We start from the raw sequence: 57,671 nt of genomic DNA on the forward strand, positions 1-57,671 counted from the left end.
TACACTCAGGGGCTTCCAGCAAGAAAGGGCATTGAGCTATGACCATTGACGAGTATAATCAAACGAGGGAAGGAGAGATACTTAGAGCAGGCTATACCACGGGGACATCAGCAACAGCTGCGGCAGTGGCTGCATTGACGCTGTGGTTTTATAAAAAAGAGATAAATGAAGTGTCCGTGGAGTTGCCTATTGGAATTACCCTAGACATTCCCATTGAGGAGAATCAAATGGATGAGAGTAGTGCCTGCTGTGGTGTGAGAAAAAATGGTGGAGATGATCCAGATGCCACAGATGGAATGATGATCTATGCAAAGGTTTCTTGTGAGCTAGGCGAGGAGAGCGAAGTAAAGATTTTTGGTGGTGAAGGCATTGGAAGAGTCAGTTGTTCAGGTCTTGACCAACCCATAGGAGAGGCAGCCATTAACTCTATACCAAGAAAAATGATTCGAGAAAACCTCTTAAAGAGGGCAAAAGAATGGGGATTGAAGGGAAAAATTTCTGCAACCATTTTTGCTCCAGAAGGAGAAGAAGTGGCAAAGAGAACATTCAATCCAAAACTTGGCATTGTTGGAGGAATTTCCATTTTAGGAACAACAGGAATTGTTGCTCCAATGAGTGTCAAGGCCTTGGTGGATACCATCAAGGTAGATATGCACTATCATATGCAAAAGGATTATCCAATTATTGCCGTTCCAGGAAATTACGGCATTCGATTTCTAAGTGAACAATATGGAATTGAAAGTGATATGACAGTGGAATTTAGTAATTATATTGGCGAAGCCATTGATATGGCTGTGCATATGGGTGTGGAAGAAATGTTGATCTGTGGACATCTTGGAAAGCTCATTAAGGTTGCTGGAAATATTATGAACACACATTCTAATGATTCTGATTGTCGAATGGAGCTGATGGCTGCACATCTTTTAAAAGTTGAGGAAACTTTACTTTCTCCAGAACAGACACTTTCTCTGGCAAGAAAAATTTTAAATGCCAATACGACAGAGGAAGGAACTCGACTGTTAAAGGATCAGGGCATATTAAAAGAAGTGATGAATTCCCTTGGCGAGGCAATGTATAGGGCTGTGATGCAAAGGGCAAAAAGAGCTCAAAATTTAAGGGATAAGCATAATAAAGAAAGTGGCCCATTGATTAGAATAGGAATTATCTCCTTTACTGTCGATGAAGGAGAGCTCATCTGTGCTGGTGAGGCAAAAAGATTGCAGAAAAAAATTAGGAAAGTGAGAGAATAATGGGAAAGATGTATGGCGTTGGCGTTGGACCAGGAGATCCAGAGCTATTGACTGTAAAGGCCATTCGAGTGATGAAGGAGGCGGATTGCATTGTAGTGCCAGGAGAAGAGGTCGAAAGTAGTGTGGCTTTTTCGATTGCAAAGGTCGGTTACCCAGAGGTGACAAAGAAGAAAGTTTTTTCTGTTTCTATGCCGATGACAAAGGATAAGGAAGTACTGAAAAAGGCACATGAAGAGGCGGTTTTATCTATTAAAGAAAAATTAGAATCGGGACAAATCGTGGCCTTTTTAACCCTTGGAGATCCTACAATTTATTCCACCTATATGTATTTGCATAAAAAAATTACAGAACTTGGATTTGAAACAGAGATTGTCAGTGGTATTCCCTCATTTTGTGCTGCGGCGGCAAGACTTGGGATAAGTCTTGTGGAAAATCGAGAGCAGATGCATATTATTCCAGCGACTTATGGAATAGATGAAGTGATACATATGTCGGGCACAAAAGTATTGATGAAGGCAGGAAGAAAGGTTTCGAGTCTGAAAGAGGAAGTAAAAAAGATGGGGGCAAGGGCAATGCTTGTGGAAAATTGTGGAATGAAAGATGAGAAATTGTACACGAACCTTGAAATGGCACCAGAGAAAACAGGTTATTATACAGTATTGATTGTAAAGGAAAAGTAGATGAATCAGATTTATGTTGTGGGCATTGGCCCTGGAAAATATGAGCAGATGACCATAGAGGCAGCACAGATTTTAGAGAAAGTAGATGTTATTGTCGGCTATACGGTCTATGTGGATTTGGTAAAGGAACATTTTCCAAAAAAGGAGTTTTTGACAACACCCATGCGTCAGGAACAAGATCGCTGTAAGTTGGCTTTTGAGGAGGCAATGACGGGAAAGGTTGTGGCATTGGTTTGTTCGGGAGATGCAGGAGTCTATGGATTGTCAGGGCTAATGCTAGAGATTGGAAGAGACTATCCAGAGTGCAATGTTGAGGTGATTGCGGGAGTTACTGCGGCTGTAAGTGGGGCGGCCGTGCTTGGAGCACCTCTAATCCATGATTTTGCATTGATTAGCTTGAGCGATTTGATGACTCCTTGGGAAAAGATTGAAAAGAGATTGCGTTGTGCCGCTGCTGCCGATTTTGTGATGGTATTATACAATCCTTCTAGCAAAAAGAGGGCCGACTATTTACAAAGGGCGTGTGAAATCATTTTATCTGAACAATCAGAGGATACCATTTGTGCCACTGTGGAAAATATTGGTCGAGAAGGAGAGAGGGCAAAGATTATGACACTGAAAGAATTAAAAGAGGAAAAAGTGAATATGTTCACCACGGTTTTTATTGGAAATTCTCAGACAAGGGTTGTTGGAAATCAGATGGTGACACCGAGAGGGTATCAACTATGATCATTATCTTTGGAGGAACGAGCGAGGGACGACAGCTGGCCAAAGTTTGCGATTTTGGAAAAGTAGAGGCAAAAATTTGTGTGGCAACAGAATATGGAAGTGATGTACTAAAAGAGAGCCAATATGTCAAAATTTGTCAAGGAAGAATGGATGCCTCTGAAATGGCTACATTTTTTGCAAAGGAGAGACCAAGATTTGTCATGGACGCCACCCATCCCCATGCGAAGGAAGTCACAGAGAATATCAAAGCAGTCTGTAATAAGATGAATATTGAATATCTCCGCATTGTTCGGGAGGCAGAAAGTAGTGAGCACTGTTTTACGAATATAGAAGAAGTCGTTGACTATTTGAAAAATCAAGATGGAAATGTGCTTGTAGCGACAGGAAGTAAGGAGCTATTGAAGTATGCTGTACTTGATAAAAAAAGAATTTATGCCAGAGTGTTGCCAACAAAGGAGTCGATAGAGACCTGTCTAAGTCTTGGATTAGAAAATTCGCATATTCTAGCCATGCAGGGACCATTTTCTGAGAATATGAATGCAGCTATGCTAGAGCAATATCATTGTAAGTTCTTAGTGACCAAGGAATCGGGGAAAGCTGGGGGGTTTGAGGAAAAAATTAGAGCATGTGAGAAAGTTGGGGCAAAAAGCCTTGTCATTGCTCGACCGACAAAGGAGGAGGGCATCTGTCTTTTTGAGGCAGAAAAGAGGATTTTAGAGGGGACAAGGCCATGTGTTTCTATTGTGGGAATTGGACCGGGGGATGAGAGATATTTACCTGATAGAGCCAAAAGTCTAATTGATGAGGCTGAGGCCATTGTGGGAGCAAAGAGAATGTTAATTCGAAAAGGCGTAAAATCTTTGAGATCCTATCGCCCAGATGAAATAATGGCATGGCTTGAGAACTGTTATCGGCAGGGAATAAGAAAAATGGTTTGCCTGATGAGTGGCGATACAGGATTTTTTAGTGGGACCAATAAGCTTCTAGAAAAACTGGAGGAAAAGGGATGGAGAGCCGAGGTAATTCCTGGGATTTCTAGCATCTCTTACTTTGCTTCAAAGTGTAAAGTTTCTTGGGGAGATGCCAAGATTTTGAGCTTTCATGGCGAAGCAAAAGAGCTAGAAGTGCTAGAAGAAAATAGAAAGATCTTTGCCATTACCAGTGGGGGAGAAAAAAATAGAGAGTTAATGGAGGAAGTTTGTGCGTTTGGACTTGGAAAGCTAAGGGTTACTGTGGGCGAAGATTTGAGCTATCCAAACGAAAAAATCTTTTCTGATACAGTTGAAAATCTTTGCCACTATTCCTTTGGAAAGCTCTCTTGCCTGTTATTTGAAAACCCAAATGCGAGGGGCAAGAGGATGGAAATGGCCATCGCAGAGGGAAGATTTATACGGGACAAGGTTCCGATGACAAAGGCTGAGGTGAGGGCGATTTCCATTGCGATGCTTGGGATTTGTGAGCAGGATATTTGCTATGATATCGGTGCGGGTACAGGATCTGTGAGCATTGAGATGGCCAAATTTTTGCGTGGCGGAAGAGTCTATGCGGTTGAAAAAAAGGAATTGGCTACCAATTTAATTGCTCAAAATGTGGAAAAATTTGGGGTTCAATCTAGGGTGGAAATCCATTGTGGCAGTGCACTGGATGTGATAAAATGTCTTCCAGAGCCGAACAGCGTCTTTATTGGTGGCAGTAGTGGAGACTTAGAGGAGATTGTTGATGCTGTGTACAAGAAGAATGAAAAAGCTACCATTGTCATCAATGCAATTTCATTGGAAACTATTGCTCAGATTTCAGATCTCCTTTCAAAATATGAGGGTCTAGGATATCAAACACAGGTGATATGGATGTCAGTGGCCAGAGGAAAAAAGGTAGCGAGCTACCATATGGCGATGGCTGAAAATCCAGTGCTGATTGCAAAGATTTATTGGGAGGATTAAAAGATGGTCAATGCAATTTTGATTTCGGCAATGAAGTCTGGGAGCGGAAAGACAACCTTCACATTTGGGCTGCATGATTATCTGAGGAGAAACAATATTGTGGCGAGTGCCTTTAAGACAGGACCAGATTACATTGATCCAATGTACCATAGCATGGTTAGTGACAGAATGTCTATTAACTTAGATCCCTATTTTCTTGAGCCTAAAGATGGCGTAAATCCGATATTGGAACACTTTGTCACTTATTCTTCGGGCACACAGATTGCCATTGTAGAGGGGGCAATGGGCTATTTTGATGGGATTTATGGTCAGGGAAAAAGGGGATCGGCAGCTGTGGTGGCTGAGAGTATTGATGCCAAGGTGATTCTTTTAGTGGAGGATCAAGAACCCCAAGAGGTGAGAGATTATATTGAAAAATATGGAGAGGATAAACAAATTCGATATTTGATCATCAATCGCTGCAATGAAAGGGACTACCCTGTTCGTAGAGATGAGCTGGAGAGAGTGACAGGAAAGAAAGTGATAGGCTATTTGCCAGAGGATGAAAATTTTACATTGATGTCAAGGCATTTAGGATTGTATACACCACAAAAAGAATCTGTACTTCGATTGGCAGAGACTGTTGCCCATCGCTTGGAAGAGACAGTTGAGATGGACAAAATTCTTCAATATGTCAAGGAAAAAGAGGGCGAAGATATCTTCAAAAAGGCAAAAAAAGAAGGGAAATTTAAGCTTGGATTTGCAAAAGATGATGCCTATTGCTTTCACTACATCGACAATATGTCCGTATTACACGAACACAACATCGAGCCTATTTTTTTCTCTATGCTAGAAGACAGTCAACTTCCTGAAGGAATTTTAGGGCTTTGGTTGAGTGGTGGCTATCCTGAAATTTATGCAGATCAGATCAACCAAAAATTGATGAAAGAGATAAAGGGAAAGGTCGAAAAAGGGATGCCCGTCATTGGTGAGTGCGGTGGCTTTATGAGTTTACTTGAGCAGATGGAAGATATCCGTGGCAAGAGACAGACAATGATTGGAGCAATTCGTGGCGAGAGTTTTCGCACAGATAAATTAGTTCGCTTTGGCTATATTGAGGTTGAGGCAAAGAAGGATGGTCTGCTCTTAAAGAAGGGGCAGAAGATGCGATCCCATGAATTTCATTATTGGGATGCAACGGACGCAGGAAGAGATGGTTTGGCAACCAAGGCAAATGGTTCAAAATCGTGGGAGTGCATCCATATGAATGAACATTTGCATGCGGGCTATCCTCACATTTACTTGAGAAGCAATGAGGTGATGGCAAAGAATTTAGTTAGAGCAATGGAAGTATATGCTGGAAAGCTAGCCAGAGAAGAAATTCTTCATATCCAAATCACAGATCTTGATGATCAGATGGGCAAGGCAGCCAAGAGACATTGGGATAAGATTGCAAAGCCACTTCATGGTCTTGGGATTTTAGAAGATCAAGTGATACAGATTGCTGCTATCTTAGGGAAAGAAGATATCAACATCAAGAAAAAGGCTGTAGTGGTGATGTGTGCAGACAATGGTATCGTGTGTGAGGGGGTGACGCAGACAGACCAGAGTGTGACAGCCATTGTCACCAATAATTTTGCTAAGGGCATTGCCAGTGTCAATCGCATTGCAACTTGTGCACAGGCCGATGTTATTCCTGTGGATGTTGGGGTGGTGGGAGAGATTTTTGAGTCTAAAGTAGTGGACAAGAAAGTGATGAAAGGAACAGAAAATTTCCTTAAGAAAGATGCAATGACACAGGATCAGATGTACAGAGCCATTATGGTTGGAATAGAAATGGCCAGAGAATGCAAAAAGAAGGGCTATACCCTCCTTGGAATGGGAGAGATGGGCATTGGTAATACAACGACGAGTGCAGCACTGACAAGTGTTCTTTTGGATTTACCTGTCGAAGTGGTGACAGGCAAAGGGGCAGGTTTGTCTAAAGATGGCTTGGAGAGAAAAAAGCAGGTGATTGCCAAGGGAATTGAAAGCAGAAAGCCGAATAAAGAAGATATTTTTGATGTATTAAAAAAGCTTGGTGGTTTGGATATTGCAGCTATGGCGGGGTTAGTGCTTGGCTGTGCGAGTGAAAAAATTCCTATTGTCTGTGATGGCTTCATTTCTCTTGTGGCTGTGTTTGTGGCAAAAAAAATCAGTGAAAAGTCGCTTCAATATGTTTTGGGCTCTCATATGAGTGCAGAGCCTGCGGCAAAGCTTCTGGTAGAGAATTTAGGGCTTTGTCCTGTTTTGGACGGAAGATTTTGTCTTGGAGAAGGAACAGGAGCGGCAATGCTTTTTGGTCTCCTTGATATGGCAATGAGTGTATACAATGAAAATCGAACATTTGAGGATATTCAAGTAGAAGAATATCGAGATTATGAAGAGGAGATATTGTGATCTACATTTATGGAGCAATAGCAAGTGGAAAATCGGCCTATGCGGAAGATTATGTTTGTCGACTGGGAAAGGAAAGAGTGTACCTTGCATTGATGCAAGTCTATGGAGAGGAAGGAAGAAAACGAGTAAAAAAGCACAGGAAGATGCGAGAGGGAAAAAAATTTCGCACTGTGGAATGTCAAAGACCAAGAACAGGGATGGTCAAATCGAGTGAAATTGTATTGTTAGAATGTATGTCCAATTTTTTGGCGAATACAATGTTTCAAAAAGATGGTATAATGACAGATAGATTACTTGCTGTAGAAAAGATTCAATCAGAGATTTTTATGTTGGCTTCAGAATGTAAGGAATTGGTCATTGTGGGAAATGATATCTTTGATGATGAAAAGAGCTATAGCAAGGAAGTAGAGGAGTATATTTTAGCAATGGAGGAATTACACGATTGGCTGATCAAGGAATCACAGCAAGTGATCGAGGTGATTTTTGGAATTGCAAAAATAGTGAAGGAGAAACTATGATCAAGTCATTGTTGATTGCATTTGCAATGTATTCGAAAGTGCCTATGCCTTTTGTGAAGTGGGAAAAAGAGAACATGAAATATGTATTGGCATTGTTTCCACTGGTTGGTGTGTTGGAGGGGATTTTCTTTTTGATGTTTTGGAAAGCGGCGATGATCTTTAAGATGGCACCACTATTGAAAGGAGCGGGGCTATTTATCATTCCATTGCTCTATACTGGGGGGATTCATATGGATGGATTTATGGATGTGCTCGATGCCAAGGCCTCTCATCAAGACCGAAGATTTAAATTGGCTGTTCTGAAGGACAGCCATGTAGGCAGTGGAGCTGTTATCGGAGCTATCATGTTTTCCATTGTGTATACTGCAGCCTTAGTTCAATTTGACAATGTAAAGCAGGTGCTTTTGATGGATGTAGCTTTTGTGATGATTCGAGCTTACAGTGCACTTTCTCTCGCTTGCTTTAAAAATGCAAGAGGAGAGGGCTTGGCCATGACTTTTTCGGATGCAGCAGAAATATGTGTAACTCGAACAATTTTAGTATTGTTTGTCCTTATCTGTGTGCTGGGAATGATTTATATCAGTCACAGTATGGGGATTGTGGTTGCAGCAGCAGGATTTGTTGTATTTTTGTATTATCGTCTGTCCTCACATGATGAGTTTGGTGGAGTTACAGGAGATTTAGCGGGATATTTTTTGGAGCTTTGTGAATTGATTATTGCAATTATTGTTGCATTGGCGGTATAAGATGATTGGAATCAGAGTGTTTTTGTTTGCAATTTTGATTGATCTATTGATTGGAGATCCAGTATGGTTACCTCATTCTGTTGTTTTGATGGGGAAGGGAATTCAAAGATTGGAAAAAAAATATAGGAAGTTGTCAGGTGAAGATGAAAAAAAATTAAAAATCTATGGCTTTGTGCTGGTCTTTTGGATGCTCACTGCGACGATTGCTCTTTCAGATATTGTATTTTTTGCCTTGCAATTATTGCCAGGAAAAGTCAATAAAATTTGCAGTGCTCTATTGATTTCTCAGCTTTTTGCATGGCATGGACTAGTAAGGGAAAGTATGCGTGTATTTTATGCATTAAAAAATGAAGGGCTGGAAGGTGCAAGAAAAGCCGTGGGAAGAATTGTAGGCAGAGATACGATGGAACTGAGTAAGGAGGGAATTATTAAGGCAACGGTGGAGACAGTGGCTGAGAATTTCTCTGATGGGATTTTTGCTCCGATGTTTTATGTGATTATTGGAGGTCCAGTACTTGGCTATGTCTACAAGGTAATTAATACAATGGATTCCATGATTGGCTACAAGGATAAAAAATATTCTTCCATCGGTTATGCAGCAGCAAAATTAGATGATTTGGCCAATTTTATTCCATCAAGAATTGCAGGATTGCTGATTGTGTTGGCATCCTTTCCATCTTATTCTATAAAAGATGCCTGGAAAATTTTTCAAAGGGATCGCTTTTGTCACGCCAGTCCAAATTCTGCACAGACAGAATCGGCAGTGGCCGGAGCACTGGGGATTCAATTGGCCGGTGATGCCTATTATTTTGGGAAAAAATATGAAAAGCCCTATATTGGTGATGCGATGAGAGCGGTGGAAGAAAGGGATATACAAAGAGTCAATGTGTTAATCAGCAAGAGCACACTCTATGGCATAGTGTTTCTATGTGGGATTTATGGGATTTTATGGTATATCTTTTAGAAGAAACAAGTTGTTGGCAATTTGCTAAGTGGGAGGAAAATGGTTTATTTTATTGGTGCGGGTCCAGGAGATCCAGAATTATTGACAATTAAGGGAAAAAAGATTATTGACAGTGCAGATGTCATTATCTACGCTGGTTCTCTAGTCAACAGAGAGGTATTGAAAGATAGAAAAAGTGGAGCAAAGGTATACAATTCGGCGACTATGCACTTAGAAGAAGTGATTGAGGTGATGAAAGAGGCGGAAAAAAAGAATTTAATGACGGCCCGAGTGCATACAGGGGATCCGGCAATTTTTGGTGCTCACAGAGAGCAAATGGATGCCTTAGAGCGAGAGGGAATTGAATTTTGTGTAATTCCTGGGGTAAGTTCCTTTGTGGCTGCTGCTGCGGCACTAAAGAAAGAATATACGCTTCCTGAGGTGACTCAGAGCATTATTTTGACAAGAATGGAAGGAAGAACGCCTATGCCAGAGAAAGAGAGTATCGAGGCTTTTGCCAAGCATCAGGCGACCATGGTAATATTTTTGTCGGCAAATCGCATAGAAGAATTGGTAGAACAATTACAGACTTCCTATCCAGTGGATACGCCAATTGCCTTAGTCTATAAGGCAAGTTGGCCTGAGGAAAAGATTATTCAAGGAAATTTAGGAAATATTGCCGAGCTTGTCAGAAAGGCAAACATCACAAAGACAGGGCTGATTGTGGTGGGAAGATTTTTGGGCGATCAATATGCCCTTTCAAAACTCTATGACAAACATTTTTCTCATGAATACCGGGAGGCAAAGTCATGATTCATGGGGGAGATGCCCTTGCCTTTGCCAGAGAAAAAAAAATAGATGTGGGGGAAGTGCTCGATTTTTCAGCAAATATTAATCCCTATGGAATTCATCCGACCATAGTTCGTGCCTTGCAGGAGGAAATAACGCATCTGGTGCATTACCCAGATGTTCGCTATCAGAGGTTGAGGGAGGATATTGCAAAAAAGGTGAAGGTTCAGCCACAGGAGGTTTTCCTTGCCAATGGGGCTGCGGCAATGCTCTACCATTGTATACAGGCGATGGGAAAACCTGTGTATGCTCTTTTACCTGTGCCTTCCTTTTTAGAATATGAAAGGGCCGTGCAGGCTGTGGAAGGCTCAAAGATATCGTACTATGAGATGGATGGAGACTTTCAAGTGAAGGAAGATATCTTAGCACAGATCGATCACAACATCGATGTCTTTATTTTATGTAATCCCAACAATCCAACAGGTAAGCGAGTAGATGCCAAGTTGCTAGATAAAATTGTAAAAAGGTGTGAACAGAAAGAAGTCATTTTTGTCCTTGATGAATGCTTTTTGGAGTTTGTCTTGGAAGGAAGACGCTATTCTATGACAGAAAGTTTAAGTAAAAATCTTGTTATTCTTGGTTCTTTTACAAAATATTATGCTATTCCAGGATTACGTCTTGGCTATGCTATTTGTAAAAATGCACATTTGGCCGAGCGTATAGAGGCGGTGACACCAGAATGGAGTGTCAATCATTTGGCAGTCAAGGCTGGGGAGGTTGCGTTGGAAGAAGTAGGAAACTACTTAAATCTGGAAGAAATACATAAGCAAAAGGAGTATTTATTTCAGGAATTACAAAATTTTGGTTTTGATGTCATTCCATCGACAGCCAATTTTTTGTTATTTTATAGCAAGGATTCTCTTCTAGATAAAAAATTGCAAGAAAAGAATATTTTGATTCGAAATTGTAGCAATTATCGTGGTTTAGGGGCGGGGTGGTTTCGCATTGCTGTGCGTCTTCCTAGAGAAAATCAAAAATTAATTGGAGCAATAGAGGAAATATGGCAAAAACAATCATGATTCAGGGAACAATGTCTAATTCAGGGAAGAGCTTTGTGACGGCTGGGCTATGTCGGATATTTGCTCAGGATGGCTACAAGGTTGCTCCTTTTAAGTCACAGAATATGGCATTAAATTCCTATATTACAGCAGATGGATTGGAAATGGGGCGTGCTCAGGTGATGCAGGCAGAGGCCGCAGGTATTGCCCCAGATGTGCGAATGAATCCCATATTACTAAAGCCAACCAGCTCTATGGGAAGTCAAGTGATTGTCGGTGGCAAGGTATTTGGCAATATGAGGGCAATGGACTACTATGCCAAGAAAAAGCAGTTTATTCCGTATATTCTAAAGGCCTATGAGAGTTTGGCAAGAGAGAATGATATTATTGTGATTGAAGGGGCTGGCTCCCCAGCAGAAATCAATTTAAAGCAAGATGATCTTGTCAATATGGGTTTGGCAAGGATGGTCGATGCCCCAGTACTATTGGTGGGAGATATTGACCGAGGCGGTGTATTTGCTTCGTTGTATGGAACCGTCAAGTTGCTTGAGCAAAGTGAGCAAGAGAGAATTCGGGGATTGATTATTAATAAATTTAGAGGGGATAAAAATATTCTTCTTCCAGGCCTAGCCATGATAGAAGAACTGTTAAAAAAGCCAGTGATTGGTTGCATTCCCATGGAAGAAATTGATATTGATGATGAAGATTCTTTATCCACCCGATTGCAAAGGACAAGAGCAGGGGATGGTGTGGATGTGGCAGTGATTTTGTTTCCTCATATCTCTAATTTTACCGATTTTAATGTCTTAGAGCGAGTGCCAGGGATTAGTCTTCGCTATGTGCAAAGGGCAGAAGAAGTGAACAATCCAGATTTTTTGATTTTGCCAGGGACAAAGAATACGATGGAAGATCTTTTGTGGTTGAGGCAAAAAAGGATGGAGGAAGAAATCTTTCGATTACATCAAAGAAAAGTGCCGGTTATGGGAATTTGTGGTGGTTTTCAAATGCTGGGACAGTGGCTGTATGATCCAGATCAAGTCGAAAGCGGAGGTGTGATGCGAGGACTTGGACTATTAGATAGCGAGACTATATTTAAAAATCAAAAGACAAGGACACAGATTACAGGGAAGATTATTGACACATTGCCACTATTTCAGGGGATAGAAAAAGTTCAAGGCTATGAAATTCATATGGGCAGGACAAAAAATCTTGGTGGTTGTAGGGAGTGGATTCAATTGGAAGATGGCCGCTGTGACGGTTTGTCAAATAAAGAGAAAACTGTATTTGGAAGCTATTTACATGGCATTTTTGATACACCAAAATTGGCAAGGTTACTGGCTGTCAATTTAAATCCACAGGCAAAGACGATGGATTTTGAGGAAGAAAATTATAAGGAAGAACAGTATAATCGTTTGGCGGATTTGCTAAGGAATTCCTTGGATATGAAAAAGATTTATCAAATTTTAGGATAGGAGTTTAGATGTTAGAGGAAATTGAAGTTGTTGCACCAGAAAAAATAGAGGAAAGAAGTATGGAGATTATCACAGCCTCTATGAAACCAGAACGATTGGCCTTTTATACAGAAAAAGAATTAAAAGTGGTAAAGCGCTGTATTCATACAAGTGCTGATTTTGACTATGAAGACAATATGATCTTTAAAAATCATGCTGTGGAGTCAGGGATGCAAGCAATTTCACATGGTGCCTGTATTATTACAGATACAACGATGGCGGCCTCGGGAATCAATAAGAAGGTGGCCAGTGAATTTGGGGCAAGTGTACATTGCTTCATTGGCGATGAGAAAATTGCGAAATTAGCAAGAGAAAGACAGGTGACAAGGGCGAGTGTTTGTATGGAAGAGGGAGCAAGACTTGCCAAGGAAAGCCCCGTAATTTTTGCTATTGGCAATGCACCGACAGCTCTGATTCGATTGTATGAGTTGATTCAAAATGGAGAGTTGCGACCTGCTCTTGTGATTGGAGCACCAGTGGGATTTGTGAATGTGGTTGAGTCAAAGAATTTAATAAAAAAACTAGATGTGCCAATGATTGTTGCCGACAAGCGAAAGGGCGGCAGCAATGTGGCAGCGGCCATTGTGAATGCATTGTTGTATCAATGTAAATAGAGAGGAAAGGTATGATTAAGACAGAGGTATTGGAAATCAAGAAGCAATTGTCAAAGAGTGAAAGTGTGATTACAAAGCTTTGTGGTTGCTATGTGGATGCAGAAAAGAATATCAAATTGATCTCTAAGGAAGCATTTTATCGCTTGGAAGACGAGGATAGCTTTAAGTATGAGGAAATTTTTAGAAAGACATTGTCTGGAAATTTAGGAAAACAGCTTGTTAACATTGATTTTCCACTCGATGCAGAAAAAGAGGGTGGAGCTCAGGCATTTCTTTTGAAGTTGAGAGACAGCGATTTAGACGATGATACACTCTTAGAAGAATTCTATCATAAGGTTATTGCCTGTTATGACTATCCAGAAAATTACTACATTATCCTTATTGATCTTCGCTATGATGTTCCAGGAAAGGGCAGTGATAAAATCAAGATGGAAGATGCCTCAGAAGAAGTTTTTCATGCGATTTTGTGTTCGATTTGTCCAGTAAAATTGTCAAAGGCATCTCTTTCATACCACGAAGAAGTGGGAAGGATGGAAAATCGTGTGAGAGACTGGGTTGTTGAGGCGCCTATGACTGGATTTTTGTTCCCATCTTTTAACGATCGCTCAACAGATCTTCATTCGGTACTCTATTTTTCTAGAAAGCCAGAGAGCTTAAAGGAAGCTTTTGTTGAGGAAATGTTTGGGGCAGGTTGTCCGATGCCAGCCATTGAGCAGAAGGAGACCATTCAAAATTTGATGCAAACGGCCTTGGGAGAGGATTGTGATTACGAAGTGATTTCAACTGTGCACGAAAAGATTGTGGAAAGAATTGAGCAAAATGCAAGTGATCCGAATCCCTTAGTGCTCACAAAGCAGGATATGGTAAAGATTATGTCAGATAGTGGTGCCAGTGAAGAAGCGATTGTGGCGTATGAAAAAAATGAAGAGGCAGACATTGAAGTTCTGGCAGAAAATGTGGTTGATCGCAAGAAATTTGAGATTAAGCGTCCAGGTATTGCCATTAAGGCAGATGCAGAGCATATGCAGTTGATTAGTACGAAGGTGATTGACGGGAAAAAATGCCTTGTGATTGTGGTGGATGACAATGTTGAGGTCAATGGAATTTTTGTAAAGAGCGTGTGAGGGAGAAAAAAATGAAAACTTTATTGGTAGGACAGTCAGGTGGACCAACAAGTGCAATTAATGCAACACTATCGGGAGTCATTGAGCAGGCTGCCAAGGCAGGCCTTCGAGTACTGGGAGCAAGAAATGGCATTGAGGGTGTATTTAAGGAGAATTTTATTGATTTGACACAGAAGGCCAAGGATGAGGAGTTTGTTTCTCTTCTTTCAAAGACACCAGCAAGTGCACTGGGTTCTTGTCGGTATAAGTTGAATTCTAAAAATATAGAGGAATTTGAAAAGATTGTCGAAGTATTTCATCGAAATGATATTGCATATTTTGTCTATATTGGTGGAAATGATTCGATGGATACGGTATATCAGCTGGATAAGTATTTGAGGGAACATCACATTGAAGACATTAAGGTCATTGGTGCACCAAAGACCATTGACAATGATTTGTGTGGAATTGACCATTGTCCAGGTTTTGGCTCGTCAGCAAAGTATATTGCGACTATTTTTGCAGAGCTAGAGCGAGAGTTGATTGTCTATGATTTAGAATCGGTGCTGATTATTGAATTGATGGGAAGAAATGCAGGTTGGTTGGCAGCCAGTGCGGTATTGGCACAAAATCAGAGCGGACAGGTGCCGTATTTGATTTACCTTGAAGAAAGTGATTTTTCACTTGAAAAATTTGAACTTGATCTTCGCCAGGCCTTGGCAAAGAATAAACAGGTCATTGTTTCTATCAGTGAAGGTTTGCACGATGAGAGCGGAGAATATTTATTTAATCTTGGAAAAAACGAAGGAAGATTGGATGCCTTTGGTCATGCACAAGCGGGAGGTGCAGGAAAAATATTAGAGGAATATGTGCGAAGTCAGATTGGTTGCAAAGTTCGTTCGATTGAGGTCAATTTATTGCAAAGATGTGCGGCACATATTTTGAGTGCTACCGATATTGAAGAATCAAAAAAGCTTGGTGAGCATGCAACAAAACTTGTTCTTGAAGGTATGAGTGGAAAGATGTCTTCTTTACAGAGGGTTCCAGGTAAGGAATATAAAGTCGAGTACACAGTGACAGACATTTGCGAGGTGGCCAATCGGGAAAAGAAAGTGCCAAGGGAGTGGATGAATGCCGCACACAATGGTGTAACTCAGGAGATGGTTGACTATTTACTTCCACTGGTTCAGGGAGAAATATTTTGTGAATATGAAAATGGTCTTCCTAAATATATTGTATTGTAGTTAAAAAGTTGCTATAGTTAAGTGGTAAGAAAAAGATTATCTTTTGGGAGGTTTATATGTCAAATAATATTCGATTTGATTACACAAAGGCAGAAAAGTTTCTGTCACAAAGAGAAATGGAGAGCATGAAATTTGCAGTAATGAATGCAAAGGACAGATTACTCTCTGGACAAGGCGAGGGAAGTGACTTTCAGGGATGGATTGACCTTCCAGTTAACTATGACAAGGACGAGTTTGAAAGGATTAAGGCAGCAGCTAAAAAGATTCAGTCAGATTCCGATGTTTTGATTGTCATTGGTATTGGTGGATCCTATCTCGGAGCAAGAGCAGCCATTGAGTATCTTCGCCATGGATTTTACAATGAGATGGAGAAGGACGACAGAAAGACACCACAGATTTACTATGTAGGCAATAGCATGAGCAGCAATTACCTTCAGGATGTGATCGATGTAATGGGAGATAAGGATTTTTCTATTAATGTCATTTCAAAATCAGGAACAACCACAGAGTCTGCGATTGCATTCCGCATTTTTAGAAAGCTCTTAGTACAGAAGTATGGCGAGGCAGAGGCTGCAAAGAGAATCTATTCTACAACAGATAAGGCAAGGGGAGCACTAAAGACGATGTCCGATGAAAAAGGATATGAGTGCTTTGTGATTCCAGATGATGTTGGTGGAAGATTTTCCGTACTCACCGCTGTGGGCTTGTTGCCAATTGCGGTCAGTGGTGCAGACATTGATCAGTTGATGGAAGGTGCTGCAAAGGGAAGAGAGCTTGCAATGAACACTGCATATGAGGAGAATGCTTCTTTGTTGTATGCAGCAGCAAGAAATGTTTTCTACAGAAAGGGCAAAAATATTGAGATTTTGGCAAATTATGAGCCAAGTATGCACTATATTGCCGAGTGGTGGAAACAGCTCTTTGGCGAGAGTGAGGGTAAGGATCAAAGAGGTATCTTCCCAGCATCTGTAGATTTAACTACAGATCTACATTCTATGGGTCAATATATTCAGGATGGATTGAGCATGAAGTTTGAGACTGTACTGAATATTGAAAAGTCAAGAACAACCATTGTGCTTGAGGCAGAGGAGAACGACTTAGATGGTCTCAACTACATTGCGAACAAGGAGCTTGACTATGTCAATAAGTGTGCAATGCAGGGAACAATAGCTGCACATACAGAAGGCGGAGTGCCAAACTTGATGGTACATATTCCAGAGCAAAATGAGTTCTATCTCGGTGAGCTGTTCTACTTCTTTGAGTTTGCAGTGGCAATCAGTGGATATTTGAATAATATCAATCCATTTGATCAGCCAGGTGTAGAGTTCTACAAGAAGAATATGTTTAAATTACTTGGCAAACCTGGATACGAGAAATAGAAGAAATAAAAGAATTTGGCCTGTCCTTTCTAGGCAAGGGGCAGGCTTTTTAGTTAAGGAGAAAAGATATGAGAAGAGGATTAAAAACAGTAATTGGTGCGGTGGCTATGATGGCTCTTTTGGCTGGATGTGTGCCATCAGCAAAGCAGGAGACAACTTCAGCAGGATCAAGTGCAGCACAGACTCAAACAGCAAGTAAGGATATGAAAAAAATTGGTGTTGTGCAATTGATGGAGCACACATCATTAAATATTATCAATGATGCCATGATGAAGGAACTAAAAGAGCTTGGTTATGAGGACGGTGTCAATTGTAAGATTGATTACAAGAATGCACAGGGCGACATGAGCAATATTACAAGTATTATGCAAAATTTTGCAGGAAATAAGCAGGATGTGTTAGTTACTATTGCGACACCAGTAGCTCAGGGGGCTATGGAACTTGCAAAGACAACACCGGTTGTATTTTCAGCGGTGACGGATCCGATTGGAGCAGGGGTACTCACAAATATGGATGCACCGGATAAGGGAATGACAGGTACTTCCGATGCTGTACAAATTGACAAGATTATGGAACTTGCGATGAAGATTTCACCACAGGCAAAGAAGTTTGGTTATATCTATAATCCAGGTGAGGATAATTCTGTACATAATTTAAAGTTACTTGAGGATTTTGCAAAGAAAAATGGTTTGACGATTGAAACAGCAAGCATTTCGACCAGTGCAGAACTTCAGACGGCAGCATCAACACTATTTCCTAAGGTAGATGCTATTTTTGTGGCCAATGACAACACCGTAGCTTCTGCAATGCCGGTACTTGCACAAGAATCAGTAAAGGCAAAAAAACCAGTGTATGTGGGTGCAGATTCGATGGTAATGGACGGTGGATTTGCTACTGTAGGTATTGACTATGAAGATCTTGGAAAAGAAACGGCCAAGATGGTTGATGAGGTGCTAAAAGGAAAGAATGTCAAGGACATTCCTGTAAAGGTATTTAAGGATGACTTGTTCACTTATGTCAATGCAGATACGGCAAAAGCTTTAGGCATCACTATTCCAGATGAAATTAAGAATAGTCCAAAGTATAAGGAACTGACAACAAAGAAACAGCAATAAGAGGAGATTATGGCATTAACAACATTATTTGGCAATCTGGAGCAAGGGTGCATCTATGCCATATTGGCTCTTGGTCTCTTCATTGCCTTTCGAATTTTAAATTTGCCAGATCTTACCGTAGATGGCAGTTTTGTTACAGGTCTTGCCTATAGCTGTGTTTGGACAGTAGCAGGACATCCGTTGATTGGCATATTGATGGGAACCATTGGTGGATTGCTGGCTGGTGTGGTGACGGGAATATTTCACACCAAGTTAAAGGTTCATGAAATTTTGGCAGGAATTTTGACGATGACGGGGCTGTATTCAATTAACTTAATGATTATGAGAGGAAGTCCGAGTATTGCCTTTGTCAGTGGGGAAAAGACGATGTTTTCCTTTATTGAAGGAAAGATTTTTGCTGGTGGTGTGGACATCGGGAAATTAGTTGTGTTGATTGTAGTTGTTGTAGTGTTGATTGTCATTCTTGATGTATTTTTAAAGACACAGCCAGGACTTTCTCTGCGTGCAACAGGAGATAATGAAGCGATGGTGCGCAGCTCCAGTATCAATACAGATGTGATGAAGATTTTTGGATTTGCCCTTTGTAATATGATTGTGGCTCTTTCTGGTGCAATCTATGCACAGTACAATAAATCAGGAAATGTTGGTGTGGGAACAGGAATGTTGGTTCTTGGTCTGGCTAGTATTATTATTGGGGAGACAGCTGTTGGAAAAAGAGGAATGCTTCGCCACTTAATTGCCGTGGCTGTGGGAGCAGTGATCTATCGCTTGATTTTGGCTATTGCCTTCCAGCTTGGGTTGCCAGCAAGTAATTTAAAGTTATTTGCAGCCATCATTGTGGTTGGAGCCATTAGTATTCCACTAATCAAGCCATATATAGAGAAAAGGAGAAAGCGTCATGCTAGAAATTAAGGATTTAAATGTCATATTTAATAAGGACACAGTCAATGAAAAGCATGCACTCTGTGACTTATCTCTAAAGCTTGAAGATGGGGATTTTGTAACCGTGATTGGGAGCAATGGTGCAGGAAAGAGTACATTGCTCAATTCTATTGCGGGAAATATTGATGTCGACAGCGGAAGAATTTATAACAATGGTCGTGACATCACCTATGAAAAGGAATATAAGAGGGCAAGATACATTGGAAGATTGTATCAGGATCCATTAAAGGGAACAGCACCTCATATGACAATTGAGGAAAATTTGGGATTGGCATTTAGTCGAGGAAAGCGAATGCGTTTGGGTTTTGGGGTGAGAAAATCCGATAGAGTCTACTTTAAAGAAGTTTGTAAAAAACTTGGACTTGGACTAGAGACAAGATTGACTAGTGAAGTGGGATTACTATCTGGTGGACAGCGTCAGGCCCTTACCCTTTTAATGGCAACGCTTGAAACCCCTGAGTTATTGCTTCTTGATGAGCATACGGCAGCCCTTGATCCAAAGACCAGCCATCAAATTATGGAAATTACAAGAGAGATTGTGGAGAAAAATCACATTACGACCTTGATGATTACCCACAATATTCCCAATGCACTTGAATATGGCAATAAGACATTGGTGATGAACAAGGGAAGTATCTTGACCATTCTTTCAGGAGAAGAGAGAAAGAAGATGGGAGTGCAGGATATTATGAATTTGTATTCGACAACAGAAGAAGGACTGTCGGACCGAATGATATTATCGTAAGAAAGAGAATAAGAAGAGGAAATGATATGGAAGTAAGATTGCGCGAAGAAGACAAATCGGAGATTTTGCGCTATTTGGAATATCATGGTCAGCAGATGGAGGATCATCTAAGTGAACAAATTGATCGCTGTATGGAGATGATTTCTGATGCAGCACAACCAAGGTATGTTGTAAAGGAAGTAGAATTTCCTGAGCTTGGTGTTTTTCCACCAGAATATGCCTACCTGACAGGGGAAGATATTCATCGACATCTTGCAGGGTGTAAGGGGGCAGTCTTTATGGCAGCCACTCTTGGGGCAGAGGTGGAGAATACGATCCGAAGGGCACAGATTAAAAATGTTTCCGACGCAGTCATTATGGATTCATGTGCGAGCACCTTGATCGAAATTTTGTGTGACAATGTGGATGCAATGATGAGAGAAAAACACAAGGGGGAATATTTGACCACAAGATATTCACCAGGATATGGAGACTTGCCGATTACAGTACAAAAACAATTTTTAACAATGCTCAATACAAGTAGGACGATTGGACTTACTGTGAGTGAGAGTGGAATTATGATTCCAAGAAAGTCCGTTTCTGCGATTATTGGAATTTCTGATCATCTACCAGCAAAGGGATTGTCAGGATGTGGTCATTGTAATATGAAAAAGGCTTGTCGCTTTTTGAGGAGAGGAGTACGATGTGGAAAATAAAGTTTTCATTTTAGACGGTGGTATGGGAACCATGCTTCAGGCTGCTGGATTGCAGCCTGGAGAGCATCCAGAGAAATTTGGATACGAGCACCCAGAAATTGTCTGTGACATTCATAAAAAGTATATTGCTGCAGGAAGCGATATTATCTATGCCAATACCTTTGGTGCCAATTCGCACAAGATTGCAGGAAGTGGTATTGATACGGAGACCGCAGTAAAGGCAGCACTACAGGCAGCAAGGCAGGCAGTAGAAGAAAGTAAAAGAGAAGTAAAGGTGGCACTTGATGTCGGACCGATTGGAGAATTGCTTGAGCCGCTGGGCACATTGAAGTTTGAAGATGCCCTTGAAGTATATAAAGAGCAGATGATTGCGGGAGAAAAGTACGGGGCAGATCTTATTGTTATTGAGACTTTTACAGACCTTTATGATGCCAAGGCTGCTGTACTTGCAGCTAAGGAAAACACAAAACTGCCGGTTTGGGTGACGATGAGCTATGAAGAGAGCGGAAGAACCTTTACAGGAACAAAGATTGGTGCAATGGCAATGACCTTAGAGGGACTTGGCGTGGACGGTATTGGTATCAACTGTTCACTTGGACCAAATGAAATTTTAAAGTTGGCAAAAGAACTCAGAGAATGGACCGATGTCCCAATGATTATCAAGCCAAATGCAGGTCTTCCGGATCCAAAGACAGGGGAATATGACCTTGGGGCAGAGGATTTTGGTCGCCAGATGGTAGAGTTTTTAAAGCTTGGTGTGCATGCAATGGGTGGATGTTGTGGAACGACGCCAGAATACATCCAAAATTTATGTAAAGAAGTCAAAGAAGCAGGAGAGGTAAAAGTAGAAAGACCAGAGCATATTCGACGGGGAGTTTGCTCAGCAACAACGATGGCTGAGTATGGCAAAGTTTTAGTTGTCGGGGAAAGATTAAATCCAACAGGAAAGAAAAGATTTGCTCAGGCTTTAGTTGATCATGACTTTGAATATATTTCAAGAGTTGCGTTAGAAGAAGAAGACAGTGGAGCAGATGTATTAGATGTCAATGTTGGTGTTCCGGGGGTAGACGAAGTTCCATTGATGGTTTCTGTCATTAAATCATTGCAGGGCATTGTATCCTTGCCATTACAGATTGACTCGTCAGACCCAGCGGCACTGGAAGCGGGACTTCGTGTCTACAATGGTAAGGCAATTATTAATTCTGTCAATGCAGATGATGAGAGACTGGCATTGATTTTACCAATTGCCAAAAAGTATGGTGCAGCTATTATTGGATTGACCCTTGACGAGGGCGGAATTCCACAGACTGCGCAGGAAAGAGTGGCTCATGCTGAACATATTTTAGAGAAAGCACTAGAATATGGCATTAAAAAAGAGGATGTCATTATTGACTGTCTGACGCTTACTGTATCCGCACAGCAGGATCAGGCAAAGGAGACATTAAAGGCTGTGCGTGAGGTACATGAGCGATTGGGGCTTCATTGTACCTTGGGGGTGAGCAATATATCTTTTGGTCTTCCACAGAGAAGCCACATCAATGAGAGCTTCTTAACTCAAGCGATGCACTGTGGACTAGATTTGCCAATTATTAATCCAAATATTTCTGGTATGATGGATGCCGTCTTTGCTTACCGTGTGCTTGCAGGTGAAGATGAAAATAGTGATGCCTATATTAAGCGTTTTTCTGATCAATCGGCAATGGCACAAAAGCCAGAGAGTGCACAAGAAAAGAGTGAGGAAACCATTGAGAGTGCTGTACTAAAAGGACTCAAAGAAGAGGTAAAAAAGCTGACCAAGATACATCTAGAAACGATGAGTGAAGTGGAACTAATTAATACAAAATTAATTCCTGCACTTGATGTTGTTGGCGAGCAATATGAAAAGCAGATTATTTTCCTTCCACAGTTGATCAATGCAGCAAATGCAGCCAGTGCAGGATTTGATATTATTAAGGAACGCATTGCACAGTCTAGTGACGGCAACTCAAATAAGGGAAAGATTGTCGTTGCTACTGTAAAAGGGGATGTCCATGATATTGGAAAGAATATTACGAAAGTTATTCTAGAAAATTATGGCTATCAAGTATTTGATCTTGGGCGAGATGTGCCAATCGAATTGGTAGCAAAGACAGTTGAGCAAGAGCATGTCAACTTAGTCGGACTTTCCGCTTTGATGACGACTTCTCTTCCATCGATGAAAGAGACCATTCTTGCAGTAAAGAAAGTCAATCCAAATTGTAAGGTGTGGGTTGGCGGAGCGGTGCTCACAGAAGACTATGCCATGGAAATGGGGGCCGATTACTATGCAAAGGATGCGAGAGCTTCAGTAGACATCGCAAAAGAGGTACTAGATCATGCATAATCAAGGAAAAGTGAGTATTCGAGAATTTTTACAAAACAATGTTTTGATTTTTGATGGTGCAATGGGAACTTATTATTCCTCTATTGTCAATGAGCCTGCAATAAATTGTGAAATGGCAAACATTCAACATCCAGAAGTCATTGAAAGCATTCATAAAGAATATATTGCAGCAGGTGCTCATGCCATTAAGACCAATACTTTTGGGGTTAATCGAAAAAATTTTGGAGAAAATTCAAAATTATTGGAGCAATTGGTTGATGCTGCGGTAGAGATTGCTCGTCGTTCAGCCAATGATACAACCTATATCTTTGCAGATATTGGTCCAATTGATGGTGAGGAAGAAGAAAAGGTTGTTGAGCAATATAAAGAAGTGGTCGATTTGTTTTTAAAACAGGGGATTAATGATTTCTTGTTTGAAACCAATTCTTCCATAACAGGGCTTTTTGAAACCGCTAGGTACATCAAGGAAAAATCTCCAGAAGCTTTTATTATCAATTCCTTTGCTGTTTTGCCCGATGGCTATAGCAGTGAGGGACGATATTATCGCAAATTGCTCTCAAGAAATGAGGAAAATGCAAGTGTAGATATTCTTGGACTGAATTGTGTCTGTGGTCCAGCACATATGCTCACGCTTTTAGAAAATGTTCATACTACAGACATTAGCATTATGCCCAATGCAGGTTATCCTGTGGTTCGCGGCAGAAGAACTTTCTATAGCAATGGACCTACATATTATGCCGAGCAGCTTGAGAATATTGTCAAAAGGGGCGTACAGATTGTCGGTGGATGTTGTGGAACGACGCCAGCACATATCAAGGCTTTTGTGGAGAGACTTGGGAGTACATCATTTGTAAGGCAAAAGATACAGCCAAAGAGTGTTGTGGTGACAGAGGAAAAAAATGAATCCAAAAATCACTTGTGGAGGAAATTAGAGGAAGGGAAAAAGGTCATTGCTGTGGAGCTCGACTCGCCTAAAAATGCGGATTTGTCTGGATTTATGGAGAGTGCAAGGCGTTTGCAGGCCGCAGGAGTGGACACACTGACCATTGCTGATTGTCCAATTGCAGTGGCCAGAATGGACAGTGCCCTCTTAGCTTGTAAGGTAAAGAGAGAACTCGGTCTGGATGTCATTCCGCATATGACTTGTAGAGATCGAAATATTAATGCCATCAAAGCACTTTTGCTTGGTATGCATGCAGAAGAAATCTATAATATTTTAGCTATTACCGGCGATCCTATTCCCAATGCACAGAGAAATGAAGTCAGCAGTGTCTACCAGTTTAATTCGAGAAAACTTGCTGCCTATATTGACTCATTAAATGCAGAAGTTTTTGATGAGGGATATAAAATTTATGGTGCACTCAATGTCAATGCGAGAAATTTTGAGGTAGAATTAAGGCGTGCAGAGCAAAAGATAGAGCATGGAATGGTGGGATTTTTGACACAGCCAGTGCTCACACAAGAAGCAGTTGAAAACTTAGCAAAGGCAAGAGAGCAATTGAGTGCCAAAATTTTGGGTGGAATTATTCCTGTAGTGAGCGAAAAAAATGCCCGCTTTATGGATAGCGAGGTCAATGGCATTCGTGTTTCTGAAGAGATTATTTCTCAATATGTGGGAAAAAATAGAGAAGAGGGAGAACAACTAGCGGTTGAGATTTCTCTTGATATGGCAAAGAAGATAAAATCCTATATTGATGGATATTATTTGATTACACCATTTAATCGAGTGGCTTTAATGGAAAAGATTATTGAGGGATTAAGGGAGTAAGGAAGATCTTGTAGCAGTAAATTGAAGAGCCAGCCAGGGAATATCCTTGGCTGGCTCTTTGTTTATTCAAAATGAACTGGTTAGCTCAGTTATGAAAGAAGTAAACCACTAAATGGTGGAAGATCAATATGGACAAGTTCTCCCACTAGGCGAAGATGAAGCTCGCAATCAGTACGATCTGTATTTAGTAAAATTTTTGGCAGGCTCTTGGCAGAGAAGGTGTAATCTCTGTAGCATTGGTCAGAAAAATTAAATAGTCCGATGAGCGTTTCCTTGCCATCACTTCGCTTCATAGAGTAGATGATATCCTCTGTATAATCACAATCTATCCATGAAAATCCCGATGTCTCATAGTCCTTCTCCCAAAAGGCAGGGTGAGAGAGGTAGAGGTGATTGAGTTCCATAATATAGTGGTGGAAGTGATCGTGTATAGGAAAATCTAGGAGATTCCAATCCTGCTCTCTCTTTTCGTCCCATTCTCTCATATGTCCGATTTCGTTGCCCATAAAGTTGAGCTTTTTCCCCGGGTGAAGCATCATATAGAGATAGAGGGCACGAGCTTGGGCAAATTTTTCGTCATAATTTCCAAACATCTTTTGTACAATGGTTGCCTTTCCGTGAACAACCTCGTCGTGGGAGAAGGGAAGGAGATAGTGTTCATTGTAAAAATACATCATGGAAAAGGTCAACTTGTGGTAGTGATATTTTCGTTCATTGACGGGTGTGGCAAAGAAATTCAGAGTGTCATGCATCCAACCTAAATCCCATTTGTAATCAAATCCGAGCCCACCAACTTCGACAGATTTTGTGATATTTGCGAAGTTTGTGGAGTCCTCTGCAATTAAGATACAATGTGGATTTCTCTTCTTTAACCCCACATTCATAAACTTAATAAAGTCCACTGCATTTTTATTGACACCTCGTCGCTCATCTCCCTGCCAGTAAATAATACGACTGATGGCATCCATGCGAATGCCGTCAAAATGAAATTCCTCAAGCCAGTAATTGGCAGCAGATTGAAGAAGGCTGCGTACCTCACCTCGAGAGTGCATGAAATTACAACTTCCCCATTCGCTCACACCGACATCGCTGTGTGGGTACTCATAGAGATAGGTGCCATCGTATTTGGCCAGTCCATATTGGTCGACGGCAAAGTGAACAGGGACAAAATCAAGAATAACGCCGATATTTTCTTGGTGCAGGGCATCAATAAGCATTTTTAATTGCCTTGCTGTGCCATAGCGACTGGTTGGAGAGAAAAATCCTGTGTTTTGATATCCCCAGCTTTCATCGCAAGGGTGTTCGCTAATTGGCATAAATTCGACATAATTGTAGCCATTTTCTTTGAGATAAGGGATGAGAAGGGGAATGAGTTCATCATAGCGATACCAATCCTCTTGCTCGCTGCCTTTTTTCTTCCATGAGCCAAGATGCATTTCATAGATATTGAGGGGACCATTGGTTTCTATCTTTCGGTTTTGCATCCAGTTTTTGTCTTGAAAGTTGTAATTTTTTAGATCCCTGACGATAGAAAAATACTTTGGTCTTAGTTCCATCCCAAAGCCAAATGGATCAGAGTGAATACACTCTTTGCCATCAGCTCCCCAAATTTTGTAGTAATAGCTGTCACCATCTTGAATATTGGAAACGGTAACTTCATAAAAGTTTCCATCGTGTATGCACTTCATTTCATAAGCGACATCGTGAATATAAAGTTCAACATACTTTGCAGCAGGTGCAAATGTGCGAAAAACAGTTTGTTTCCCTTCGATGTGTGCACCAAGCCATTGATGGGCATCAAATATTTGCCCTGTGTAAAATCCATAAAAATCCATAAATACCTCCAATTTATCCTAAATATCTTCGTGACAATTTCTATTTGTTTCTACTTGCAATTTTTATATAGATTAGCATAGACTATGGAAATGGGATATAATCAATATGGAGAAATCGTAAAATATCAGACGATAATAAGAATAAGTCTATTAGTATACGGGATGTGGATCGGAGAAAAAATGGATTTGAGACAGATAAAAACAAAAAATGCTCTTTGTAGTGCCTTTTTGGAGTTGCGTGCACATAAGGAGCTTTCGAAAATAACCATCAAGGAATTATGTGAGTTGGCACAAGTGAGTAAAGCAACATTTTATTTACATTATCGAGATATCTATGATTTGTCCGATTGTCTTATTGAGAGCACAATGCGTGCGGTGGCTGAGCAGATTTGTCATCCAGAATGGATATTATCTGCACCAAAGAAGTTTAGCAATGAGTTGATTTGTGCACTAAAGTCACAGGATAGTATGATTCGCATTTTATTTTCTGGTTTAAAGGAATCTTTACTTCCAAGAACTTTGGAAAAAGAGATGAAAAAGAGATTATATGTGGAATGGCCAAAGCTAAGGAGTGATGCTCAGTGGAATATGCTTTTGACCTTTTTGGTGATGGGAGGATATTATACCTATTACCGATATAGCCGAATGTATTCTGAAAAGATGGTCACGGATAGCATCAACCATATGGTGGACATTCTATGTGAGGATTTTGGACTAGGGGAGAAAGAATAGGAAAAAGCCAGCCAGATTATTTCTGGTTGGCTTTTTCTAATTTTTTATTATTCTTCTCTATTTCTGGAGTGAAGACAATAATGAGTAGTGCAATCAAGAGAATGATAAACTCAAGGAATGTACTTTTAGAACCAAGAAGACTATATCCTGAGGCAGCAATAAAGGCACCAATAGCAAAACAAAAAATGTTTTGGCTGTAAAAAATTCCTTTTTTGAGAAATTCTTTGTCTTTGGTAATTAAATGCTGCGTAAAGGCAAGAGTCGCTTGCTTTAGATTATTGGTCATAAACAGGGGAGAGGAATTATATCCATTGGCTCCTGTAAAGGTTCCCCACTGGAATGCTGCAGAGAAAAAAAATGGATAAATTCTTAAGAGTGGGTGGATGTTATTAGAGAGAAGGTAAGTTACCACCACAGCACAGGCATTGACGACAAGTACGGCCTTTTGCATATGGAGTTTAGTGTAGTAGGAAAGTAAATAGTTGGACATTACACCACTGGCAAAGACAAAAAGTACTCCTACACGAATAATAAATTCTAAAAAATCTCCACCAGAAAGACTTCTCATAAAGTTAATCATATTTCCTGTGATGGCATTTGTAAAATTGCCACCAAGAGCAATGATCGAATATGCACCCATAAATCCTCCGGAGATCGTCAACAACCAATGTAAAAATAGTTCTCGATTTTTTTTAAGATTCATAAGTAAAACCTCATTTCTTGTGTATTTTTACAAAAAAACATTCTACTCTTTTTTTGAAAAAAAGCAAGGTTGAGCGAGGAGAGAAATTATTTTATTAAAAAAAAATTAAAAAAAGACTAGACAAAAATAAAGATGTGTGCTACATTGTTGTCAACGAAAAAAATAGTCACATAAGTTGCCAAGATTTCAGAGGAAGATATTTATCATCCATCTTAAATTATTGATTTAATTAAGTTGTTCTGACTTTGTGAGAGTATGGCCATTGAGACTGTGGAATGTTTTATCCATAGGATTAAAGGAGTCGTATATTCTTTCATCACAAAGTCAGGACTTTTTTTGTTGTCTGTTTGTGTTGAAAGCTTCTCATTAAAGTTCAGAGTGTGCGTGAAAATAAGATGAATTGGGAAAGGAGTAGACACAATGAAGAGTCAGATTTTTGGTTACGGGGTTCCCCCGTAACTTCCATCTTAGGTAAACAGAAAGCAAAAATCAAATGAGCCTGCAATGATGCTGAGCGTATGGATACTCAGAGCAGGTGAGTTTGGAGAATATATTGCATGGAATCAAAATTTCAAGTGTATTTTGTGCTTAGCATGGCTGTTTTGGAGACTGTGACATCGATCATAAGACGCACCGCATAGGAAATGAAAATAGCAGAAGTGGTTCTTTGTTGACCTATTTTCAGTGAATATGGGGAAAAGAGAGAGATTCGGTGGTGATGGATGGGTCGCTGAAAAGACAGTAAACCACATGATAAGTAAGGAATACATTGCATGGGAGTAGGACTTTGCCTATGTTGATCTTGCTTTGGAATGGAGTTTCGAAATAAGAATATGGAGGAGGACAATGACCATTTGACTGTTTTGAGAATGGTTACTCTGGTGAAAGTATTTGTAAGGACGGAATGAGGGTTGCTATGTGGTATCAAGCAAGTATGTACTAGAGATGAAGAAATGTTGTATTGAGACTTCACAAGAGAGAGTTATATTATGAAGTTGTACTAAATTCTGGGATTAGACAACAAAGTGTTGTAATGAATTGAGTGAGGTGTAAACATCATCTTTTTCTTTCTGGGACGAAAAAGGTGAATAGCAAAAATGGGGTTAGCACATTGTATAGAAAATGTGCTAGCTCTATTTGGCGTTTCACTTCTTTAGCAGAGTAGTATTTTAGTACTTGAATATAATAGTGACATTGTGTATATTATAGAAATAACTAAGAAAGGAGAAAAAGATGGAAGAGAAGGTGACCTTAGAGGGAGTTATTGATATGCATGTTCACACAAATCCAGATTTGCGTGTTCGTGCATACAATGATTTTGAACTCTGTGATGCTGCGGTACGTGTTGGTGCAAGGGCCATTGTAATTAAATCGCATCTTGGGGATACTGTGGAGCGAGCAATTATGACAAATGTGTATAATAAAATTGTACATGGTGAGAATACATTTGAGATGTTTGGCGGAATTGTACTCAATAAAAATATTGGAGGTATCAATCCAACGGCCGTAGAGACAGGACTGAAGTTGGGAGCCAAGGTCATTTGGTTGCCAACACAATCATCAAGAAATCATTTAGTCAGAATGAAACAGGATCTATCAAAGAGTGTGGATGTTATTCAAGATGGAAAAATTGTGCCAGAGTTAAGAGATGTCTTTTCCTTAATCAAGGAACACAATGCAGTACTTGCGACCGCACATATTTCAGTGGATGAGTGTTTTAGAGTTGTTGAAGCTGCAAAGAACTATGGCATTGAAAAAATTGTCATTACTCATCCAGAATGGTCATTGGTTGGAATGAGCATTGAACAACAGGCAAGGCTTGTTCGGGATTATGATGTTATTTTGGAGCATTGCTTTGCACAGCCACTGGGCGGTGGAAAGTACAAGAGCAATATGGAAGAAAACTTGGCGACGATAGAAGCTTGTGGCTATAAAAATGTAATGGTGGATACTGATGGTGGTCAAGTGGAGAACCCACATTGGGAGATTGCATTACAACAATATATGCAATATCTTTTTGATCATGGCATTCCAAGGGATCAACTTCGCTATATGACACAGGATATTGCAGCAAATTTATTGGGAATTCAATAGGGGGAATGAATGGTAAGCTTACTTATTGTATTAGCTATTTTGTTGGCTATTGTATTGGGATATCACACAAAGATAAATACAGGATTCTTTGCCATTGTATTTGCTTATTTGATTGGGTGTTTTGCGATGGGATTAAAACCAAAAGATGTTATTTCTGGATGGCCAATCAGTACAATGTTTATTATTTTGGCCGTGTCTTTGTTTTATAATTTTGCCCTTGTCAATGGAACATTAGACAAGACAGCAAGATATCTTCTCTATGCCTGTCGACGGTTTCCAGCACTTTTGCCATTTGCACTTTATTTTGCAGCTGCAGTGATTGCAGCACTTGGTGCAGGCTTTTTTACAGTGATGGCATTTATGGCACCAGTAACTTTGCTCTTATGTGAAGATGCGAAGATGGATAAATTGACGGGGGCCGTAGCAGTCAATTGTGGAGCACTCTCTGGAGCCAATTTTATGACCAGTGGAAGTGGTATTATTTTTAGTGGGTTGATGGAGAATATAGGTTTTGGAGCACAATCTTTTCAATTTGCAGGGAATATATTCATTGCAAGTGTGATTTTTTCTATATTATTTATTGCTCTGTTTTTCTTTACAACAAAGGAAAATCGTCATGTCGGGGAAGGCATAGTATTTGAAAAACCTGAGCCATTTACGGCAGTACAGAAAACAAATTTATATTTGATTTTATTGATGATGATTGTTGTTTTGATTTTCCCGATTTTTAATCGACTTTTTTCAAATGTGAAGATTATCAGTAATATTAATGGCAAGATTGATGTTGGATTGGTTGCTATTATCTTTTCAGTTATTGCACTTTTATTGAATCTTGCACCTCAAAATGAAGTTGTAGCTAAAGTTCCATGGAATACGATTCTTATGATTTGTGGAGTGGGAATGTTGATTAATGTGGCGGTTAAGGCAGGAACCATTGATCTGCTTGCAGCGTGGACTGGTGCCAATATTCCAACTTGGGCATTGCCAATTGCATTTACTGCGATTGCTGCAATTATGAGCTTTTTTTCCAGTACTTTGGGTGTGGTTTGCCCGGCATTATTTCCTATTGTACCACAAATTGCAGCGGCCACAGGAATTGATCCTGTTGTGTTATTTGCCTGCATTGTCATTGGTGGTCAATCATCTGCGATTTCTCCATTTTCGTCTGGAGGAAGCTTGGTTTTAGGTTCTTGTGCAACGGAAGAAGATCGAAATCAAATGTTTCCAAAGTTATTGTTCAAGGCCGTTCCGATGAGTGTAATTTCTGCGATTATTTTTAGTGCAGTAATGGCTTTAGTTTTATAAGATTTTTGAAAATATAAAATTCATGGAATTTGCCTGTGAGATAGGGGGGCTGTCGCACTAAGGGATTAGTGTGCACCCTCCCTATATTATTACGCAAAAATTGTACCTTGAAATAATGCTACCGCAATCCCACTAGCTTTAGATGGTGGGTTAAGGTAGCAAAAAATAGATATTTGTGATACAATAACTAGCGTTATGGGAGTATGGAAATCAAAGAATAGACACAAATATTTATTACAGTATCATATTATTTTTTGTATGTATGTATAGAAAAAAGCTTTTAGTATCAAAAGAAATATCAGATTATATAAAACAATTTTCTTATGAGATATGCACAAAGAGTAATATAATCATAAAATATATGGAAACAGACAAAGACCATATACACTATATGATAGAAACTGAGCCTACAATATCCATAAGTAAAGTAGTTAATCTAATTAAGAGTTATACAACATATCATATATGGAAAAAGCATACAGAATATCTTAAGAATCATTTTGGAAAGAACATACATTTTGGACGGATGGATATTTTGCTTGTAGCGTAGGCAATGTTTCTGAAGAAATGTTAAAGCAATATATAGAAAATCAAGGGTAGAAAGGCGGGTAAGCTTAATGTTAAAGGCATATAGATATCGGATTTATCCAAACAAAGAGCAAGAAATACAGTTAGCAAAGACATTTGGCTGTTGTCGTTTTGTATATAATCAAACCCTTGCGTACAGAAAAGATGCTTATGAAAAAGAAAAAAAGTCTGTCAGTAAGACAGATTGTAATAATTATTGCAATAGAGAGCTGAAAAAAGCTTATGAATGGCTAAAAGAAGTAGATAAATTTGCTTTAACAAATGCAATTTATAATATGGATAGTGCTTATCAAAAGTTTTTCAAAGAACATGCAGGTTATCCAAAGTTTAAGAGTAAGCACAGTAATCGTAAATCATATACAACCAATTTTACAAATGGGAATATAACTGTAGATTTTGATAGAGGAAGAATAAAGCTGCCAAAATTAAAAAGGGTAAAAATAAAATTACATAGAAAATTTTCAGGTCGGATAAAAACAGCAACTATATCTAAGGTACCAAGTGGCAAGTACTATGTGTCTGTTCTTGTAGAAACTGAACATAGTCCACTTGTAAAGACAAACGGACAAATAGGATTGGATTTAGGAATAAAAGATTTATGTATCACATCAGATGGGAAGAAATATGAAAATCCGAAGACAATTAAAAAATATGAGAAAAAGCTTACAAAATTACAAAGACAATTAGCAAATAAAACAAAGGGGAGTAGGAACTATCAGAAAAAAAGGAAACAAATAGCACTATGCCATGAGAAAATAGCTAATACAAGAAAAGATTATCTGCATAAGATTTCAAGCGAAATTATAAACGAAAACCAAGTGATAGTTTCGGAAAACTTACAGATAAAAAATATGGTGAAAAATCATAATTTAGCGAAAACTATAAGCGATGTATCGTGGTATGAGCTGACAAGACAACTGGAATATAAGTCAAAATGGAATGGTAGAAATTATATTAAGATAGATACATTTTATGCAAGTAGCCAGCTATGTTTTAGTTGTGGATATAAAAATACAAATGTAAAAGATCTAAAAGTAAGAGATTGGATGTGTCCTTTCTGCAATACAAAACACGATAGAGATATCAATGCGGCAAAAAATATATTGGCAGAAGGATTAAGACAAGTAGTATAAGAAAAAACAATAGGGCAGGGACTGCCCGAATTAACGCCTGTGGAGATAGTAGGTTGCGAGGTCAGCGAAGCAGGAAGCCCATAGGCTTTAGACTATGGGTAGTTCACTGAGGAAGGATATCAATTTGAGTAAAATAAAAAGCCCTGAACTTTGTTCAAGGCTTTTCGATAGCGGAAGGGAGATTTGAACTCTCGACACCACGGGTATGAACCGTGTGCTCTAGCCAACTGAGCTATTCCGCCATATTGTTGAAATGGGACCTATAGGGCTCGAACCTATGACCCTCTGCTTGTAAGGCAGATGCTCTCCCAGCTGAGCTAAGATCCCTTGCTTCAACGCCTCATCAGTATATAATGAATTGTTTTAATTGTCAACAGTATTTTGAAAATATTTTTGAAAATATTTTTCAGTGGAAAGATAACCTGTTTTTGTGGTAAAATGAAATAACTACGATAAAGATATGATAAAGAGAATATGGAGAAAATATTGCTGATTTTTATTGTCAATCCAAATGCGGGCAGAAAAAAAGGTTCTCGTATTTGGAAAAAAGTGGAACGCTTTCTTGTGAGACGAAAAATTGAATATGAATGGTATATGACCGTGGAGTCTGGAGATGCAAAAAAGATTGCGGCAAATCTGACGAGTGGAATTAGTTATGGCAAAAAAGTGGTACTTGTCGTCATTGGTGGGGATGGAACAATCAATGAGGTGATCAATGGAATGCATATTTCTGACCATGTGACATTGGCTGTTATTCCAGCTGGAGTGAGTAATGATTTTGCAAGGGCACTTAAGATCAGAAAGAATCCGATCCGTGCACTCAAAAATATTGTGCAGAGTAAAGGTGAGGTAAAAATTGACTATGGCATTGTCAGCTATGGCGAGGGACAGCATCGAAGATTTGTTGTCAGCTGTGGCATTGGATTAGATGCCGCTATGGTCAATATTCGAGCAGAGAAGGAGAGGCAGGAGCAAAAGAAAAAACACTCACTTGCCTATCTTTTGTCTGCGATAGCACACATCATATCTAGTAAAACAGTGGGAGGCTGTGTTATACTGGACGATGCAAAGAAGATGGAATTTAATCACATTGCCTTTGTTTCTATGCATATTCAGCCTACAGAGTGCGGAGGATTTCGATTTGCAGAGAAGGCATCAGCTCAAGATGGTCTTCTTTCTTCGTGTGTGATGTTTTCAAAAAAGAAATTGAAATTATTGAGAAATCTAATTGCTGCGCGAATGGGAAAACACCTCAATTATGCCGGTGTGCGCAAATATGACAACAGTGATATCAAGGTTTTATTGCAGTCACCACAATATTTGCACGCCGATGGAGAGGTACTTGGAAAATTTCAAAGTATAGAGGTCAATTGTGTTTCAAGTAAGATAAGGTGTATAATGTAATGAAAAGATAGATTGGAGTTATCGATGAGAATTGGACATGGTTATGATGTGCATCGACTGGTTGCGGATAGAAAGTTGATTCTCGGTGGAGTGGAAATTCCTCATTCACTTGGACTCTTAGGTCATTCGGATGCTGATGTACTTTTGCATGCAATTTCTGATGCACTTCTTGGAGCAGCAGCACTTGGGGATATTGGACAGCATTTTCCAGATACAGATGAGAAATACCGAGGGATTTCTTCCCTATTATTACTGCGAGAGGTTTCAGATTTGGTTAATTTGCAGGGGTTGATTGTAGAAAATATTGATGCAACAATTGTTGCACAGAGACCAAAGTTGCGTCCCTACATCGACATGATGCGGGAAAATATTGCAGAGGCACTGGGCATTGATATCTCACAAGTCAATGTCAAGGCCACAACAGAGGAAGGTCTTGGAATTAGTGGAAGTGAGGAGGGCATATGTGCATATGCGGTTTGCCTTCTCAGTGCAGTTTCTGATATTTCCTATGTACAGGCAAGTGGATGTGCAGGTTGTGGTGGCTGCAAGAGCAATGATTTTTAGGAGGATAAGATTTTGAAAATCTTTAATACATTGACAAGAACAAAGGAAGAGTTTGTACCAATTGAGCCGGGAAAGGTGAGAATGTATGTCTGCGGACCGACAGTTTATAATTTAATTCATATTGGAAATGCAAGACCAATGATTCTCTTTGATACAGTTCGAAGATACTTTTTGCACAAGGGATATGAGGTCAACTATGTCTCCAATTTTACTGATGTGGATGACAAGATTATTCGTAAGGCAAAGGAAGAGGGCGTTGATGCAGCAAAAATTTCTACTCGCTATATTGCAGAATGTAAGAAGGATATGGCAGATATGAATATTATGCCTGCGACCAAAAACCCATTGGCAACAGAAGAAATTGATGGTATGGAAGAGATGATTCAGACATTGATTGATAAGAACAATGCCTATGTCAGCAAGGATGGAACGGTCTATTTTAGAACAAAGAGTTTTAAGGACTATGGAAAGCTCTCTCACAAAAATATGGATGAATTGCAATCTGGTTTTCGAGAGATTAAGGTGACTGGAGAAGAGGACAAGGAAGATAGTTCGGATTTTGTTCTTTGGAAGCCCAAAAAAGAGGGAGAGCCCTATTGGGAGTCACCTTGGAGCAAGGGAAGACCAGGCTGGCATATTGAGTGTTCTGTGATGAGCAAGAAATACCTTGGAGAGCAGATTGACATTCATGGTGGAGGAGAGGATTTGATTTTCCCACATCATGAGAATGAGATTGCACAGTCGGAGTCGGCCAGTGGAAAGAGCTTTGCCAATTACTGGATGCACAATGCATTTTTAAATATTGATAACAAGAAGATGAGCAAGTCACTGGGAAACTTCCGCACAGTGCGAGATATTGCAAAGAACTATGATTTGCAGGTACTCCGCTTTTTTATGTTGAGTGCACATTACCGAAGCCCACTCAATTTCTCGGCAGAGTTAATGGAGAGTTCAAAAAATGCCCTTGAGCGTATTTTAACGGCAGTTGACCGCCTAAATGAGGCCATAGAACATGCACAAAATCGCTCATTGACAGCCGAGGAGGAGGAAAATCTGACTAGGGCAGAGCAATATGCGAAAAATTTTGACGAGGCAATGGATGACGATTTTAATACGGCCGATGCTATCAGTGCAATTTTTGAATTGGTCAAACTTTCAAATTCCACAGCTTCATCAGAAAGTGCAAGGGCATATCTTGAAAAGCTGAAAGAGATGATTTCTTCCCTCTGTGATATTTTGGGCATCATCACACAGAGAAAGAAGGAAGACTTAGATGCCGAAGTGGAGAAATTGATTGAGATGCGTCAGGCGGCAAGAAAAGAGAAAAACTTTGCACGTGCAGATGAAATTCGTGATCAACTCATTGAGATGGGAATTATTTTGGAAGACACGAGAGAGGGTGTAAAGTGGAGGAGAGCTTAAGTAAAATTGTAGAAACATTTTCTCTTCCTGACATGGATGTGACTCAGCTATCCCCACTGGTTCTTGCCTATATTGGAGATGGCGTATATGAGTTCATTGTTCGAACTTATGTGGTCTTTCAGGGAAATCGACAAGTGAATAAGATGCACAAAGACAGTGCAAACCTTGTCAAGGCGGCAACACAGGCCAAGATGGTTAAGCTTGTTTGTGATGATTTAATGGCAGGGGAGCTATCAGTGTATCGCAGGGGAAGAAATGCAAATTCACACACGATGGCCAAAAATGCGAGTATGACCGATTATCGCCATGCAACAGGATTTGAGGCGTTGATGGGATATTTATATTTGTCAGGGAATTTTTCTCGAGCTGTGGAATTAGTTGATCTGGCGTGGAAGAAAATGAATGAAGTGAAGGGAGAAGTTAGTGGTAGCGAATGAAAATCTAATTGAAGGGAGAAATGCGATTATTGAGGCATTTCGCTCTGGGAGAACCATAGATAAGCTCTACATTCAGGATGGCTTAAAGGATGCCGCTGTGCAGACAGTGCTCAGGGAAGCAAAGAAGAAAGAGGCACAAGTTTCCTTTGTGTCAAAGGATCGTCTCGATGCAATGAGTGAGACAAAGAAACATCAGGGAATGATTGCCATTGCAGCAGCCTATGCCTATGCGAGTGTGGAAGATATCTTGCAGGTGGCAAGAGAACGAAGAGAGGATCCCTTTATTTTTATTTTGGATGGAATAGAAGATCCCTATAATTTGGGGGCGATGATCCGGACAGCAAATTTGGCAGGTGCACATGGGGTGATTATTCCAAAACACAGAGCAGTTGGACTGACGGCATCGGTGGCGAGAACATCGGCAGGTGCACTCAATTACACCCCTGTGGCCAAGGTGACGAATATTTCAAGGACGATTGAGGAATTAAGAAAAGAAGGTCTTTGGTTTGTATGTGCAGATATGGAAGGGGAGGTGATGTATCGACAGAATTTGACAGGTCCAATCGGTCTTGTGATTGGCAATGAGGGAAATGGGGTGAGTGAATTGGTAAAGAAAAAATGTGACTTTATTACTTCCATCCCAATGAGAGGAAATATCGATTCGCTCAATGCTTCTGTGGCGACAGGCGTGCTTGCGTACGAGATCGTTCGCCAGAGGATGTTAATAAAGAAATAGGAGAAGATTATGAAGACAGATAAGAGAAGAGTTGTGCTGGTAGGTTGTGGAATGGTTGGTATGAGCTATGCTTATGCCATGTTAAATCAAAATACTTGTGATGAGCTTGTCCTCATCGATGTAGATAAGAAGAGAGCCATTGGAGAGGCCATGGATTTAAATCATGGTTTGGCGTTTTCAAATTCACATATGCGCATTTGGGCTGGCGAGTACATGGATTGCAAGGATGCAGATGTTGTGGTTATTTCGGCAGGTGTGGCTCAAAAGCCAGGTGAGTCAAGAAGAGATTTGCTAAAGAGAAATACGATTGTATTTAAGTCCATTATTGAACCAATTACAGAGAGCGGTTTTAATGGCATTTTCCTTGTGGCAACCAATCCTGTGGACATTATGACAAAGATTACTTGTGATCTCTCCGGATTTAATCCAAGAAGAGTCTTGGGATCAGGTACAGCTCTCGATTCCGCAAGACTTCGCTACCTATTAGGTAACTATATGCATGTGGATCCAAGAAATGTTCACGCTTATGTTATCGGTGAGCATGGAGATTCCGAATTTATTCCTTGGAGCAATGCGATGGTGTCGACAAAGTCGGTTCTTTCTATACTGGAGGAATCTAATGGTGCATTTAATCAGGAGCATTTGGCTAGTATTGAGGAAGATGTAAGAACGGCAGCTTATCGAATTATTGAGGCGAAGAGAGCAACCTATTATGGCATTGGAATGAGCTTGAATCGAATTACAAAGGCCATCCTTGGAGATGAGTGCTCTGTATTTACGGTGTCTGCAAATCTTCGTGGAGAATATGGACAGAGTGGTGTATTTGTCGGCGTGCCATGTATTATCAATCAAAATGGTATTCAAAAGATTTTGGAAATTTCTTTGACTAAGGAAGAAAAGGAAAAGTTTGATGCATCCTGTGAGGCATTGCGTGCAAACTTTGAGGAATTGGATGGAAAGGAATAAAATGAAAGAGGAGGGGCTTAGCCCCTCCTTTTTTGATGTTTAAGTACACAAAAGGGGCTGTCAAAAACAGCCCCTAATAGGTAAGCTGACAACGGGAGTTGAACCCGTGACCTCCTCACTACCAATGAGGTGCGCTACCTCCTGTGCCATGTCAGCATGAAACCTTATAAAGGATATCATAAGGTTTCAAAGTTGTCAAGTTAATTCCAACAATTTTTAGGAACGAATCTCGCCAACTGGTGTTGGGCGAACAGGGTCAAATACTTCAGATGCATTGAACAAGTCGCTCAATTTTTGATTATTTGGTTCGTTGATATCTCTCCACATTCTGTAGCCGTCTAAGTTTCTGCGTCCCTGACGGAAGACATCCCCATTAATTTGTACCCAATACTTTGAGGAATCTACAGTACAGAAGTAGCGGAATCCCTTATCCCTTAAGTAGATATAGCGAGGATTGTCGTCTTTATATGGATGCCAGTCGGCAATATCTGTTCCAAATGGATAGAGGATGATGTCGGTTGGTCCAATGAGAGAAGCCACATTTTGATCCCATTTATCTGTATCCGTGACAAAATCTTGATAAGGAATGCTACCGAGATGGCGATGTCCCCAACTGTGAGAAGCAAGCTCATAGCCGTCGTCTTTGAGTGCCTGAGCAATCTTTTTGACCGTTTCTTTATCTGCTTCAATGTTTGGATTCTTGCCCTGATAGGAGGCATCTGTTCGATATCCAAATACACCATTGTAACCTGTGACAGCGATAATCGCCTTTGCTCCCTTGTAGGAGAAATCAGGATGTTCCTTGACAAATTGGTCAAGAATTGGAATCAAGTCGAAATTACCTCTTTGTTTTGTTCCATCAGGCATATCCATTTCTGTTGTTGGCTTTCCATCATCGCCAATGACCAGACGATTGGCAAATCCATCTCCAGTCATATATTCATAGTAGCAAACATCATCCTGAGACATAACAATTGGCTTCTTTCCTGGTGGAAGAAGAATGTTTCCCTCTACCATATGTTTTGTTCCTGTTGCAGGGTCGTCCTCTTCGTGTGCAAGATCATGAATGCGAACGAGAACATAGCCACGATCATATAAATTTTGTAAAATCTTATTAAATTCGTTGATGGTCGTCATTACCTCATTGTAACCAGCAGCCTTTGAGTCTCCATCAAATGCCTTTGTGGCATCCCAAATCAAGGTGTGGAAAAAGACATGAGGGCAAGTTTTGACATCTTGGCGAACGAGGCTGGCCTTGATGGTTTGATACTCGTTGATCGCTGTGCTGACCTTTTCGTCGGAAGCAATACTTGGATCACTCAATAGGGAAATGGCCCCATCGTAGTCGTAACTTGCTGCGAGTGCAGAGGCACGAGCGAGGTAATCATCAATACTTGGTGCAGCAGTAGTTTCTGGTGCAGCTGTTGTCTGAGCAGGTTTTCCAATATTTTGTGCAAATTGAGAAATAGATAATCCCCTTGCACGCAAGTAGCGAAATCCTGCATAGGCACCACCACAAACTATGGCTAAAATGATGATGAGAATTAAAATTTTTTTCCAGATACTGGGTTTGCGATTTCGTCCCCCGCGGCGACCACCGCCACCCATACCTGAGATGTAACCGTAGTTAGACATTTTCTCCTCCAAATTCATTATGTTTTGTACACCATTATAAACCATATTCTATGGAAAGACAACTATTGTACTTTACTTTAAAATTTTACTGTGCTAAAATCGAATAACAATAAATAGAAGACGGAAAGGATTTTTCTTTATGAATAAAAAGATTAAAACAGAAGCAGTGGATCATCTGTTTCAAGCAATTTTGACACTGAGAAATGAAGAAGAATGTTATACTTTTTTTGAGGATGTGTGTACAGTCAATGAGCTATTGTCATTGTCACAGCGATATGAGGTGGCGAAAATGTTGAGGGAAAGGAAGACCTATTTAGAGATTGCAGAACGGACGGGGGCTTCCACGGCAACCATTAGTAGAGTGAATCGCTCGCTCAATTATGGAAATGATGGCTATGATTTGGTGTTTGAGCGCATCAAGGGTGAAGAGAATGAACGCAATTGATAATCATTTAAATGACCGCCAGAAAGAGGCGGTTTTTTGTACAGAGGGGCCGCTTTTAATTCTTGCTGGTGCTGGCTCAGGAAAGACTAGAGTATTGATGCACAGAATTGCCTATTTAATAGAAGAAAGGCATATCAATCCTTATCAGATTATGGCGATTACATTTACGAATAAGGCAGCAAAAGAGATGAGAGAGCGTGTGGACAAATTAGTTGGTTTAGATGCCCAATATGTTTGGGTGATGACTTTTCATTCAAGCTGTGTTCGTATTTTGCGAAGAGAAATTGAACGGTTAAATTATAGCAATGATTTTTCAATTTATGATACCGATGATCAAAAGACATTGATCAAGAAGGTATGCAAGGAACTGGGCATTGATACAAAGCAAATTAAGGAGCGAAATGCCTTGAGTTTGATTTCTGCTGCAAAAAATGAATTAATTGGCTACGAGGAGTTTAGACAAAATGCCACAGGGTATATGGAAAAGAAGGTGGCTGATATCTATGAGGCATATCAAAAGGCATTGCACCAAAATAATGCTCTTGACTTTGATGATTTAATTGGAAAGACTGTGGAACTATTTGAAAAGCATCCTGATATATTGGACAAGTATCAAGAACGCTTTCGCTATATTATGGTGGATGAGTATCAGGATACCAATACAGCCCAATTTCGCTTAATTTCTCTGCTCGCAGACAAATATCGGAATATTTGTGTGGTGGGCGATGATGATCAGAGTATCTATGGCTTTAGAGGGGCAAATATCGAAAATATTTTAAATTTTGATCGACTCTTTCCTCACACTCAAGTCATTAAGTTGGAGCAAAATTATCGTTCGGATGGAAATATTTTGGCAGCAGCTAATGGAGTGATCCAAAATAATCTCGTGCGAAGACAAAAAAAGCTCTGGACACAGAAGGAAGAGGGAGCAAAAATTCGTATTGAACAATATGAGAATGCAGTAGAGGAAGCAAATCAAATTATTCGAGAAATTAAGGCAAATGCCAGGGAAGGAAATTATAATGATTTTGCTATTCTCTATCGAACCAATGCACAATCTAGACTTTTGGAGGAAAGATGTGTCACACTGGGGGTTCCCTATCAATTGGTTGGGGGGGTCAATTTCTATCAGAGAAAAGAGATCAAGGATATTTTGGCCTATTTAAAGACGGTGGCCAATGGAAGTGATGATATAGCACTCTTAAGAATTATGAATGTGCCAAAGCGAGGGATTGGCAATGCCAGCATTCAAAAAGTCAGTGCTTTTGCCAGTGCCAATGGACTCAGTCTCTATGAGGCGATCAGGGAAGTATCTCAGATTGCTGGAATGGGAAAGGCAGCAGAAAAGTTTCAGGCATTTTCTTCTTTAATTGAACAGATTCGACAAGAAACAGGAAAAATTTCTACACTTATTGAGCGGTTGATTGTGTTGACTGGTTACAAGGAATATTTAAGTCAAGAGGGAGAGATTGAGGCACAGGCCAGGTGGGAAAATATAGAGGAATTGATAAACAAGGCGGCAGATTACACAGATTTATCCCAATTTCTTGAAGATGTGGCATTAATTGCCGATGTCGATCGAATGGATGAGAATGAAAAGCGGGTGACCTTAATGACTTTGCATGCGGCCAAGGGGCTAGAATTTCCCTATGTCTATCTGACAGGGATGGAAGATGGCCTATTTCCTGGGATTCGAAGCATTGCCTCAGAGGATAGAAAGGATTTGGAAGAAGAGAGAAGACTTTGCTATGTGGGGATTACAAGGGCAAAGAAAAAACTTTGCTTGACAGCAGCGAGAATGCGAATGGTGAATGGAGAAACAAGATTTTTCCAACTTTCTCGATTTGCCAAAGAAATTCCCAATCAACTCATTGAGCAACATCTTTTGGAACGAAAACATCAGGAAGTAAAGAAAAAAGAGCCACCAATCTTACACAGTGTTTCTCACATTGCTCGACCATCGACAAAACCAAGTTTTGGAAAAGAATTTAAAATTGAAAAGGCAGAGCATCTGGAGTATATCATAGGAGATCGAGTAAAACACATGAAGTTTGGAGAGGGCACAGTTCTTACGATTGAAGATGGCGAGCGAGATTATACAATTACAGTAGAATTTGATCAATTTGGCATAAAGAAGATGATGGCAGGATTTGCAAAGCTGATTAAAATATGATATTATGTAGACACGCTTATATGATGAGCATAAAACTATATCGTGTATAGTGAAAGGACGATGATTATGGGAAGATTTGAAAATGTAGGAAAAGATGCACTTTCAAAAGTGGAAGATCTGATGAATGCTGCAAAGTTGAATGATTTATTGACAAAGAAGCAAGACGATGAAAAGAAGAAGAATACAATTCTTTGGGTGCTGGCTATTGTTGGTGCAATTGCAGCTGTTGCAGGTATTGCTTATGCTGTTTATAAATTCTTTACTCCAGATTATCTTGAAGATTTCGAAGATGATTTTGATGACGATTTTGATGATGATTATTTTGCAGACGAGGAAGAAAACTAATCTTCTCGTCTACAAAGATTGAGGATAAAGTCCGTAATGCTTATGAATATAAGACTTACGGATTTTTCTATATTTATTTGGATTTGGAGAAAGTATGAAAAAGGGAGAGATCTCAATTGGTTTAGTGGGAGATACAGTATTTCCTGATAAGGGGTATATTGAGCGAGAAGATGGAAGAGTGGCGATCAAACATGCCATTGGTGGACAGAAGGTGGAATATTGTATTACCAAAAAGAGGGCAGGGGAAGCACAGGGAAGAGTTCTTCGTGTCCTTGAACCATCAAGTGTAGAAGACAGAGAAAATTTATGTAATTTTGCAGGAATTTGTGGCGGTTGTCTGTACCAAAGTGTGGGATACCAACATCAACTGGATATCAAAGAGGAGCAATTAAAAAGACTTCTAAAAGATGAGGAATTTATCTGGGAAGGAATACAAGCAAGCCCAGCAGTAGAGGGATATCGAAATAAGATGGAATTTTCCTTTGGTGATAGCTATAAGGATGGACCATTGGCCCTGGGAATGCACAAGAGAGGAAGCCACTATGATATTGTGACAAGTGATAGTTGTCAAATTGTACATATGGATTTTAATGTCATTTTGAGGGCAACACTTGCATTTTTTGCAGAAGCTGGTATACCCTATTTACATAAATTGACACACAGTGGCTTCTTGCGGCATTTGTTGATTCGAAGATCAGCAAAGAGTGGAGAAATTTTAGTCGATTTGATTACAACAACAAGCTTTGGAAAAATCGAAGATCCAAATAGAGAAGAGTATATACCACCTATTGATGAAGAGGCGAAAAAAATTATTAAAGAATGGAAGGATGTGGTACGAAAGCTAGAAGACGATGGTAAGATAGAAGGGAGAATTGCAGGCATTTTGCATACAGTGAATAATTCCTATGCAGATGCTGTCATTGACCAGGGAACGAGCATATTGTATGGGCAGGATTTTATTACAGAAAATTTGCTCGGACTTGATTTTAAGATTACACCATTTTCATTTTTTCAGACAAATTCCTTGGGAGCAGAATTGCTCTATCAAGTGGCTGGAAGATATATTGGAGACACTCAGGGCAAGGCCGTATTTGACTTATATAGCGGAACAGGGACAATTGCACAGCTTTTGGCCGGGGTGGCACAAGAAGTCTATGGTGTGGAGATTGTTGAGGAGGCTGTGAGGGCGGCAAGAGAAAATGCCAAAAAAAATGGCATTGACAATTGCACATTTATTGCTGGAGATGTGCTCAAAGTGATTGATGACTTACAGACCCGACCAGATATCATTGTCCTAGATCCTCCAAGAGAAGGAATCCATCCCAAGGCTCTTCCCAAAATTATGGAGTATCAGGCAGAACGGATTGTCTATATTTCCTGTAAACCAAGTTCTTTGGCAAGAGATATTTTGGTTTTAAAGGAGGGTGGATATCATCTAAAGAAAGCTTGTGCTGTGGATATGTTTCCATTTACAGCAAATTGTGAGGCAGTGGCACTTTTTGAAAAAATGAGATAGTAAAGATTGAAGGAGGATAATAAAAATGGCAACAATTATTGGTGAAGGCATTACTTTTGACGATGTGCTCTTGCAACCAGCATATTCAGAGGTGATTGGAAATCAAGTCGACATTTCCACTTATTTGACAAAGAAAATCAAATTAAATATTCCATTTATGAGTGCAGGTATGGATACGGTTACAGAGCATCGCATGGCCATTGCCATGGCTAGACAGGGCGGTATTGGTATTATTCACAAGAATATGTCGATTGATCAGCAGGCTGAGGAGGTGGACAAGGTAAAGAGGTCAGAAAATGGCGTTATTACAGATCCATTTTTCCTTTCTCCAGACCACACATTAAAAGATGCGGATGATTTAATGGCAAAGTTTAGAATTTCAGGTGTTCCAATCACAGTTGGAAAAAAACTTGTGGGTATTATTACGAATCGAGACTTAAAGTTTGAAGAGGACTTTACCAAAAAGATCAGTGAAGTAATGACAAAGGACAAGCTTGTTACAGCGCTGGAGGGCACGACACTGGATGAGGCAAAGAAGATTTTGGCAGCAGCAAGAGTGGAGAAGCTCCCAATTGTCGACAAGGACTATAACTTAAAGGGATTGATTACAATTAAGGACATTGAAAAGCAGATTAAGTATCCAAGTTCAGCAAAGGACAGTATGGGAAGACTGCTCTGTGGTGCAGCCCTTGGAATTACGGCCAATGTATTGGAGCGCTGTGATGCCCTAGTTAAGGCCAATGTCGATGTCGTTGTGCTCGACAGTGCTCATGGGCATTCACAAAATGTCATTCGTTGTGTAAAGATGATTAAAGAAAAGTATCCAAATTTGCAGGTCATTGCAGGAAATGTGGCAACAGGTGAGGCGACAAAGGCATTGATTGAGGCTGGAGCGGATTGTGTCAAGGTCGGCATTGGACCAGGATCGATTTGTACAACTCGTGTAGTTGCAGGTATTGGTGTGCCACAGATTAGTGCAATCATGAGCTGCTTTGAGGTTGCAAGAACCTATGGTGTTCCAATTATTGCCGATGGAGGTATTAAGTATTCTGGCGATGTGACAAAGGCATTGGCAGCAGGCGGAAGTGTATGTATGATGGGATCCTTATTTGCAGGTTGTGATGAGGCACCAGGAGCTTTTGAGCTATTCCAAGGAAGAAAATACAAGGTATATCGTGGAATGGGATCAATTTCTGCAATGGAAAGTGGAAGTAAGGACCGTTACTTCCAGGCTGATGCGAAGAAATTGGTGCCAGAGGGCGTAGAAGGTCGCGTGGCTTATAAGGGATTGGTTGAAGATACAGTATTCCAGTTGATTGGTGGATTGCGTGCAGGTATGGGCTATTGTGGAGCAAAGGATATTCCAACGCTTCAAGAGACCTCAAAGTTTGTAAAGATTACTTCTGCGGCACTTAGAGAGAGCCATCCACATGATATTCAGATTACAAAGGAGGCCCCAAATTATTCCTCAGATAATTAAATCAAAAGTTGTTCCCATTGTCTGCGCAGCCATCTTTATGGTGGTTGCGCTGACTTCGTGTTCAGGTGAAAAAAGTAAAGAACCGATTGAAGAATCTGTATTTGCACTGGATACTTTTGTGACAATTCGCATCTATGACCCAACAAAGCAGAAAGCCTTAGATGGTGCCATCAAGATGTGCAATGATTTTGAAGATGTGTTTTCGTCTGACAAAGAGGGAGCGCAATTGTATGCGTTAAATCATAGAGATCCAAGTGAGCAGGTCGTAAAAGTTAGCGATGACCTAGCTAATTGTATACAGACAGCACTAGAATATTGTAAGAAATCAGATGGTGCATTTGATATCACCGTGCAACCATTGAGAAAGTATTGGGATTTTAAATCTGATGACCCCGAACTTCCAAGAAAGGAAGATGTGGATAAAGATTTAGCCAAGGTAGATTATAAAAAAGTTCATGTCAATGGAAATGAGATTCATTTTGATAGCCCCGATACACAGATTGACCTTGGGGCCATTGCCAAGGGCTATATTGCAGATAGACTGAAGGACTATTTAGAAAAAGAGGGTGTGCACTCAGCAATTATTAATCTCGGGGGAAATGTACTTTGTATTGGAAAAAAGCCAGATGGTAGTGATTTTACGATTGGCTTACAAAGACCATTTGCTGATCGACAGGAGACCATCGGTGCAGTAAAAGTCAGTGATTTATCGGTAGTTAGTTCAGGCGTGTATGAGCGCCACTTTATTATTGATGGAAAAAATTATCACCATATCCTCGACCCAAAGACAGGATTTCCCTATGACAATGGTATTGTTCAGGTGAGCATTATTACTAAAAAATCTGTGGATGCCGATGCATTGAGCACAGTGTGCTTTTCGCTCGGGGTAGATAAGGGAATTGCACTGGTCAATCAAATTCCAGATACCTATGCCATCTATGTGATGGACGACTATTCGATGCGCTATTCTGATGGTGCAGAGAAATTGATACAAGAGGATAGATAGGAATGGATTGGAAAAAATATGTAAATCGTGAAACAATCAGTTACTTGATTTTTGGCGTATTGACGACAATTGTTGATTGGGCAGTCTATATGGCTTTTAAGGCTATGAATGTCAATTATCTGGCATGTACAGTTCTTAGCTGGATTGCTGCTGTTGTTTTTGCGTTTGTGACCAATAAGCGCATTGTGTTTCAGAGCCATGATATGTCGTTTTCGACGATTTTATGGGAGTTTATTGTATTTACTGGAGCAAGGCTTTTGACAGGAGCTATGAATGTAGCAGGAATGTGGCTTTTTGTTTCTGGGTTACATCTTTATGATGTCTTGGCCAAGGCAATTCTTTCTGTTTTGGTCGTCATACTGAATTATTTTTTCAGTAAATGGTTTGTATTTAAAAAATAGAAGGAGTGATTTATGAAAAGCGAGTCTTGGTTTAAAAGAGCGGATGCTTTATTGGCGGCGTTTTTTATACCTGTTGCCATTATGATTTTAATTTTTGTGCAAAGACAAATCTTTCCATTTGGCGACAATAGTTTTTTGAGAACGGATATGTACCATCAATATGCTCCGTTTTTCTCAGAGTTTCAATATAAATTAAAGCATGGACAGAGTTTGCTTTATAGCTGGGACATTGGTATGGGGGTCAATTTCTCTGCACTCTATGCTTATTACCTTGCGAGCCCACTCAATTGGTTGATTGTGCTCTGTCCAAAGTCTTTAGTTATCGAGTTTATGACCTATATGATTGTGATTAAAATCGGTCTTTCAGGACTTGCGATGACCTATTACTTACAAAAGCATAGTAAGAAAGAGGGCATGGGAACAGCATTTTTTGGCATTGGCTATGCACTTTCTGGCTATATGGCTGCATATAGCTGGAATATTATGTGGTTGGATTGCATTATTCTTTTGCCATTGATTGCACTGGGATTGGAGCGGTTAGTCAATAAGAAAAAAGGATTGATGTATGCAATATGTCTTGGTCTTTCCATCACATCCAATTACTACATCTCCATTATGATTTGTATGTTTTTGATTTTTTACTTTGTGGCACTTTTGGTAATGCGTGGTGTGACGAGCAAGAAAGACTTTTTTATTGCGGTTTTGCAATTTGGCTTTTTTTCTCTGCTGGCAGGAGGAATTTCGGCAATGGTATTATTGCCAGAAATTTTTGCACTAAAGGCAACGGCATCGGGAACCTTTAATTTCCCACAAGTCTATGTCGCCTATTTTTCCATTATTGATATGGTGGCCAGACATATGCCAGGGGTGGAGACAGAAATTGGACTTGACCATTGGCCAAATATTTATTGTGGTGTGGGAATTTACTTATTTATTTTGCTTTACTTGATGAATAAAAAGATTTCGCTCAAGGAAAAGGCGGTATACTTTACGATGTCTCTCTTTTTCCTTGCAAGTTTTGCCATTGATGTGCTCAATTATATCTGGCATGGCTTTCATTATCCGAATTCTTTGCCGGCACGCCAAAGTTTTATCTATATTTTCCTTGTGCTCTTTATGGCGTTTCGGGCTTATGACAGGTTTCGGGCAAATACACTTAAAGAGCTTGGTATGGCGACAGTGGGAAGCTTAGGATTTATCTTATTGGCACAAAAAACGGTGGAGCAAAAGCATTTTGGCTTTGGAGTATACTATGCATCATTGATTCTAATTGCCATCTATGCTTTGCTCTTGTATTTGTGGAAGAAAAAGAGAATCAATGTCAATGCCTTAATTATTGCTACCTTGGTCATTCTAAGTGTAGAGATGACAGCCAATACAGGGCTGACGAGTGTGACAACGGTCAGCAGAAAAGATTATAAGGACGACAATGCCGATGTGGCCAAGGTGCTAAAGGACTTGCCAAATGATACCTTCTATCGCTTTGAAAAGGTGACAAGAAAGACAAAGGATGATGGAGCGTGGATGAATTTCCACTCAGTATCTCTATTTTCTTCGACGGCAAGGGCTGCATTGAGCGATTTTTCTAAGGAGATGGGAACGGAAGCTTCCACCAATGCCTATTCCATCACAGGAAGTACGCCACTGGTGGATATGCTCTATGCAGTGAAATATGGCATTTATACAGGGGAGAGCAACGACCCAAATGTCGAGTATGTGACACATAGCAATAATATCTATTTGTATGAAAATCCCTATACTCTGCCGATTGGTTACTTGGTTGGGCCAGGATTTGAGACCAGTTGGGACAGGACATTTCGCTCGCCTGCGGATGTGCAGAATAATTTGACACAGATTATTGGCACGAGTCCAGTACTTTTGGAGGAAGAAGGAGAAAAGGATGGTTCAACCTATACTTTTACAACCTCCGAAAAGGGCAGATATTATGTGTATATCAATGATTCTAGCATCAAAACAGTCAAGGTAAAGAGTTCAAAGGACAACATTGACCAGACATTTGAAAATGTAGATCGAGGGTATTTTATTGACCTTGGCTATGTCGATAAGGGCATCACCTATTCTGTCAGAAATGATGACAATAAGGAGATGGATGCCAGTGCCTATCGCTTTGATTATAAGGCATTAAAAGAAGCCTATGATATGCTCAATATTAGTCCATTTACAGTGACACATTATGATTCAAGAACTGTGGAGGGAACAGTGGACGCAGGTCCAGAAGAGGTATTGATGACCTCAATTCCTTATGATGAGGGCTGGACGGTCTATGTCGACGGTGTAAAGACAAAACCGAGGAAGGGGCTAGATACTTTCCTTGCATTGGATTTGACAGAAGGTAAGCATGAGATTAAAATGAAATTTACACCACATGGACTTTACCCTGGTATGGTCATTAGTGGTGGAAGTATTTTGGTTTTGGTTTTGATTGCGGTTTTCTTTAATCGAAGAAAGAAAGTACTCGATACAAAAGAAGAGAACCATCAAGAAGTATTACAAGAAAATGCACAGAAATAGTACTATAGGAGATCGTTATGAAACTTTGGGGTGGAAGATTTACAAAAGAGACAGATCAATTGGTGTTTCAGTTTAATGAATCACTTTCCTTTGATCATCGCTTTTATCATCAAGATATCCGAGGCAGTATTGCCCATGTGATGATGCTTGCAAAGCAGGGAATATTGACAGAGAGTGATAGGGATTGCATTGTTGAGGGATTGAAGTCAATTGAAAAAGATATTGATGAGGGAAAACTCACATTTGCACAAGATGCAGAGGACATTCATTCCTTTGTAGAATCAAATTTGATTCAAAGAATTGGAGATGCAGGAAAGCGATTGCACACAGGTCGCAGCAGAAATGATCAAGTGGCTCTCGATATGAAATTATATACAAGGGATGTCTTGGATGAGACACAGGAGTTATTGACTGTACTTCTTGGTGAGATTTTAACTTTGATGAAGGAAAATGTTCACACCGTCATGCCTGGATTTACCCATTTGCAAAAAGCTCAGCCAACGACATTGGCCCATCATCTTGGTGCTTACTTTGAGATGTTTTTGCGAGATAGAGATCGATTGAGAGATTGCAGAAAGCGAATGAATTTATGCCCTCTCGGTGCAGGTGCATTTGCAGGAACGACCTATCCACTGGACAGAGAGTTGACAGCAAAACTTTTAGATTTTGATGGACCGACAAGAAACAGTATGGATTCGGTGAGTGACCGTGACTATTTGCTTGAGCTTTTGAGCGATTTTTCTATTGTGGCCATGCACCTTTCAAGGTTGAGTGAGGAGATTATTATCTGGAACACAGATGAATATCGCTTTGTCGACATGGATGATACCTATTCTACAGGTTCATCCATTATGCCGCAGAAAAAAAATCCAGATATTGCAGAATTGATTCGAGGAAAGACAGGGCGTGTCTACGGTGCACTGACAAGCCTCTTGACCACAATGAAGGGAATTCCACTAGCTTATAATAAGGATATGCAAGAGGACAAAGAATTGAGCTTTGATGCAATGGACACAGTTCAAGGCTGTATTCGCCTGATGAGTGGAATGCTTTCGACAATGAAATTTAATCATCAAAGAATGGAAGCATCAGCAAAGGGTGGATTTACCAATGCCACTGATGCAGCAGATTATCTTGTGGGAAAGGGCGTTCCTTTTCGAGATGCTCATGGCATCGTGGGGCAGTTGGTTCTCTATGGTATTGAAAACCATAAGGCACTCGATGATTTTACCCTAGCAGAATTTAAGGCCATTAGTCCAGTATTTGAGGAAGATATTTACGAGGCCATTGGCATGAAGCATTGTGTAGAAAAGCGAGTCACAGTGGGAGCACCAGGAGAAGAGGCGATGCGTCAGGAGATTGCACAGAGTGAGGCTTTATTGTAATTTATGAAGAAGCTTCGGAGAAATGAAATTTTGTTTGGGCTTGTGCTCATTGCCATTTGTCTAGTGTGGCTTGGTGTGCGCGGGCTTGGAAAAAAGAAGGCAGATGTTGCAATTTTGACCTATGGCGACCACATTGTAGAGCGGTTGCCACTGGATAAGGATGATGACTTTTATGCCGAGAGCAACGGTTATAAAATTCATATTCAAATTAAAAATCACCGAGCAGGATTTGTTGACAGCACCTGTCCAGATCATATCTGTGAGCACTATGGAATGCTTGGAGATGATGGAGATATTGCGGTCTGTCTGCCAGCAAAGGCGACATTGAGTATTCAAAAGAAATCATAAGAAGAAGGAGAAAATTATGAAAAAAAAGTGGTTGATTTTGGCTGTGACCATGGCTATGACTGTGGCACAGGCCAACACAGCAATGGCAAGCATTTGGATTAAGGATAAGACAGGTTGGTGGTACCAGCACAACAATGGCTCTTATACAAAGGGAAATTGGGAAAAAATTCGTGACCGCTGGTACTATTTTAATAGCAAGGGATATTTGACCACAGGTTGGCAGGAGATCAAAGGAGTTTGGTATTATTTAAAACCAGGCGGTCCGATGGCGACAGGTTGGCAAAATATTGATAATAAGTGGTATTATTTCCACTCTAGTGGTCGCATGGCTGCCAATGGTTGGGTCAGTGGAAAATACTACATGGGCAGTGATGGTGCAATGTTGACCAATACAAAGACACCAGATGGTTACCAAGTTGGTGCAGACGGCAAGTGGGTTGACGCAAAAAAATAGGATAAAAAATGGGAGTGGTGAAAAATTTTGATTTTTCACCACTCCCATTTTCTTTTAAATCATTTTTTCAGGTAAAAAGACTTCATCGAATTTTTCTTCACTTAAAAATCCAAGTTGAACACAGGCTTCTTTTAGGGAAATATTTTCTTTATAGGCAAGTTTTGCCGTTTTCGCAGCATTTTCATATCCAATATAGGGATTTAAGCAGGTGACTAACATCAATGAGCGATGAAGATTGTTCTGCATCTTGTCTTTATTGGCCCGGATGCCCCTGCAACAATTTTTCTCAAAGGAGAGAATGACATCGCTCAATAGTCGCACAGATTGAAGGAAGTTATAGATGATGACGGGCATAAAGACATTGAGCTCGAAATTTCCTTGGCTAGCACCAATGCCAATGGTCGTATCATTGCCCATGACCTGAATGGCAACCATCGTTACTGCTTCACATTGTGTTGGATTGACTTTTCCAGGCATAATGGAGCTTCCAGGCTCATTTTCTGGAATAAAAATTTCACCAAGACCACATCGAGGTCCACTGGCCAAAAAGCGAATATCATTGGCAATTTTTAGTAAGTCACAGGCCAGTGCCTTGAGGGCACCGTGAGAAAAGACCAGCTCATCTTTTGAAGTGAGGGCGTGAAATTTATTTCTTGCGGTGATAAATTCCTTGCCTGTAAGCACAGAGACAGCTCTGGCTACAGCTTGGTCAAATCCTGCTGGTGCATTTAGACCTGTGCCAACAGCAGTTGCACCGAGGGCGAGTTCTCGCAGTGGTTGGAGGCTCATACGGATGAGTTCTTTATCTCGCTCAAGAGAGCTTCTCCAGCCACTGATTTCTTGAGAAAAAGCAATCGGTGTGGCATCTTGAAGGTGAGTTCGCCCAGATTTGACAATACCTTGATTTTCCTCTTCTAATCGAAGGAATGTGTTGATTAATTTGTCAATAGCAGGAAGAAGTTGATCTTCGATTTCTGTGACTGCTGCGATGTGCATGGCCGTTGGAAAGGTGTCATTAGAGCTTTGGGACATATTGGCGTGGTCATTGGGTTGGATGAGCGTCTCCTCAGCCAATTGATTGGCACGATGAGCAATAACTTCGTTGACATTCATATTGCTCTGTGTACCTGATCCTGTTTGCCACACCGCAAGAGGAAATTCATGCGCAAGTTCTCCAGAAATGATTTCATCACAGGCAGTGCAAATATAGGAAAAACGTTGGTCATTTAATTTTTGTAAGTCGTGATTGGCAATGGCAGCAGCTTTTTTTAAAATACCAAAGGCCTTGATGATTTCAGATGGCATTTTTTCGATTCCAATGGCAAAATTTTCAAAGCTTCTTTGTGTCTGTGCTCCCCAGAGATGATGAGAAGGAACTTTGACTTCGCCCATTGTGTCGTGTTCAATTCGATATTGCATATAAAATCCTCCTAGAGTAATCGTTAGGAATATTATATCGCAGGGGGAGATTTTTGCAATCATTCAGCGAAAATGTTATAATAGTACTAGACTTTGGATAGGATGGGAAGAAAAATGAGACAAAATATAGGGATATTGGCGGCTGTTGACTCTGGAAAGACGACGCTGGCTGAAGCAATTTTATATCAAAGTGGTACAGTCAAAAAGATGGGAAGGGTGGACAATCAGGATGCCTTTTTGGATCACTTTGCCTTAGAAAGGGCGAGGGGAATTACCATCTTTTCAAAGCAAGCAATCTTTCATTGGAAGGATTGGGAAATCAATTTATTGGATACTCCAGGACATATCGATTTTTCGGCAGAGATGGAGAGAACTTTGACTGTCTTAGACTATGCCATTTTAGTGATTAGTGGTGCAAGTGGCGTGCAGGGGCACACAAAGACGCTGTGGAAATTATTGAGAAGATATCATATTCCCACATTTATTTTTGTAAATAAATTGGATCAAAATGGGGTGGAAAAGGAGAATGTCTATGCTGAATTGAGGAGAAAATTATCAGGAAATATTGTAGATTTTCAGGCAGAAAAAGAAGAGTGGCTGGATGAATTGTCGATGTGCTCGGAAGAGATGATGGAGGCCACTTTAGAGGAGAGAGAGATCACAAAGGAGATGATTTCTTTTGCCATTGCAAGAGAGGAACTCTTTCCCTGCTACTTTGGATCTGCTCTAAAATTGATGGGAGTGGAGATATTGCTCGATGCTATTACAGAGTATGCGATCGAAAAAGAATATCCCGAAGAATTTGGTGCGATTGTATATAAGATTACCAGAGATTTTCAAGGAACTCGTCTGACACATATTAAGGTCACGGGGGGCGAGGTGAAAAATAAAATGGTGATTGGCGAGGAAAAGGTCAATCAAATTCGAATCTATAATGGTATAAGATTTGAAAGTGTGTCCGATGTTGGTGCGGGTACAGTCTGTGCACTGGTGGGTTTAAATCACACCTATGTTGGGCAGAGCTTGGGAGAGGACCACACCGCTATACCAAAGGTTTTAGAGCCAGTGCTCAGCTATGAAATGATTTTGCCAGAAGATATTGTCCCCAATATGGTGATGCCAAAGCTTAAGGAGATGGCAGAGGAGTTTCCAGAATTACAATTGCAATGGGATGAGAAGGCACAGAGTATTCGTGTCAAATTGATGGGAGCAGTGCAAATTGAAATTTTACAAAACCTTTTCAAAGAGCGAATGGATATGGATGTGACTTTTTCAGAGGGAAGGATTGCCTATAAGGAGACTATTCAGCTGAGTGCAGAGGGAATTGGACATTTTGAGCCATTACGTCACTATGCGGAAGTTCATCTTTTGCTCGAGCCACTGCCTAGGGGAAGTGGGTTAATCTTTTCATCCAAGGTTTCTTCGGATATGTTGGCTGTAAATTGGCAAAATCTCATTTTGACACATTTAAAGGAAAGGGAACATAAAGGAGTATTAATTGGAGCTCCCGTCACGGATATGCGTATGACAATTGTGGCAGGAAGGGCACATAATAAGCACACAGAAGGTGGAGATTTTCGTCAAGCGACTTATCGAGCTGTGCGTCAGGGCTTGATGCAGACAGAAAGTATTTTGCTGGAGCCCTATTATGAATTTCGCCTAGAGATTCCAGTAGTCAATCTTGGAAGAGCACTCAATGATTTAAATGCCATGTTTGCCAAATTTGATCCGCCAGAGACAGAAGGGGAGATGGCCAGTGTTGTGGGGGTGGCTCCCGTTGCTTGTATACAAAATTATCAGGCTGACCTTTTGACTTATACTAAGGGACAGGGACATATTTTTCTTTCTTTTGATCGCTATGATGAGTGTCACAATAGTGAGGAAGTGATAGCCAATGCGATGTATGATCCAGAACTAGACATTTCAAGTCCCTGCGGATCAGTTTTTTGTGCCCATGGCAGTGGTTTTTATGTGCCTTGGTATGAGGTTCCACTCTATCGACAAGTGGACAGTGGCTTGGGATTTTTTGATACAAAACCAGAAGACACTCAAGAAGTTCAAGTGGTTCGATCCACCTATGACGCCAATCAGGCCAACACTGAGGAATTGATGGAAATTTTTGAGCGAACCTATGGAAAGGTCAAACCAAGGATTGGTGATTGGGATCAATCGACCAAGCATCATAAGAGCACAGAAAAGGAATATGTCTATAAGGGAACAAAGAAGGTCAAGGAATATATGTTGGTTGATGGCTACAATGTTATCTTTGCTTGGGATAGCTTGAGAGAACTGGCCGAACAGAACATTGATGCAGCTAGGGACCGCCTAATGGATATTTTGGTCAATTATTCATCTTATCAAAAGTACACTTTAATTTTGGTCTTTGATGCCTATAAGCTAAAGGGACATACAACAGAGATTATGGAATATCACAATATCTATGTTGTCTACACCAAGGAGGCAGAGACTGCAGACCACTATATTGAAAAGACGGCCCATGAGATTGGACATAAGTACCGAGTGACGGTAGTCACCTCGGATGGAATGGAGCAGGTGATTATTCGCAGTGCAGGATGTATATTGATGTCTTCAAAGGAATTATTTGAAGATGTGCAGAGAGTGGAGAGAGAAATCCGAAAGGAACATATTGAAAGCCAGATGAGCAAGAAAAATTTGCTCTTTGATCAGCTTTCAGATGAAATGAAGCAAAAATTAGAGGATATTCGATTGGGAAAATAGAAAAAAATAGCCCCAAGCTTATGCTTGAGGGCTATTTTCATATCATTATTTTGAATGATCTGTATGGCAAGCGGAATGGCAACTGCCACAACTTCCGCTACAGCCACCACAATTTCCACCACAAGAATGTTTACCGTGTTTCTTGTCTTGGTAGATTACAAAACCTGCACCACCTGCACAGGCAAGAACAATGAGTCCAACAATTGCAGTAGCCATAATTTTTTCCTCCTATTCAACCACAGAACGATGATTCTTTGCTGTGGATTTTGCTGTTGGCTTTGCAGGGCGAACAAGCTGGAAGATAATCAGTGCAATCAAGATGATAGCAACTGCTGTTCCAATGCTGAATCCTGCAGCACCAGTAAAGACGATACCTAATTGATAAATAATTAATGAAATAACATAGGCAAAGATACATTCATAACCAATGGCAATCAAAGTCCACTTTCCAGAGCTCATCTCTCTCTTAATGGCACCGATGGCTGCAAAGCAAGGTGCACATAAAAGATTAAATACTAAGAATGAATAGGCAGCTAATGGAGTGATTGCTGCTTGCAATGCAGCCCAAATTGGCTGGCTGTTATCAACAAGGTCTTCTGCACTGGAGTGGAAGAGAACACCAAAGGTATTGACTACATTCTCCTTTGCAATAAGACCAGTAATGGCTGCAGAGGCAAACTTCCAGTCTCCAAAGCCAAGAGGCTTAAAGATATGGGCAATAACACCACCAACAGCAGCCAAAATACTAGAATCCATGTCATCTGTCATTCCGAATGAACCACCAGCAAAGCTGAAGTTTGACAATAACCAAATTAAGATAGATGCCAAAAGAATAATGGTTCCCGCCTTTTTGATAAAACTTGTAGAACGCTCAAGCATGGAGCGAAAAATACTACCAGCGGTTGGCATATGATAAGGTGGAAGCTCGATAACAAATGGAGTTGTATCCCCAGCAAATAGAGCTGTCTTTTTTAACATAATACCAGAAATGATGATGGCAGCCATACCAACAAAGTAGGCACTTGGTCCAACCCAAGCAGCACCATTAAAGAGTGAACCAGCAATCAATGCGATAACTGGAACCTTTGCAGAACAAGGAATGAAAGTAGTTGTCATAACTGTCATTCGACGATCATGCTCGCTCTCAATTGTTCTTGATGCCATAACTCCAGGAACACCACAACCTGTACCAACAAGGATAGGAATAAAACTCTTTCCTGAAAGACCAAACTTTCTAAAAATTCTATCCATAACAAAGGCAATTCTGGCCATATATCCACAGCCCTCAAGGAAGGCGAGGAAAAAGAAAAGAAGTAACATCTGTG

General features: G+C 40.3%; 50 protein-coding genes, 3 tRNA genes and 1 pseudogene (2 of these 54 only partly in view). 45 read left to right on the plus strand and 9 right to left on the minus strand.

What is annotated here, in order from left to right; all coding sequences use genetic code 11:
• The 22 genes from J5A74_06965 to J5A74_07070 form a co-directional block, all read left to right on the plus strand.
• Positions 1-42: the final stretch of a cob(I)yrinic acid a,c-diamide adenosyltransferase gene (locus tag J5A74_06965; protein ID QUI95135.1), read on the plus strand. The gene continues 477 nt to the left of window position 1, outside the view; only the last 42 of its 519 coding nucleotides appear in the window; its start codon lies off the left edge, out of view; it ends in the stop codon at positions 40-42.
• Positions 39-1,250, plus strand: coding sequence for a cobalamin biosynthesis protein CbiD (gene cbiD, locus J5A74_06970; GenBank protein QUI95136.1), 1,212 nt, complete (start codon positions 39-41; stop codon positions 1,248-1,250). Before J5A74_06965 ends, cbiD begins: the two co-directional genes overlap by 4 nt.
• Positions 1,247-1,930 (plus strand): precorrin-2 C(20)-methyltransferase, encoded by a 684-nt coding sequence (cobI, locus tag J5A74_06975; protein ID QUI96850.1) that lies wholly within the window; start codon positions 1,247-1,249, stop codon positions 1,928-1,930. The genes cbiD and cobI overlap by 4 nt, the downstream gene beginning before the upstream one ends.
• Positions 1,931-2,659: a precorrin-3B C(17)-methyltransferase gene (cobJ, locus tag J5A74_06980; GenBank protein QUI95137.1), complete on the plus strand. Its 729-nt coding sequence runs from the start codon at positions 1,931-1,933 to the stop codon at positions 2,657-2,659. It begins immediately after the preceding gene.
• Positions 2,656-4,599, plus strand: coding sequence for a precorrin-6A reductase (gene cobK, locus J5A74_06985; GenBank protein ID QUI95138.1), 1,944 nt, complete (start codon positions 2,656-2,658; stop codon positions 4,597-4,599). Before cobJ ends, cobK begins: the two co-directional genes overlap by 4 nt.
• Positions 4,600-4,602: 3 nt before the next feature.
• Positions 4,603-7,017: a nicotinate-nucleotide--dimethylbenzimidazole phosphoribosyltransferase gene (cobT, locus tag J5A74_06990; protein QUI95139.1), complete on the plus strand. Its 2,415-nt coding sequence runs from the start codon at positions 4,603-4,605 to the stop codon at positions 7,015-7,017.
• On the plus strand, positions 7,014-7,535 hold the full coding sequence (locus J5A74_06995) for a bifunctional adenosylcobinamide kinase/adenosylcobinamide-phosphate guanylyltransferase (protein QUI95140.1): 522 nt from the start codon (positions 7,014-7,016) through the stop codon (positions 7,533-7,535). The genes cobT and J5A74_06995 overlap by 4 nt, the downstream gene beginning before the upstream one ends.
• On the plus strand, positions 7,532-8,281 hold the full coding sequence (locus J5A74_07000; GenBank protein ID QUI95141.1) for an adenosylcobinamide-GDP ribazoletransferase: 750 nt from the start codon (positions 7,532-7,534) through the stop codon (positions 8,279-8,281). Before J5A74_06995 ends, J5A74_07000 begins: the two co-directional genes overlap by 4 nt.
• A 1-nt stretch (position 8,282) precedes the next feature.
• Entirely contained in the window at positions 8,283-9,245 is a 963-nt protein-coding gene (gene cobD / locus J5A74_07005) for a cobalamin biosynthesis protein CobD (protein QUI95142.1), read from the plus strand.
• A 39-nt stretch (positions 9,246-9,284) separates the two neighbouring features.
• Positions 9,285-10,037, plus strand: coding sequence for a precorrin-4 C(11)-methyltransferase (cobM, locus tag J5A74_07010; GenBank protein QUI95143.1), 753 nt, complete (start codon positions 9,285-9,287; stop codon positions 10,035-10,037).
• Positions 10,034-11,092 carry an aminotransferase class I/II-fold pyridoxal phosphate-dependent enzyme gene (locus J5A74_07015; GenBank protein ID QUI95144.1) on the plus strand — a complete coding sequence of 353 codons (1,059 nt, stop codon included), beginning with the start codon at positions 10,034-10,036 and terminating at the stop codon, positions 11,090-11,092. Before cobM ends, J5A74_07015 begins: the two co-directional genes overlap by 4 nt.
• Positions 11,074-12,543 (plus strand): cobyric acid synthase, encoded by a 1,470-nt coding sequence (locus J5A74_07020; GenBank protein QUI95145.1) that lies wholly within the window; start codon positions 11,074-11,076, stop codon positions 12,541-12,543. Before J5A74_07015 ends, J5A74_07020 begins: the two co-directional genes overlap by 19 nt.
• Before the next feature lie 8 nt (positions 12,544-12,551).
• Positions 12,552-13,196, plus strand: a complete 645-nt coding sequence (locus J5A74_07025) for a precorrin-8X methylmutase (GenBank protein QUI95146.1) — start codon at positions 12,552-12,554, stop codon at positions 13,194-13,196.
• An 11-nt stretch (positions 13,197-13,207) separates the two neighbouring features.
• Positions 13,208-14,320 carry a DUF4317 domain-containing protein gene (locus tag J5A74_07030; GenBank protein QUI95147.1) on the plus strand — a complete coding sequence of 371 codons (1,113 nt, stop codon included), beginning with the start codon at positions 13,208-13,210 and terminating at the stop codon, positions 14,318-14,320.
• An 11-nt stretch (positions 14,321-14,331) separates the two neighbouring features.
• Complete coding sequence (locus J5A74_07035; protein QUI95148.1) at positions 14,332-15,543, plus strand: 6-phosphofructokinase; 1,212 nt, start codon at positions 14,332-14,334, stop codon at positions 15,541-15,543.
• Between the two features lie 56 nt (positions 15,544-15,599).
• Positions 15,600-16,922 carry a glucose-6-phosphate isomerase gene (locus J5A74_07040; protein QUI95149.1) on the plus strand — a complete coding sequence of 441 codons (1,323 nt, stop codon included), beginning with the start codon at positions 15,600-15,602 and terminating at the stop codon, positions 16,920-16,922.
• 68 nt (positions 16,923-16,990) lie between these two features.
• Positions 16,991-18,037 (plus strand): ABC transporter substrate-binding protein, encoded by a 1,047-nt coding sequence (locus J5A74_07045; GenBank protein QUI95150.1) that lies wholly within the window; start codon positions 16,991-16,993, stop codon positions 18,035-18,037.
• 9 nt (positions 18,038-18,046) lie between these two features.
• Positions 18,047-18,949, plus strand: a complete 903-nt coding sequence (locus J5A74_07050) for an ABC transporter permease (protein ID QUI95151.1) — start codon at positions 18,047-18,049, stop codon at positions 18,947-18,949.
• Positions 18,936-19,724: an ATP-binding cassette domain-containing protein gene (locus J5A74_07055; GenBank protein ID QUI95152.1), complete on the plus strand. Its 789-nt coding sequence runs from the start codon at positions 18,936-18,938 to the stop codon at positions 19,722-19,724. The genes J5A74_07050 and J5A74_07055 overlap by 14 nt, the downstream gene beginning before the upstream one ends.
• Positions 19,725-19,750: 26 nt before the next feature.
• Positions 19,751-20,419, plus strand: coding sequence for a vitamin B12 dependent methionine synthase, activation domain protein (locus J5A74_07060; GenBank protein ID QUI95153.1), 669 nt, complete (start codon positions 19,751-19,753; stop codon positions 20,417-20,419).
• 22 nt (positions 20,420-20,441) lie between these two features.
• Complete coding sequence (locus tag J5A74_07065) at positions 20,442-22,781, plus strand: homocysteine S-methyltransferase family protein (GenBank protein ID QUI96851.1); 2,340 nt, start codon at positions 20,442-20,444, stop codon at positions 22,779-22,781.
• Entirely contained in the window at positions 22,774-24,549 is a 1,776-nt protein-coding gene (locus J5A74_07070) for a bifunctional homocysteine S-methyltransferase/methylenetetrahydrofolate reductase (GenBank protein QUI95154.1), read from the plus strand. Before J5A74_07065 ends, J5A74_07070 begins: the two co-directional genes overlap by 8 nt.
• Positions 24,550-24,638: 89 nt before the next feature.
• Here J5A74_07070 and glgB read toward each other — a convergent pair whose 3' ends face one another.
• Positions 24,639-26,384, minus strand: coding sequence for a 1,4-alpha-glucan branching protein GlgB (glgB, locus tag J5A74_07075; protein QUI95155.1), 1,746 nt, complete (start codon positions 26,382-26,384; stop codon positions 24,639-24,641).
• A gap of 180 nt (positions 26,385-26,564) precedes the next feature.
• On the opposite strand from glgB, the gene J5A74_07080 reads away from it, so the two are divergent.
• Positions 26,565-27,116: a TetR/AcrR family transcriptional regulator gene (locus J5A74_07080; protein QUI95156.1), complete on the plus strand. Its 552-nt coding sequence runs from the start codon at positions 26,565-26,567 to the stop codon at positions 27,114-27,116.
• Between the two features lie 16 nt (positions 27,117-27,132).
• Here the strand turns inward: J5A74_07080 and J5A74_07085 are convergent, their stop codons facing one another.
• A complete protein-coding gene (locus tag J5A74_07085) occupies positions 27,133-27,819 on the minus strand; it encodes a DUF1275 domain-containing protein (GenBank protein QUI95157.1) in 687 nt (228 codons plus the stop codon).
• Between the two features lie 1,233 nt (positions 27,820-29,052).
• Here J5A74_07085 and J5A74_07090 point away from each other — a divergent pair.
• The 4 genes and pseudogenes from J5A74_07090 to tnpB all read left to right on the plus strand — a co-directional run bounded on the left by J5A74_07090 (position 29,053) and on the right by tnpB (position 32,939).
• Positions 29,053-29,913: a hypothetical protein gene (locus J5A74_07090; GenBank protein QUI95158.1), complete on the plus strand. Its 861-nt coding sequence runs from the start codon at positions 29,053-29,055 to the stop codon at positions 29,911-29,913.
• Between the two features lie 9 nt (positions 29,914-29,922).
• Positions 29,923-31,218, plus strand: a complete 1,296-nt coding sequence (locus J5A74_07095; protein ID QUI95159.1) for an SLC13 family permease — start codon at positions 29,923-29,925, stop codon at positions 31,216-31,218.
• A gap of 195 nt (positions 31,219-31,413) precedes the next feature.
• Positions 31,414-31,818, plus strand: a pseudogene (tnpA, locus tag J5A74_07100) (IS200/IS605 family transposase).
• 17 nt (positions 31,819-31,835) lie between these two features.
• On the plus strand, positions 31,836-32,939 hold the full coding sequence (gene tnpB / locus J5A74_07105) for an IS200/IS605 family element transposase accessory protein TnpB (GenBank protein ID QUI95160.1): 1,104 nt from the start codon (positions 31,836-31,838) through the stop codon (positions 32,937-32,939).
• A gap of 168 nt (positions 32,940-33,107) precedes the next feature.
• Here tnpB and J5A74_07110 read toward each other — a convergent pair.
• Together J5A74_07110 and J5A74_07115 are read right to left on the minus strand one after the other, a co-directional pair.
• Positions 33,108-33,181, minus strand: a tRNA-Met gene (locus J5A74_07110).
• Between the two features lie 12 nt (positions 33,182-33,193).
• Positions 33,194-33,266 (minus strand) — tRNA-Val (locus tag J5A74_07115).
• Positions 33,267-33,413: 147 nt separating this feature from the next.
• On the opposite strand from J5A74_07115, the gene J5A74_07120 reads away from it, so the two are divergent.
• From J5A74_07120 to J5A74_07145, 6 genes are read left to right on the plus strand one after another with little or no spacing between them, the layout of a single operon-like run.
• Positions 33,414-34,343, plus strand: coding sequence for a YegS/Rv2252/BmrU family lipid kinase (locus J5A74_07120; GenBank protein ID QUI95161.1), 930 nt, complete (start codon positions 33,414-33,416; stop codon positions 34,341-34,343).
• Positions 34,344-34,367: 24 nt separating this feature from the next.
• Complete coding sequence (locus tag J5A74_07125; GenBank protein QUI95162.1) at positions 34,368-34,907, plus strand: 2-C-methyl-D-erythritol 2,4-cyclodiphosphate synthase; 540 nt, start codon at positions 34,368-34,370, stop codon at positions 34,905-34,907.
• A 12-nt stretch (positions 34,908-34,919) separates the two neighbouring features.
• The gene (gene cysS / locus J5A74_07130) at positions 34,920-36,329 is read left to right on the plus strand and encodes a cysteine--tRNA ligase (GenBank protein QUI95163.1); all 1,410 of its coding nucleotides are present in this window, start codon (positions 34,920-34,922) and stop codon (positions 36,327-36,329) included.
• A complete protein-coding gene (locus tag J5A74_07135) occupies positions 36,314-36,766 on the plus strand; it encodes a ribonuclease III (GenBank protein QUI95164.1) in 453 nt (150 codons plus the stop codon). Before cysS ends, J5A74_07135 begins: the two co-directional genes overlap by 16 nt.
• Positions 36,753-37,502, plus strand: a complete 750-nt coding sequence (gene rlmB, locus J5A74_07140) for a 23S rRNA (guanosine(2251)-2'-O)-methyltransferase RlmB (GenBank protein ID QUI95165.1) — start codon at positions 36,753-36,755, stop codon at positions 37,500-37,502. Before J5A74_07135 ends, rlmB begins: the two co-directional genes overlap by 14 nt.
• Before the next feature lie 9 nt (positions 37,503-37,511).
• On the plus strand, positions 37,512-38,468 hold the full coding sequence (locus tag J5A74_07145; GenBank protein ID QUI95166.1) for an L-lactate dehydrogenase: 957 nt from the start codon (positions 37,512-37,514) through the stop codon (positions 38,466-38,468).
• A gap of 83 nt (positions 38,469-38,551) precedes the next feature.
• Here J5A74_07145 and J5A74_07150 read toward each other — a convergent pair.
• Positions 38,552-38,624 (minus strand) — tRNA-Thr (locus tag J5A74_07150).
• A 60-nt stretch (positions 38,625-38,684) separates the two neighbouring features.
• Positions 38,685-40,103: a polysaccharide deacetylase gene (locus tag J5A74_07155; protein QUI95167.1), complete on the minus strand. Its 1,419-nt coding sequence runs from the start codon at positions 40,101-40,103 to the stop codon at positions 38,685-38,687.
• 139 nt (positions 40,104-40,242) lie between these two features.
• Between J5A74_07155 and J5A74_07160 the strand changes: the two genes are divergently transcribed.
• From J5A74_07160 to J5A74_07210, 11 genes are all read left to right on the plus strand, one after another.
• On the plus strand, positions 40,243-40,548 hold the full coding sequence (locus J5A74_07160) for a TrpR YerC/YecD (protein ID QUI95168.1): 306 nt from the start codon (positions 40,243-40,245) through the stop codon (positions 40,546-40,548).
• On the plus strand, positions 40,535-42,721 hold the full coding sequence (locus tag J5A74_07165; GenBank protein QUI95169.1) for a UvrD-helicase domain-containing protein: 2,187 nt from the start codon (positions 40,535-40,537) through the stop codon (positions 42,719-42,721). Before J5A74_07160 ends, J5A74_07165 begins: the two co-directional genes overlap by 14 nt.
• Positions 42,722-42,787: 66 nt before the next feature.
• The gene (locus tag J5A74_07170; protein ID QUI95170.1) at positions 42,788-43,066 is read left to right on the plus strand and encodes a DUF4366 domain-containing protein; all 279 of its coding nucleotides are present in this window, start codon (positions 42,788-42,790) and stop codon (positions 43,064-43,066) included.
• Positions 43,067-43,160: 94 nt separating this feature from the next.
• Complete coding sequence (gene rlmD / locus J5A74_07175; protein QUI95171.1) at positions 43,161-44,582, plus strand: 23S rRNA (uracil(1939)-C(5))-methyltransferase RlmD; 1,422 nt, start codon at positions 43,161-43,163, stop codon at positions 44,580-44,582.
• 25 nt (positions 44,583-44,607) lie between these two features.
• Positions 44,608-46,062 carry an IMP dehydrogenase gene (gene guaB / locus J5A74_07180; protein ID QUI95172.1) on the plus strand — a complete coding sequence of 485 codons (1,455 nt, stop codon included), beginning with the start codon at positions 44,608-44,610 and terminating at the stop codon, positions 46,060-46,062.
• Positions 46,013-47,068, plus strand: coding sequence for an FAD:protein FMN transferase (locus tag J5A74_07185; GenBank protein QUI95173.1), 1,056 nt, complete (start codon positions 46,013-46,015; stop codon positions 47,066-47,068). The genes guaB and J5A74_07185 overlap by 50 nt, the downstream gene beginning before the upstream one ends.
• 2 nt (positions 47,069-47,070) lie before the next feature.
• Positions 47,071-47,469: a GtrA family protein gene (locus J5A74_07190; GenBank protein QUI95174.1), complete on the plus strand. Its 399-nt coding sequence runs from the start codon at positions 47,071-47,073 to the stop codon at positions 47,467-47,469.
• A 12-nt stretch (positions 47,470-47,481) separates the two neighbouring features.
• Complete coding sequence (locus tag J5A74_07195; protein QUI95175.1) at positions 47,482-50,001, plus strand: YfhO family protein; 2,520 nt, start codon at positions 47,482-47,484, stop codon at positions 49,999-50,001.
• A 17-nt stretch (positions 50,002-50,018) separates the two neighbouring features.
• Positions 50,019-51,386, plus strand: coding sequence for an argininosuccinate lyase (argH, locus tag J5A74_07200; GenBank protein QUI95176.1), 1,368 nt, complete (start codon positions 50,019-50,021; stop codon positions 51,384-51,386).
• Positions 51,387-51,389: 3 nt separating this feature from the next.
• On the plus strand, positions 51,390-51,734 hold the full coding sequence (locus tag J5A74_07205) for a NusG domain II-containing protein (protein ID QUI95177.1): 345 nt from the start codon (positions 51,390-51,392) through the stop codon (positions 51,732-51,734).
• 16 nt (positions 51,735-51,750) lie between these two features.
• Positions 51,751-52,188, plus strand: a complete 438-nt coding sequence (locus J5A74_07210) for an N-acetylmuramoyl-L-alanine amidase family protein (GenBank protein ID QUI95178.1) — start codon at positions 51,751-51,753, stop codon at positions 52,186-52,188.
• 54 nt (positions 52,189-52,242) lie between these two features.
• Here J5A74_07210 and fumC read toward each other — a convergent pair whose 3' ends face one another.
• Positions 52,243-53,607, minus strand: a complete 1,365-nt coding sequence (fumC, locus tag J5A74_07215; protein ID QUI95179.1) for a class II fumarate hydratase — start codon at positions 53,605-53,607, stop codon at positions 52,243-52,245.
• A gap of 102 nt (positions 53,608-53,709) precedes the next feature.
• Between fumC and J5A74_07220 the strand changes: the two genes are divergently transcribed.
• Positions 53,710-56,346, plus strand: coding sequence for a TetM/TetW/TetO/TetS family tetracycline resistance ribosomal protection protein (locus tag J5A74_07220; GenBank protein ID QUI95180.1), 2,637 nt, complete (start codon positions 53,710-53,712; stop codon positions 56,344-56,346).
• A gap of 45 nt (positions 56,347-56,391) precedes the next feature.
• On the opposite strand, the gene J5A74_07225 is transcribed toward J5A74_07220, so the two are convergent.
• The gene (locus J5A74_07225) at positions 56,392-56,562 is read right to left on the minus strand and encodes a FeoB-associated Cys-rich membrane protein (GenBank protein QUI95181.1); all 171 of its coding nucleotides are present in this window, start codon (positions 56,560-56,562) and stop codon (positions 56,392-56,394) included.
• A gap of 12 nt (positions 56,563-56,574) precedes the next feature.
• Positions 56,575-57,671, minus strand: the 3' portion of a protein-coding gene (feoB, locus tag J5A74_07230) for a ferrous iron transport protein B (GenBank protein QUI95182.1). It continues 1,066 nt past the right edge of the window; the window shows 1,097 of its 2,163 coding nt (coding positions 1,067-2,163); its start codon lies beyond the right edge, outside the window; the stop codon is at positions 56,575-56,577.

It is taken from the genome of Lachnospiraceae bacterium oral taxon 096 (genome assembly GCA_018141845.1).
Taxonomy (GTDB): domain Bacteria; phylum Bacillota; class Clostridia; order Lachnospirales; family Lachnospiraceae; genus F0428.

Coding starts and splice junctions, on each gene's coding strand:
- guaB (QUI95172.1), top strand. CDS start 44,608: ATGGCAACAATTATTGGTGAAGGCATTACTTTTGACGATGTGCTCTTG.
- J5A74_07210 (QUI95178.1), top strand. CDS start 51,751: ATGAAAAAAAAGTGGTTGATTTTGGCTGTGACCATGGCTATGACTGTG.
- J5A74_07000 (QUI95141.1), top strand. CDS start 7,532: ATGATCAAGTCATTGTTGATTGCATTTGCAATGTATTCGAAAGTGCCT.
- argH (QUI95176.1), top strand. CDS start 50,019: ATGAAACTTTGGGGTGGAAGATTTACAAAAGAGACAGATCAATTGGTG.
- J5A74_07020 (QUI95145.1), top strand. CDS start 11,074: ATGGCAAAAACAATCATGATTCAGGGAACAATGTCTAATTCAGGGAAG.
- J5A74_07055 (QUI95152.1), top strand. CDS start 18,936: ATGCTAGAAATTAAGGATTTAAATGTCATATTTAATAAGGACACAGTC.
- J5A74_07090 (QUI95158.1), top strand. CDS start 29,053: ATGGAAGAGAAGGTGACCTTAGAGGGAGTTATTGATATGCATGTTCAC.
- cobK (QUI95138.1), top strand. CDS start 2,656: ATGATCATTATCTTTGGAGGAACGAGCGAGGGACGACAGCTGGCCAAA.
- rlmD (QUI95171.1), top strand. CDS start 43,161: ATGAAAAAGGGAGAGATCTCAATTGGTTTAGTGGGAGATACAGTATTT.
- J5A74_07095 (QUI95159.1), top strand. CDS start 29,923: ATGGTAAGCTTACTTATTGTATTAGCTATTTTGTTGGCTATTGTATTG.
- fumC (QUI95179.1), bottom strand. CDS start 53,607: ATGCAATATCGAATTGAACACGACACAATGGGCGAAGTCAAAGTTCCT.
- glgB (QUI95155.1), bottom strand. CDS start 26,384: ATGGATTTTTATGGATTTTACACAGGGCAAATATTTGATGCCCATCAA.
- J5A74_07045 (QUI95150.1), top strand. CDS start 16,991: ATGAGAAGAGGATTAAAAACAGTAATTGGTGCGGTGGCTATGATGGCT.
- J5A74_07015 (QUI95144.1), top strand. CDS start 10,034: ATGATTCATGGGGGAGATGCCCTTGCCTTTGCCAGAGAAAAAAAAATA.
- J5A74_07185 (QUI95173.1), top strand. CDS start 46,013: ATGATATTCAGATTACAAAGGAGGCCCCAAATTATTCCTCAGATAATT.
- J5A74_07120 (QUI95161.1), top strand. CDS start 33,414: ATGGAGAAAATATTGCTGATTTTTATTGTCAATCCAAATGCGGGCAGA.
- J5A74_07080 (QUI95156.1), top strand. CDS start 26,565: ATGGATTTGAGACAGATAAAAACAAAAAATGCTCTTTGTAGTGCCTTT.
- J5A74_07170 (QUI95170.1), top strand. CDS start 42,788: ATGGGAAGATTTGAAAATGTAGGAAAAGATGCACTTTCAAAAGTGGAA.
- cbiD (QUI95136.1), top strand. CDS start 39: ATGACCATTGACGAGTATAATCAAACGAGGGAAGGAGAGATACTTAGA.
- tnpB (QUI95160.1), top strand. CDS start 31,836: ATGTTAAAGGCATATAGATATCGGATTTATCCAAACAAAGAGCAAGAA.
- J5A74_07220 (QUI95180.1), top strand. CDS start 53,710: ATGGGAAGAAAAATGAGACAAAATATAGGGATATTGGCGGCTGTTGAC.
- J5A74_07040 (QUI95149.1), top strand. CDS start 15,600: ATGTCAAATAATATTCGATTTGATTACACAAAGGCAGAAAAGTTTCTG.
- J5A74_07190 (QUI95174.1), top strand. CDS start 47,071: ATGGATTGGAAAAAATATGTAAATCGTGAAACAATCAGTTACTTGATT.
- J5A74_07155 (QUI95167.1), bottom strand. CDS start 40,103: ATGTCTAACTACGGTTACATCTCAGGTATGGGTGGCGGTGGTCGCCGC.
- J5A74_07030 (QUI95147.1), top strand. CDS start 13,208: ATGATTAAGACAGAGGTATTGGAAATCAAGAAGCAATTGTCAAAGAGT.
- J5A74_07025 (QUI95146.1), top strand. CDS start 12,552: ATGTTAGAGGAAATTGAAGTTGTTGCACCAGAAAAAATAGAGGAAAGA.
- cobM (QUI95143.1), top strand. CDS start 9,285: ATGGTTTATTTTATTGGTGCGGGTCCAGGAGATCCAGAATTATTGACA.
- J5A74_07085 (QUI95157.1), bottom strand. CDS start 27,819: ATGAATCTTAAAAAAAATCGAGAACTATTTTTACATTGGTTGTTGACG.
- J5A74_07060 (QUI95153.1), top strand. CDS start 19,751: ATGGAAGTAAGATTGCGCGAAGAAGACAAATCGGAGATTTTGCGCTAT.
- J5A74_07070 (QUI95154.1), top strand. CDS start 22,774: ATGCATAATCAAGGAAAAGTGAGTATTCGAGAATTTTTACAAAACAAT.
- J5A74_07225 (QUI95181.1), bottom strand. CDS start 56,562: ATGGCTACTGCAATTGTTGGACTCATTGTTCTTGCCTGTGCAGGTGGT.
- J5A74_07145 (QUI95166.1), top strand. CDS start 37,512: ATGAAGACAGATAAGAGAAGAGTTGTGCTGGTAGGTTGTGGAATGGTT.
- J5A74_07205 (QUI95177.1), top strand. CDS start 51,390: ATGAAGAAGCTTCGGAGAAATGAAATTTTGTTTGGGCTTGTGCTCATT.
- J5A74_07065 (QUI96851.1), top strand. CDS start 20,442: ATGGGAACCATGCTTCAGGCTGCTGGATTGCAGCCTGGAGAGCATCCA.
- J5A74_07125 (QUI95162.1), top strand. CDS start 34,368: ATGAGAATTGGACATGGTTATGATGTGCATCGACTGGTTGCGGATAGA.
- cobJ (QUI95137.1), top strand. CDS start 1,931: ATGAATCAGATTTATGTTGTGGGCATTGGCCCTGGAAAATATGAGCAG.
- J5A74_07050 (QUI95151.1), top strand. CDS start 18,047: ATGGCATTAACAACATTATTTGGCAATCTGGAGCAAGGGTGCATCTAT.
- J5A74_07165 (QUI95169.1), top strand. CDS start 40,535: ATGAACGCAATTGATAATCATTTAAATGACCGCCAGAAAGAGGCGGTT.
- J5A74_07035 (QUI95148.1), top strand. CDS start 14,332: ATGAAAACTTTATTGGTAGGACAGTCAGGTGGACCAACAAGTGCAATT.
- cobD (QUI95142.1), top strand. CDS start 8,283: ATGATTGGAATCAGAGTGTTTTTGTTTGCAATTTTGATTGATCTATTG.
- J5A74_07195 (QUI95175.1), top strand. CDS start 47,482: ATGAAAAGCGAGTCTTGGTTTAAAAGAGCGGATGCTTTATTGGCGGCG.
- cobT (QUI95139.1), top strand. CDS start 4,603: ATGGTCAATGCAATTTTGATTTCGGCAATGAAGTCTGGGAGCGGAAAG.
- J5A74_07160 (QUI95168.1), top strand. CDS start 40,243: ATGAATAAAAAGATTAAAACAGAAGCAGTGGATCATCTGTTTCAAGCA.